The sequence below is a fragment of the Providencia sp. PROV040 genome, from assembly GCF_032706145.1.
Classification (GTDB): Bacteria; Pseudomonadota; Gammaproteobacteria; order Enterobacterales; family Enterobacteriaceae; genus Providencia; species Providencia hangzhouensis.
On the sequence record NZ_CP120530.1, the window covers coordinates 634,387 to 692,057 of the forward strand.

General features: G+C 41.3%; 47 protein-coding genes, 1 tRNA gene and 3 rRNA genes (2 of these 51 only partly in view). 39 read left to right on the plus strand and 12 right to left on the minus strand.

Annotation, left to right across the window (positions count from 1 at the left end):
* The 3 genes from ilvB to P3L40_RS02750 form a co-directional block, all read left to right on the plus strand.
* On the plus strand, positions 1–1,498 hold the 3' portion of the coding sequence (ilvB, locus tag P3L40_RS02740) for an acetolactate synthase large subunit (protein ID WP_196732271.1). The gene continues 200 nt to the left of window position 1, outside the view; the window shows 1,498 of its 1,698 coding nt (coding positions 201–1,698); its start codon lies off the left edge, out of view; the stop codon is at positions 1,496–1,498.
* Positions 1,499–1,500: 2 nt separating this feature from the next.
* Positions 1,501–1,785, plus strand: coding sequence for an acetolactate synthase small subunit (ilvN, locus tag P3L40_RS02745; RefSeq protein ID WP_004260877.1), 285 nt, complete (start codon positions 1,501–1,503; stop codon positions 1,783–1,785).
* 195 nt (positions 1,786–1,980) lie between these two features.
* Positions 1,981–2,643: a hypothetical protein gene (locus P3L40_RS02750; protein ID WP_004260874.1), complete on the plus strand. Its 663-nt coding sequence runs from the start codon at positions 1,981–1,983 to the stop codon at positions 2,641–2,643.
* Here P3L40_RS02750 and P3L40_RS02755 read toward each other — a convergent pair.
* Positions 2,640–3,197 carry a helix-turn-helix domain-containing protein gene (locus tag P3L40_RS02755; protein WP_004260872.1) on the minus strand — a complete coding sequence of 186 codons (558 nt, stop codon included), beginning with the start codon at positions 3,195–3,197 and terminating at the stop codon, positions 2,640–2,642. The genes P3L40_RS02750 and P3L40_RS02755 overlap by 4 nt on opposite strands.
* 211 nt (positions 3,198–3,408) lie before the next feature.
* Between P3L40_RS02755 and P3L40_RS02760 the strand changes: the two genes are divergently transcribed.
* Positions 3,409–4,161, plus strand: a complete 753-nt coding sequence (locus P3L40_RS02760; protein ID WP_094961400.1) for a sulfite exporter TauE/SafE family protein — start codon at positions 3,409–3,411, stop codon at positions 4,159–4,161.
* Between the two features lie 94 nt (positions 4,162–4,255).
* Entirely contained in the window at positions 4,256–5,539 is a 1,284-nt protein-coding gene (locus tag P3L40_RS02765; RefSeq protein WP_110592626.1) for an MFS transporter, read from the plus strand.
* 46 nt (positions 5,540–5,585) lie between these two features.
* Here the strand turns inward: P3L40_RS02765 and P3L40_RS02770 are convergent, their stop codons facing one another.
* On the minus strand, positions 5,586–7,274 hold the full coding sequence (locus tag P3L40_RS02770) for an ArnT family glycosyltransferase (RefSeq protein ID WP_196732258.1): 1,689 nt from the start codon (positions 7,272–7,274) through the stop codon (positions 5,586–5,588).
* Positions 7,275–7,891: 617 nt separating this feature from the next.
* Here P3L40_RS02770 and P3L40_RS02775 point away from each other — a divergent pair.
* The 3 genes from P3L40_RS02775 (at position 7,892) to P3L40_RS02785 (ending at position 12,108) form a co-directional block, all read left to right on the plus strand.
* Entirely contained in the window at positions 7,892–9,238 is a 1,347-nt protein-coding gene (locus P3L40_RS02775) for an NCS2 family permease (RefSeq protein ID WP_004260863.1), read from the plus strand.
* Positions 9,239–9,501: 263 nt separating this feature from the next.
* On the plus strand, positions 9,502–11,151 hold the full coding sequence (locus tag P3L40_RS02780; RefSeq protein WP_004260862.1) for a Na+/H+ antiporter: 1,650 nt from the start codon (positions 9,502–9,504) through the stop codon (positions 11,149–11,151).
* 57 nt (positions 11,152–11,208) lie between these two features.
* Positions 11,209–12,108 (plus strand): carboxylate/amino acid/amine transporter, encoded by a 900-nt coding sequence (locus P3L40_RS02785; RefSeq protein ID WP_004260860.1) that lies wholly within the window; start codon positions 11,209–11,211, stop codon positions 12,106–12,108.
* On the opposite strand, the gene metR is transcribed toward P3L40_RS02785, so the two are convergent.
* Positions 11,993–12,949 carry an HTH-type transcriptional regulator MetR gene (gene metR / locus P3L40_RS02790; protein WP_004260859.1) on the minus strand — a complete coding sequence of 319 codons (957 nt, stop codon included), beginning with the start codon at positions 12,947–12,949 and terminating at the stop codon, positions 11,993–11,995. The two genes, P3L40_RS02785 and metR, sit on opposite strands and share 116 nt — an antisense overlap.
* 108 nt (positions 12,950–13,057) lie before the next feature.
* Between metR and metE the strand changes: the two genes are divergently transcribed.
* On the plus strand, positions 13,058–15,331 hold the full coding sequence (metE, locus tag P3L40_RS02795; RefSeq protein WP_196732262.1) for a 5-methyltetrahydropteroyltriglutamate--homocysteine S-methyltransferase: 2,274 nt from the start codon (positions 13,058–13,060) through the stop codon (positions 15,329–15,331).
* A gap of 57 nt (positions 15,332–15,388) precedes the next feature.
* On the opposite strand, the gene P3L40_RS02800 is transcribed toward metE, so the two are convergent.
* Positions 15,389–15,778, minus strand: a complete 390-nt coding sequence (locus tag P3L40_RS02800; RefSeq protein ID WP_004260854.1) for a YidB family protein — start codon at positions 15,776–15,778, stop codon at positions 15,389–15,391.
* 382 nt (positions 15,779–16,160) lie between these two features.
* Between P3L40_RS02800 and ltnD the strand changes: the two genes are divergently transcribed.
* The 17 genes from ltnD to tatC all read left to right on the plus strand — a co-directional run bounded on the left by ltnD (position 16,161) and on the right by tatC (position 32,029).
* A complete protein-coding gene (gene ltnD, locus P3L40_RS02805; protein WP_136134421.1) occupies positions 16,161–17,069 on the plus strand; it encodes an L-threonate dehydrogenase in 909 nt (302 codons plus the stop codon).
* Positions 17,066–18,343, plus strand: a complete 1,278-nt coding sequence (otnK, locus tag P3L40_RS02810; protein ID WP_094961395.1) for a 3-oxo-tetronate kinase — start codon at positions 17,066–17,068, stop codon at positions 18,341–18,343. Before ltnD ends, otnK begins: the two co-directional genes overlap by 4 nt.
* Positions 18,336–18,977: an aldolase gene (locus P3L40_RS02815; protein WP_110592465.1), complete on the plus strand. Its 642-nt coding sequence runs from the start codon at positions 18,336–18,338 to the stop codon at positions 18,975–18,977. Before otnK ends, P3L40_RS02815 begins: the two co-directional genes overlap by 8 nt.
* Before the next feature lie 10 nt (positions 18,978–18,987).
* The gene (otnI, locus tag P3L40_RS02820) at positions 18,988–19,767 is read left to right on the plus strand and encodes a 2-oxo-tetronate isomerase (RefSeq protein WP_136134422.1); all 780 of its coding nucleotides are present in this window, start codon (positions 18,988–18,990) and stop codon (positions 19,765–19,767) included.
* A gap of 12 nt (positions 19,768–19,779) precedes the next feature.
* A complete protein-coding gene (locus P3L40_RS02825) occupies positions 19,780–20,547 on the plus strand; it encodes a DeoR/GlpR family DNA-binding transcription regulator (RefSeq protein WP_004260836.1) in 768 nt (255 codons plus the stop codon).
* Positions 20,548–20,610: 63 nt separating this feature from the next.
* Complete coding sequence (gene denD, locus P3L40_RS02830; RefSeq protein WP_004260834.1) at positions 20,611–21,570, plus strand: D-erythronate dehydrogenase; 960 nt, start codon at positions 20,611–20,613, stop codon at positions 21,568–21,570.
* Positions 21,571–21,580: 10 nt separating this feature from the next.
* Positions 21,581–22,957 (plus strand): GntP family permease, encoded by a 1,377-nt coding sequence (locus tag P3L40_RS02835; protein WP_004260831.1) that lies wholly within the window; start codon positions 21,581–21,583, stop codon positions 22,955–22,957.
* Between the two features lie 289 nt (positions 22,958–23,246).
* Positions 23,247–24,005, plus strand: coding sequence for a uridine phosphorylase (gene udp / locus P3L40_RS02840; protein ID WP_004260826.1), 759 nt, complete (start codon positions 23,247–23,249; stop codon positions 24,003–24,005).
* 274 nt (positions 24,006–24,279) lie between these two features.
* A complete protein-coding gene (locus P3L40_RS02845) occupies positions 24,280–25,062 on the plus strand; it encodes a tyrosine-protein phosphatase (RefSeq protein ID WP_036958312.1) in 783 nt (260 codons plus the stop codon).
* A 149-nt stretch (positions 25,063–25,211) separates the two neighbouring features.
* Complete coding sequence (locus tag P3L40_RS02850; RefSeq protein ID WP_004260821.1) at positions 25,212–25,742, plus strand: DedA family protein; 531 nt, start codon at positions 25,212–25,214, stop codon at positions 25,740–25,742.
* Between the two features lie 107 nt (positions 25,743–25,849).
* Complete coding sequence (rmuC, locus tag P3L40_RS02855; RefSeq protein ID WP_004260819.1) at positions 25,850–27,205, plus strand: DNA recombination protein RmuC; 1,356 nt, start codon at positions 25,850–25,852, stop codon at positions 27,203–27,205.
* 75 nt (positions 27,206–27,280) lie between these two features.
* Positions 27,281–28,036: a bifunctional demethylmenaquinone methyltransferase/2-methoxy-6-polyprenyl-1,4-benzoquinol methylase UbiE gene (gene ubiE / locus P3L40_RS02860; protein WP_004260818.1), complete on the plus strand. Its 756-nt coding sequence runs from the start codon at positions 27,281–27,283 to the stop codon at positions 28,034–28,036.
* Position 28,037: 1 nt separating this feature from the next.
* Positions 28,038–28,691 (plus strand): SCP2 domain-containing protein, encoded by a 654-nt coding sequence (locus P3L40_RS02865; RefSeq protein WP_004260815.1) that lies wholly within the window; start codon positions 28,038–28,040, stop codon positions 28,689–28,691.
* Positions 28,678–30,312, plus strand: a complete 1,635-nt coding sequence (ubiB, locus tag P3L40_RS02870) for a ubiquinone biosynthesis regulatory protein kinase UbiB (protein WP_004260814.1) — start codon at positions 28,678–28,680, stop codon at positions 30,310–30,312. The genes P3L40_RS02865 and ubiB overlap by 14 nt, the downstream gene beginning before the upstream one ends.
* 115 nt (positions 30,313–30,427) lie before the next feature.
* A complete protein-coding gene (gene tatA / locus P3L40_RS02875) occupies positions 30,428–30,709 on the plus strand; it encodes a twin-arginine translocase TatA/TatE family subunit (RefSeq protein WP_004260812.1) in 282 nt (93 codons plus the stop codon).
* Positions 30,710–30,712: 3 nt separating this feature from the next.
* Positions 30,713–31,258, plus strand: a complete 546-nt coding sequence (tatB, locus tag P3L40_RS02880; protein WP_004260808.1) for a Sec-independent protein translocase protein TatB — start codon at positions 30,713–30,715, stop codon at positions 31,256–31,258.
* A gap of 3 nt (positions 31,259–31,261) precedes the next feature.
* Entirely contained in the window at positions 31,262–32,029 is a 768-nt protein-coding gene (gene tatC / locus P3L40_RS02885) for a Sec-independent protein translocase subunit TatC (RefSeq protein ID WP_004260806.1), read from the plus strand.
* 79 nt (positions 32,030–32,108) lie between these two features.
* Here the strand turns inward: tatC and rfaH are convergent, their stop codons facing one another.
* Complete coding sequence (rfaH, locus tag P3L40_RS02890) at positions 32,109–32,603, minus strand: transcription/translation regulatory transformer protein RfaH (protein ID WP_036958310.1); 495 nt, start codon at positions 32,601–32,603, stop codon at positions 32,109–32,111.
* Positions 32,604–32,768: 165 nt separating this feature from the next.
* On the opposite strand from rfaH, the gene pepE reads away from it, so the two are divergent.
* From pepE to fre, 3 genes are all read left to right on the plus strand, one after another.
* Positions 32,769–33,494: a dipeptidase PepE gene (gene pepE, locus P3L40_RS02895; RefSeq protein ID WP_004260803.1), complete on the plus strand. Its 726-nt coding sequence runs from the start codon at positions 32,769–32,771 to the stop codon at positions 33,492–33,494.
* Positions 33,495–33,746: 252 nt separating this feature from the next.
* Entirely contained in the window at positions 33,747–35,222 is a 1,476-nt protein-coding gene (ubiD, locus tag P3L40_RS02900) for a 4-hydroxy-3-polyprenylbenzoate decarboxylase (protein WP_004260801.1), read from the plus strand.
* 10 nt (positions 35,223–35,232) lie between these two features.
* Positions 35,233–35,934 (plus strand): NAD(P)H-flavin reductase, encoded by a 702-nt coding sequence (fre, locus tag P3L40_RS02905; RefSeq protein WP_036958308.1) that lies wholly within the window; start codon positions 35,233–35,235, stop codon positions 35,932–35,934.
* 659 nt (positions 35,935–36,593) lie between these two features.
* Here the strand turns inward: fre and fadA are convergent.
* Together fadA and fadB are read right to left on the minus strand one after the other, a co-directional pair.
* Positions 36,594–37,760 carry an acetyl-CoA C-acyltransferase FadA gene (fadA, locus tag P3L40_RS02910; RefSeq protein WP_036958307.1) on the minus strand — a complete coding sequence of 389 codons (1,167 nt, stop codon included), beginning with the start codon at positions 37,758–37,760 and terminating at the stop codon, positions 36,594–36,596.
* Between the two features lie 4 nt (positions 37,761–37,764).
* A complete protein-coding gene (fadB, locus tag P3L40_RS02915) occupies positions 37,765–39,957 on the minus strand; it encodes a fatty acid oxidation complex subunit alpha FadB (RefSeq protein WP_210852980.1) in 2,193 nt (730 codons plus the stop codon).
* A gap of 52 nt (positions 39,958–40,009) precedes the next feature.
* Here fadB and P3L40_RS02920 point away from each other — a divergent pair, with 52 nt between their 5' ends.
* From P3L40_RS02920 to rrf, 9 genes are all read left to right on the plus strand, one after another.
* Complete coding sequence (locus P3L40_RS02920; protein WP_136134425.1) at positions 40,010–40,195, plus strand: hypothetical protein; 186 nt, start codon at positions 40,010–40,012, stop codon at positions 40,193–40,195.
* Positions 40,196–40,214: 19 nt separating this feature from the next.
* A complete protein-coding gene (pepQ, locus tag P3L40_RS02925; RefSeq protein ID WP_036958305.1) occupies positions 40,215–41,549 on the plus strand; it encodes a Xaa-Pro dipeptidase in 1,335 nt (444 codons plus the stop codon).
* Positions 41,549–42,163: an IMPACT family protein gene (locus tag P3L40_RS02930; RefSeq protein WP_094961383.1), complete on the plus strand. Its 615-nt coding sequence runs from the start codon at positions 41,549–41,551 to the stop codon at positions 42,161–42,163. Before pepQ ends, P3L40_RS02930 begins: the two co-directional genes overlap by 1 nt.
* Before the next feature lie 28 nt (positions 42,164–42,191).
* Entirely contained in the window at positions 42,192–43,643 is a 1,452-nt protein-coding gene (gene trkH, locus P3L40_RS02935) for a Trk system potassium transporter TrkH (protein ID WP_004260787.1), read from the plus strand.
* Between the two features lie 60 nt (positions 43,644–43,703).
* A complete protein-coding gene (gene hemG / locus P3L40_RS02940) occupies positions 43,704–44,228 on the plus strand; it encodes a menaquinone-dependent protoporphyrinogen IX dehydrogenase (protein WP_004260786.1) in 525 nt (174 codons plus the stop codon).
* A 475-nt stretch (positions 44,229–44,703) separates the two neighbouring features.
* Positions 44,704–46,243, plus strand: a 16S ribosomal RNA gene (locus tag P3L40_RS02945).
* Positions 46,244–46,376: 133 nt separating this feature from the next.
* Positions 46,377–46,452: transfer RNA gene (locus P3L40_RS02950), tRNA-Glu, on the plus strand.
* Positions 46,453–46,801: 349 nt separating this feature from the next.
* Positions 46,802–49,710 (plus strand): 23S ribosomal RNA (locus tag P3L40_RS02955).
* Between the two features lie 144 nt (positions 49,711–49,854).
* Positions 49,855–49,970: ribosomal RNA gene (gene rrf / locus P3L40_RS02960) — 5S ribosomal RNA — on the plus strand.
* The 16S, 23S and 5S rRNA genes sit together here with 1 tRNA gene alongside, the layout of an rRNA operon.
* A 1,342-nt stretch (positions 49,971–51,312) precedes the next feature.
* Here the strand turns inward: rrf and idi are convergent.
* From idi to P3L40_RS02980, 4 genes are all read right to left on the minus strand, one after another.
* Complete coding sequence (gene idi, locus P3L40_RS02965; RefSeq protein ID WP_004905791.1) at positions 51,313–51,828, minus strand: isopentenyl-diphosphate Delta-isomerase; 516 nt, start codon at positions 51,826–51,828, stop codon at positions 51,313–51,315.
* A 143-nt stretch (positions 51,829–51,971) separates the two neighbouring features.
* Positions 51,972–52,628, minus strand: a complete 657-nt coding sequence (gene narL, locus P3L40_RS02970) for a two-component system response regulator NarL (protein ID WP_004905790.1) — start codon at positions 52,626–52,628, stop codon at positions 51,972–51,974.
* Positions 52,629–52,647: 19 nt separating this feature from the next.
* Positions 52,648–54,405, minus strand: coding sequence for a nitrate/nitrite two-component system sensor histidine kinase NarX (gene narX, locus P3L40_RS02975; RefSeq protein WP_036958572.1), 1,758 nt, complete (start codon positions 54,403–54,405; stop codon positions 52,648–52,650).
* Positions 54,406–54,777: 372 nt separating this feature from the next.
* On the minus strand, positions 54,778–55,692 hold the full coding sequence (locus P3L40_RS02980; protein ID WP_196732393.1) for a DUF808 domain-containing protein: 915 nt from the start codon (positions 55,690–55,692) through the stop codon (positions 54,778–54,780).
* A 292-nt stretch (positions 55,693–55,984) separates the two neighbouring features.
* On the opposite strand from P3L40_RS02980, the gene P3L40_RS02985 reads away from it, so the two are divergent.
* Positions 55,985–56,971, plus strand: coding sequence for a glycosyltransferase (locus P3L40_RS02985; RefSeq protein ID WP_004905787.1), 987 nt, complete (start codon positions 55,985–55,987; stop codon positions 56,969–56,971).
* 44 nt (positions 56,972–57,015) lie between these two features.
* Here P3L40_RS02985 and P3L40_RS02990 read toward each other — a convergent pair whose 3' ends face one another.
* A protein-coding gene (locus tag P3L40_RS02990; protein WP_036958571.1) for a nucleoside hydrolase crosses the window boundary here: on the minus strand, positions 57,016–57,671 show its 3' portion. 289 nt of this gene lie beyond the right edge of the window; 656 of the gene's 945 nt are visible here — the last part of the coding sequence; the start codon falls outside the window, past its right edge; the stop codon is at positions 57,016–57,018.

Genomic DNA, 57,671 nt, shown 5'->3' on the forward strand with positions numbered 1-57,671 from the left:
AGCTCAGGGAATTGCTCGTACCACGGGAAAAGCCGCGGTTTGTATCTCTTCAAGTGGCCCTGGTGCGACAAACTTAGTGACCGCTATCGCAGATGCAAAGCTGGACTCTATCCCGCTGGTTTGTATTACTGCTCAAGTTTCTTCATCAATGATTGGTACAGATGCTTTCCAAGAAGTTGATACCTATGGTATTTCGATTCCAGTAACGAAACATAACTATTTGGTTCGTAATATCAATGAATTGCCACAAGTGATTTGTGATGCTTTTCGTATTGCAGAGTCAGGCCGCCCTGGACCTGTTTGGATTGATATTCCAAAAGATGTTCAAACAGCCACAATTGAACTAACTGAAATACCAGAAGTATTACCGAAAGATAAAGCCCCTGTATTTGACATGGAAAAAGTGCTACAAGCGGCTGAAATGATTAATAACGCGAAACGTCCAGTACTGTATTTTGGTGGTGGGGTAATTAGCTCCGATTCTACAGAAACGGCGATTGCATTTGCGGAAAAAGCATCATTACCGACAACCATGACACTAATGGCACTTGGTACTATCCCGATGCGGAACCCCTTATATTTAGGGATGTTAGGTATGCATGCTGCCGCAAGTACTAACATGATTATGGAAGAATCGGATTTGTTAATTGTGATTGGCGCGCGTTTTGATGATAGAGCGATAGGGAAAGCTGAGAAATTTTGCCCTAACGCAAAAATTATCCATGTGGATATCGATAAAGCAGAAATTAGCAAAATTAAGCGCCCAGATATCGCCATTCATGCAGATGCGGGGCAAATATTGGAATTGTTATTGCCTTTAGTTGAACGTAATGAGCGCACAGAATGGATGGCGCAAGTTAATCAATTAAAAGAGAAATATCCATTGAATTTTAGCGAGGCTGATAACCCGTTAAACCATTATGGTTTAGTTCTGTCTACGGCACGTGCAGCAGGCGAAGATGCGATTGTGACAACGGATGTTGGTCAGCACCAAATGTGGGCAGCCCAAGCTTATCCTCTGTCTCGCCCACGTCAATGGCTGACATCAGGTGGGTTAGGTACCATGGGTTTTGGTCTGCCTGCCGCCATTGGTGCTGCGCTGGCAAAGCCCGAAAAAACCATTGTGTGTTTTTCCGGTGATGGCAGTTTGATGATGAATATTCAAGAGTTGGCAACCGCAGCGGAGCATCAACTGAATATCAAAATCATCTTAATGAATAACCAAGCGTTAGGAATGGTACATCAACAGCAAGATTTATTTTTTGAAAACCGCATATTTGCTGCAGCTTATCCGTATCAAACGGATTTTATCAAGATTGCGGAAGGGTTTGGTCTGCAAACTTGCGATTTAAATAATGAAGCAGACCCAGAAATGGCATTAGAAGCGATAATGAATACCAAAGGTCCATGTTTGATCCATGCCTTGATTGATGTTAATCAAAAGGTATATCCAATGGTTCCGCCGGGTGCAGCTAACATTGATATGATTGGAGCGTAATTATGGTATTTGAACATCATCCGATTGCTTTAGAGCTAATTGTTCGTAACCACCCAGGTGTTATGTCACATATTTGTGGTTTATTTGCCCGTAGAGCATTTAACGTTGATGGCATTCTATGTATGCCGATTAAAGATAAAGATGAGAGCCGTATATGGCTATTAGTACAAAAAGATGAGCGCTTGTCGCAAATGATTAACCAAGTTGAAAAATTAGAAGATGTTCGGGAAGTACGCTTTAGTGATGATTTGCGTCTTTTCGAAACAATGGAAAATTATTTGCAGTAATTCTGATATTAAACTTTATGATTTAAATAGCCCATTCAATTGCATGGGCTATTTTCTTTTACATTTAATTATAGTGATAATTTAGGGTTTCCTAAAACGAACAAGGATGATATAAAATCAGCTACTGAATAATGATTCTCTGAATGTATTGCAGGTTTGTATTTCGCAATATGAATAATAAACAGGTATAAAATTATGCAAAATAATATCTATTTGTCGGACACCTATCAGTATGAAGTTGAAACATCCCTACTGGTACAAGGGCATGATGATGAAGGTCATTGGATAGCTTTAAAAGATAACATTTTTCACCCACAAGGCGGCGGACAACCCATGGATACAGCATGGGTGAATGATATACCTGTTCGTATTAAGAAACAATCGGGTGGGCTAATTGTAGGATACATACCTGAAGGTGTTACTTTTAGCCAAGAAAATAATGTGGTTGCAAGGGTGGACAAAGAAAAACGTCAGCGCTACGCTGCTCTTCATACCGCCGGTCATTTGTTGAATTGGGAATTGCGTCGTTTTGGCTGGCTTGCACAAAAAGGCCATCATTTTCCTGATGAATCTCGAGTGGAATTTAGCATGATGGAAGGGGATGTTACTCCTTTTGATGAACTCGATAGCCAATATATTGAAGATATTGTTAACCAAAGCATTCGTAGTGGACGCTCCGTTGCAATAAAGCAAAAGGATGATTTACGGATCAGTTATATCGACCAAACTGAAGAAATGCCTTGTGGTGGAACGCATGTTTCTTCGCTAGATAACATTCAGCATTTTTCAATTAAGTCGATGAAATTTAAAAAGGGGACACTGCGCATTAGTTATGATGCACAACATGCCGTAATTTAAACGCTATCACTAAGATGGGAGTAGGTCATAACAACAGTTGCTTGAAGTTCTCCTTCCATACAGAGATAACTATGTGGGAAATCACCACTGAAAGCATAAAAGTCCCCCGCCTCTAAGACGATATTTTGGTCGTTATGCAGTCGTAACATGAGTGAGCCAGAATTCACCATAATGTGTTCATGGGTTCCACTCATATGGGCGGGGCTATTGATGATAGCGCCTCTCTTCATGGTCAATTGCCAAATTTCAGAGATATTTCCCATGCTAATGCGAAATTTAAACTGTTGTGAATACTCTTTTTCGCTGGGAGTGGCTTTGAGGAAATAGGGATAAGCCTCATGTTGCCGAGTAAACAGGTCGCTAAGTGGAAAGCGTAGGGCAATAGCAATCGACTCTAATGTATCAATACGTGGGTTTGAGTCACCGGACTCCAGTTTGGATAAAGCTGCTTTCGATATTCCTGATATACGCGATAGTTCGTTTAGCGAAAGGTCTCTTGCTTGCCTCAGTAAGCGAATTTTTTGCCCGATTTTTATATTAATTTTTTTATCCACAATGTGTCTTTACCTGAATTTTAATTTATTGTGCTAATTCTGTATTACTCAGAGAAGCAAATTATACACTCTTAATTGTATATTGTATTTAAAGCGGCTATTTTGTTTTTTGATATAGATTTGAAATTTAAAACCCTACAAAAATAAAACTATTTTCTGTATTTGAAAGAAACTATAGTGAGGATGTTAAAAAACGCCTGGAGCTAAGGTCATGCCGTTTGAATTATTATCACCAGAAATGGCGATTTGTTTCTCAACACTGCTTTTTGCTTATTTGGTTTTTGGCATGGCGGGCTTTGGTTCAGCCCTGATTGCAACACCAGTATTAGCAATGTATTTGCCGTTAAATATGATTGTTCCAATTTTGGCGTTAATTGATTTAACTGCCGCGATTTTAAATTTATTTAAAGATGGTAAAAATGCGGATTATCAGGAAATTAAATGGATAATTCCACTAATGATAGTGGGGAGTTTAGTCGGTGCTGCGATTTTATTAAAAACTCGCCCCGATATACTCGTATTACTACTTGGGTTATTCGTTGTAGGCTATGTACTCCATGCTTTCTTTTCTAAAAAAGCAAAATCACCCTTTTCAAAAGCATTAGTTGTTCCATTTAGTTTAGTGGGTGGTGTTTTTAGTGCTTTATTTGGTAGTGGTGGCTTTATTTATGCCATGTATTTATCTAGCCGAATTGAAGATAAACAGCGTTTTCGTATCACTCAAATGACATTAATTGGGTTTAGCACACTAACTCGAGTCGTGATATTTTTAGTGATGGGGGTGTATCTCAATCTAGATATTTTATTGATTGCTTTAGCGTTTTCTCCCGCCATGTTAATTGGTACGTGGGCTGGACGGCATATAACATTAAGAATTTCACGTGAAAGCTTTTTAAAAGTTATTAATGTCATCATTTTATTATCAGGTGTTGTGCTGCTTTATCGGTATTTTTTCGTCCTTTAAGTATTTAGAACGTCAAAAATAGTTTCATAAAGATAAATAGCAGAATATATAAGTCGTGTTACAATCACCGCAAACATTATTAGTTTCACTAGTAATGATGTGGTTTTTTATTTTTCATAATAATCTATTTTATGGAGTTAAAATCTGTTCTTTTGTAAAAAAGAAACGGGTTAATTTCAACATGAGCTCTGATAATCAGCGTTTACAAAATTTTCGTCGTTCCCCATCTTTTGCTATTTTTACTATCACTATGAGTATTGCGGTCATTGGTATCGTTATTGGGCTAAGTATTCCAATGGTTGCGCTTAGGCTAAATAACTATGGTTTCAATGAGTTGTATATTGGCATTATTTCGGCGGCACCTGCATTAGGCATGTTTTTAATTGCACCAGTGGTTCAACGTATTGTGCGTTGGTCAGGTAAGCGAAAAGCAATGCTATTGGCAACGATTGTTTCTGCCATTAGCTTATTACCACTATTGAGTACGTTACCTCTTTGGTTATTATTTCCGTTACGGTTAGTAACGGGCTTAGCGAGTGGTGTGATGATTTGCTTGGGGGAAACGTGGATTAACGAATTATCGCCTGAAAATAAACGGGGCCGTATTTTGGCAATTTACACTACAGTCTTCACAGTAAGCCAGCTACTTGGGCCTTCATTTATTGCTTATTATGGCGTGGAAGATAAATCACCTTTATTGATTTGTACGTTAATCCATTTAATCTCTGTGGTGCTATTTATTTTAATGGATCAAAAAGTCGGTGACCGTTTAGCTGAAAATGCCGCGAAATCTAATTTTTCAATTATTCAATTTGTAAAAATTGCACCGGGTATTTGTGGTGGAATTTTATTTTTTGCCTTCTTTGACGGAACTATTTTATCGATGTTCCCGATTTATGGTATGGGAATGGGGCACACAGAGGCGGTTGCTGCATTAATGATTAGCGCCATTCTTGCTGGGGATGCCATTATGCAGTTACCTTTTGGCTGGCTAGCAGACCATATGAATAGAGAAAAACTGTACCGAATTTGTGGCATTATCACACTTGCAGCCAGTCTATTATTGCCCTTCCTTATTACTCAACCTTATCTAATTTGGGTATTGCTGTTTGTTTTAGGGGCGACTGCAGGGGCAATTTATACCATTGCTTTGGTACAAATCGGCCAATATTTCAAAGGGAATGAGTTGATCATCGCTAATGCAGCTGCCGCTATGCTGTGGGGAATTGGCAATTTATCAGGGCCATTACTTGCTGGGGTTGCGACTTCAATCTCACCTGTAGGTTTACCGGTGTTATTGGTTCTGTCTGTAACAGTATTTTTATGGTTCACACGAGAAAAATACAGCGCCCAAACGGTTGAACAAGTTATCCAATAAGCTGATTTGCGGTGCTTTACTCAAATTAGCGAGCACCGCATATAAATTATTCAATAACTTTATACACAACTAGATTTTCTCGGAATTCATCTGGGCGGTGATTGTGCCAGAATAACTTCATGCCTTGTGGCGCAGGTTTAATCGTTTTTGAGAGTACAATTAGCCAGCGGCATTGTTCAGGTTTTTCAAACTGGTCTTGGCGTTGGTGTAATACGCCAGTGTAATAGTAGAGCATTGGCGCTTCAGATTCGCCAATATTATCAGAAGCCATACAATCATTTTCTGTAAATTGGCCAGATAAATGCTGGTTTAAATCGACAAAAACCCCTTCGAAACCTTTTGCGTAGTCTATCCACCCCAAAAACAAGGTTAAAATTACCCCCCAAACAGCACATAAGCCTAATAACCAGTTTTTCATCATATGAAAAGCAGGTGGTATAGGGTTTGGAATAATTTTATTGCGTAAAAACCATACCAATGTAATTAACAGAGCGCAGATAAATGCAATGGAAGAAAATGGCATTTGGTAGCTCATGGGGAGCCAGCGGCTAAATGGAGCTAGCCATTCTTGTTGATGACCAGTCAAGGCGATGAAATAGCAAGCCCATAAAAAAAGAATGAGTACAGACCATAAAATAGCCGCAAATCGGGCAATTCCATTAAGGATTTTTTCAGGGAAACTAAGTAGTGTTTGGGTTCCTAAAATGGCCATTGGGGCAATAAAAGGCAATAAATATAGTGCGCGACCAGAAGCTGATATCTGTAGGAAAACAACGCCTAATAAAGGAAATAGTGCTAACAGAAATTCGTTTGAATTAAATAAACGCTTAATTGGGTGCCTTAGAAAATAAGCGACAGCTAGTAAACCGGAAGGAAAGGCAAATAAGGAAACCGCTGCAGGGATCCGCGTTAGGTTAGCTTTTGCGCCTAATTTCTCAACAGAAAAACCAAAGAAACGGCCGATATTATTTTCCCAAAACCACACTATAAATAAATCAGGATGCTGAAGGTAGAGTTGGATAGGCCAAGGTAAAATAGCGATAAGGGCGATTAAGCCTGCGGTTAAGCTGTGCAACCAAAATTGCTTAGTCCGGCACTGAGCAAGAAAAATGGGAGATAAAAATAGGCAAATCCAGAGAACTCCGGGGATGAAAACGCCTTTTGACAACATGGTGACGATGGTTCCAAGAGATAACCAAAGTGCAGACATGCGCATTTTTTGTTGTTGTATCAGCCCCAATAACCCATACAGACCAATGGTTGCGCCTGCCATCAGTGCAACATCGGTAAACATATCATGACTATGCCTGATAATACCGGGGGCACAGGCATACAGTGCAAAAGCGACCCAAATGCGAGTATCAGTGAAGTCTGTGGCTTGGAAAAAACGACGTGCCAAAAGAATAAAAAATGAAAAATTGATCACCGAAAAAAATAAGCTTGCACTACGAGCTGCATCATAAAGTGGCATGAAGCTTGAAAATAAATGAGAGGTAATAGCTGCAACCCAATAATAAAGCGGGGGTTTTTCCATAAATGGCTCACCCGCATTTGTAGGTACTAACCATTTACCAGTCTCATACATAGTTTGAATAATACCAAAACTATAATTTTCATCTTGTTTCCAAGGGCTGTGGCTATATATTCCTGGTAATAAATACATAGCAAGAAAACTAATGAAAAGTAGTAAAATACTCCGCTGTAATATGATTAATGGTGCATTCTTATTTGACATTTTTAATATGTTTTATGTGTTTTTTACTTGATTAAATTGAAACTATAACTGCAGTTGATAATAATTCAGGTTATATACTTAAATATATATTTACTCAGCAAGTGATATTTATTTTTTAATAAAAAACAATAGGAACTGTTTTTTTAGCTCTATTTTTAGAAGACGCATATTACCACCAGTAAATAAGTTTTTAGCTATTGGTTTTGTAAGCAAATATTCTGGGATTGTATCAAAAAAATGATCCCCCTCTTTAAACAGACACTATATGAAAGGTATTTAGCTATTTTTACGTAAAGTAAATGTAACTAAAAAGAATCATTATTTGAAAATAATCTTTATTGCATAAGAATCTGCATATTTGGGTGCTAAAAAACAGCAAATGGGTAAGAAATGCTAAAAATACTTGATCATTCCCCCTGTTTAGAATGATAATTACCCCCCTCACGATACGTTTTATTCTATTTTAAAAGCCAAACGATTGCGCAACTGTTTTTATTGGGGTTTTTTTCTCAGTTAGTTTATTTTTTCTTAAAAACGTAATCGTTTACGTCAACGTATAGGTTAGTTGTTAGCAGTATTTGAGAATCTTCGTTTTCCATTAACAGCAGAGGTATACCATGTCAGGCCAACAGGCTTCATCCAGTTGCAAATTGGATTCATTTTTCAAGATAACAGCGCGCGGCTCTTCAGTTCGCCGTGAAATCATTGCAGGATTAACCACATTCTTAGCGATGGTTTATTCTGTCATCGTTGTACCTGGCATGTTAGGGCAAGCAGGGTTCCCTCCAACTGCGGTCTTTATTGCAACCTGCTTAGTGGCTGGTTTTGGTTCTTTATTGATGGGGTTATGGGCCAATCTACCAATGGCGATTGGCTGTGCTATTTCACTGACTGCATTTACCGCATTTAGTTTGGTATTAGGGCAGCAAATTAGTATTCCTGTGGCATTAGGTGCCGTATTTTTAATGGGGTGTTTGTTCACCATCATTTCTGTTACAGGTATTCGTAGTTGGATATTACGCAATATGCCAATGGGTATTGCACATGGTACAGGTATTGGTATCGGTTTATTTTTACTGTTAATCGCTGCTAATGGAGTGGGTTTAGTGATCAAAAACCCAAATGCAGGCCTGCCTGTTGCTCTTGGTGAATTTACGTCTTTCCCTGTTTTGATGTCACTCATTGGTTTAGCGGTTATTTTTGGTTTAGAAAAACGTCGTGTTCCGGGTGGTGTACTCCTCGTTATTATTGCAATTTCAATTATTGGTTTAATTTTTGATCCCGCAGTGAAATATCAAGGTTTCTTCAAGTTGCCTTCATTGGGTGATGACGGGCTTTCATTGGTTTTCAATATGGATATCATGGGCGCATTACAGCCAATGGTATTGCCAAGCTTACTTGCATTAGTCATGACGGCGGTTTTTGATGCGACAGGCACTATTCGTGCGGTGGCGGGGCAAGCGAATTTATTGGATAAAGACGGTCAAATTATTGATGGCGGTAAAGCGTTAACCGCAGACTCTGTAAGCAGTATCTTTGCGGGTGCGATTGGTGCATCTCCTGCGGCGGTATATATTGAATCTGCAGCAGGTACCGCCGCTGGTGGTCGCACAGGTTTAACCGCCGTGGTTGTCGGCGTATTGTTCTTACTTATCCTCTTTTTATCGCCGCTATCTTATTTAGTGCCTGCCTATGCAACAGCTCCAGCATTGATGTATGTTGGGCTTTTAATGTTAAGTAATGTCTCTAAGCTTGATTTCGATGATTTTGTGGATTCAATGTCTGGCTTATTGTGTGCCGTATTCATTGTTCTGACTTGTAATATCGTCACGGGGATCATGTTAGGCTTTGCTGCTTTGGTTATCGGCCGCATTTGCGCAGGCGAATGGCGCAAATTGAATATTGGTACTGTGATTATTGCTGTACTTTTAGTGGTGTTTTACGCTTCAGGTCTGGCAATCTAAAGTGGATTATTTCAAAAAGGTGGCTAGGGTTGCCACCTTTTTAACTTATTGTATTAATTAATCGTAAAGTCTCAATTTTTTCCCCGAAAATGGATGGCTAGGGATAAAATAGAGAGAAGGCGGTTAATCAAGTGGATGTGCATGATTTCCACTGGTTACTGGCTTAGTCTTAATTATCATGGTCTGGACGGTGCTATCTCTTACTATGCGGCGGCAGGCAAAATTTTAGGTTCTAGTCGCTAGGTTAATTCAGTAAGGGCAACATGGAAATTTTCTTTACTATTCTTATTTTGATTTTAGCTGTCTCTGTTTCAGGGGTAGCCGCTAAAATTCTTCCTATTCGTATTCCTCTTCCTCTCATTCAAATTGCTATCGGTGCGCTGTTGGCTTGGCCTCAATTCGGCCTGCATGTCACCTTTGACCCAGAACTTTTTATGGTTCTGTTAATCCCACCTTTGTTGTTTGTTGATGGGTGGAAAACCCCAACACGCGAGTTCTTTCAAAATGGTCGAGAAATTTTTATTTTAGTGTTGGTTCTCGTGCTGGTTACAGTGATTGGGATTGGTTATTTAATTTACTGGTTGATGCCAGGTATTCCATTAATTGCTGCGTTTGCTCTAGCGGCTGTGCTATCTCCAACTGATGCCGTTGCGTTATCTTCAATTGTTGGAAAAGGGCGTATCCCTAAACGGATGATGAGTGTGCTAGAAGGGGAGGCATTGATGAATGATGCCTCTGGTCTGGTTGCATTAAAATTTGCGGTAGCAATTGCCATGGGAACCATGGTGTTTAGTGCTTCTGGCGTTACCATTGAATTTTTCAAAGTTGCGGTTGGCGGGCTACTCGCAGGTATTATCGTGACTTGGCTGTACAGCAAATCGTTACGTTTAATGAGCCGTTGGAGTGGTGATGACCCAGCAACCCAAATTGTATTTATGCTATTGCTGCCATTTGCATCATACATGATTGCGGAACATATTGGGTTTTCAGGTATTTTAGCCGCCGTTGCGGCGGGTATGACCATCACAAAATCGGGGGTTATCCGTAACGCTCCATTAGCGATGAGGCTACGTGCTGATAGCGTTTGGTCGATGCTTGAATTTGTCTTTAACGGGTTGGTTTTCATCATGTTAGGGCTTCAATTGCCCGGTATCTGGGAAACGTCTGTTATCCAAGCAGATCTCGACCCAAGCGTAGAAACGTGGATGCTATTTGCCGCGGTGGCAATTATCTATTTTGCTTTATTGTTATTGCGTTTTTGTTGGCTATGGCTGATGAAAAGGTTTAGCCGTTTATTCTTAAAGAAAAGACCACTGCAATTTGCGAACTATACCGTACGTGAGCTTTGGCTAGCCTCTTTTGCAGGGGTACGCGGGGCTATTACCTTAGCGGGTGTGCTCTCTATTCCGTTATTTTTAACGGATGGCTCGCCATTCCCTGCTCGTTACCAGCTCGTGTTTATTGCCGCGGGAGTTATCTTATTTTCCATTTTTGCAGGTGTGGTCGCTTTACCGCTTCTGCTGCGTAATTTTAAAGTGGGAGATAAAGAAGCGGATGCCAATGAAATTCGCATGGCAAAAGCCGCGATGGCGGAAGTGGCGATTGTCAGCTTAAATAAAATGCAGGAACGTTTATCTGCTGACGTTGATGAAAAACTCGATTCAGAAGATATCAGTGAAGTCGCTTCCCGCGTGACGGGTTATTTAAGGCGACGTACCGCAGGACAAGATGAAATTGACCATAATTTGCTGGTTGAAGACCTTGAACGGCGTTTCCGTTTAACGGCATTACGCGCAGAACGTGGTGAGCTTTATCACTTGCGCGCAACCAAGAAAATCAGTAATGAAACGCTACAAACGTTACTGGTTGACTTGGATTTATTAGAAGCCGTCTTGATCGAAAAAGAGCATTAAAACCAAAAAGCGAGTATTCTAGCCAACATTCTTAAGTTTGGGGCGAAATACAGCATTATGTGGTTACTTGTTATCACGACGCTGCTTTGGGCAGCGTCGTTTAGTCTTATCGGCGAATACCTTGCGGGTCAAGTAGATAGTTGGTTTTCAGTGTTAGTGCGGGTTGCACTGGCTTCGCTGGTTTTTTTACCTTTCCTACGTTGGCGCCAATTTAGCGCTAAAGTGATTGCGCTCTATATGCTAGTGGGCGCTTGCCAACTAGGTATCATGTACCTGTTTGTCTTCCATGCTTATCAATACCTTACTGTTGCTGAATTTTTGCTTTTTACGGTATTAACACCGCTATATGTCACGTTAATTTATGACTTATTAGAACGGCAAAAGCTGCGTAAAGGCTATTTGTTTAGCTCACTATTAGCGGTAATCGGCGCTGCAATTATTCGTTATGACCACTTGAGTGAATCTTTTTGGTTAGGTTTACTTTTTGTGCAGTTAGCAAATATCTTTTTTGCGATTGGGCAGGTGGGGTATAAACGTCTGATGGAGGTGCATCCGATCCCTCAACATCAGGCTTTCTCATGGTTTTACCTTGGTGCAACGCTAATTGCATTACTTGGATGGCTGCTATTTGGTAATAAATCGATGATGCCGACAACGACTCTCCAGTGGGGCGTCTTACTGTGGTTGGGTATTGCAGCTTCAGGCATTGGCTACTTTATGTGGAACTATGGCGCAACCAAAGTGGATGCTGGAACCCTTGCTATTATGAATAACATGATGGTCCCAGCGGGGTTATTAGTGAATTTTGCTATCTGGCAACAACATCCGGATTGGCTGAGTTTTACCATAGGATCGAGCCTGATAGTTGCTTCTCTTTGGGTGCATAAGCGTTGGATCCTTTCGCGGCCTTCACATAAGACAAGTTCTCCACGGCGTGGTCCGTCGTCGTCTCAGTAAACGCTTCAATAGCTGGCTGGCGCTGTTCTCCTTCACGGCAAGCTGCATACAGCCGGCTCCATAAACCGCTACCCAAGGTTTTGGTTTTTACTAGCCCTTGTTTTTCAAATGAATCAACCGCCCAGTGAGGTAGTGCGGCAATGCCCATTTTGGCTGCAACCATTTGGATTAAAATTAATGTGTTATCGACATTTTTCACATTAGGTGACACGCCCGCAGGTTGCAGAAAATGGCGCCAAACATCGAAGCGATCCCGTTGTACAGGGTAGATAAGCAACGTTTCATCTGCCAAATCATGGGGTTCAATATGCGGCCTTTTGGCTAACGGGTGGTCATTCGCTACAATCAATTTCACTTCATAATCAAACATTGGCGTATAGTGGATGCCTTGATCTGGCAAAATGTCAGAGGTCATCACAATATCCAATTCCCTTGACAGCAATTCAGGTTGAGGGTCGAACGTCACCCCTGACTTAAAATCTACGCTGACTTGTGGCCAAGTTTGTCTGAATTGTTGTAATGCAGGGGTCAACCACTGAATGCAGCTATGGCATTCAATCGCGATGCGTAACGCACAAACCCCAGGCTCATTACATACTCGAATGGCATCTTTTACCAATGGCAGGACTTGTTGTGCTAATTGTAATAAGACTTCCCCTTGTGGCGTAAAGCGCAATGGCTGGCTTTTACGAACAAATAACCGGAAACCTAGCCGATGCTCTAAATCACTAAACTGATGTGATAAAGCAGATTGTGTCTGGTGCAAGTGAGTTGCTGTTGCCGCTAATGAACCGTATTGGCTGAGCGCTTGCAATGTTTTTAAATGTTTTAGTTCGATCATGAGAAACCTTCACGGTGACAATGAAAAATTTGCGCTTGTGCTTTATACAGTACCTGTTGATTATGGATGTGTAAACATCTAGACGGCTAAATATTTTAAGGGGTCAATATGTCTGTTATAAATCATACACTTGGTTTTCCACGTGTCGGTCTAAAAAGAGAGCTAAAACGTGCACAAGAAGATTATTGGGCAGGCAAGATTGACCAAGCCGCTCTATTAGAAACTGGTTATCAACTACGTACACGCCATTGGCAGCAACAAAAAGAGGCGGGTGTTGAGCTATTACCCGTTGGTGATTTCGCTTGGTATGACCAAGTGCTGACAACCAGTTTGTTATTAGGCAATGTGCCGCCACGCCACCAAAATGAAGATGGCTCGATTGATTTAGATACCTTATTTCGTGTAGCCCGCGGTCGCGCACCAACGGGCAAACCCGCTCCAGCAGGTGAGATGACGAAGTGGTTCAATACTAACTACCACTACATCGTGCCTGAATTTCAAAAAGGGCAACAATTTTCCCTGTCTTGGACACAGCTGCTTGATGAAGTCGATGAGGCATTAGCATTAGGCCATAATGTGAAACCGGTTATCATTGGCCCTATAACCTACCTTTGGTTAGGTAAAGTGAAAGGGGAACCATTTGACCGCTTATCATTATTGAATGAATTATTACCTGTTTATCAGGAGATCTTGTCGCGCTTAGCAGAAAAAGGTCTTGAGTGGGTGCAAATCGATGAGCCTGCATTAGTGTTAGATTTACCAGAGCAATGGCAGCAAGCTTATCAGCAGGCTTACCAAACGCTATCAGGCCAAATAAAAATACTGCTAACCACCTATTTCGATGGCATTAGTCACCATGTAGACTTGATTAAGCAACTCCCTGTGCAAGGCCTACATGTTGATGTGGTCGCAGGCGCTGATGATATTGAAAAACTACACCAAGTGCTGCCAGCAGATTGGGTATTATCACTAGGAATTATTAATGGTCGTAATGTATGGAAGGCGGACTTAGGTGAAAAGTTTTCACAGGTGAAGCCGCTTTTAGGTCAGCGTGATATATGGATAGGAACGTCATGTTCATTACTGCATAGCCCAATCGACTTAAATGATGAGACGCGTTTAGATGCCGAAGTAAAAAGCTGGTTTGCTTTCGCTATCCAAAAATGTGAAGAGCTTGCTCTGTTAACTAAAGCGTTAAATCAGCCAACAGACAGCCATATTGCTGAATTAGATACATACAGCGCACCTATTCGAGCGCGTAGAACATCAGCTCGTGTGAATAATGCATCAGTGGCTCAGCGTTTGGCGGCAATCAGCGAAGGGGATACAGAACGTTATAGCCCCTATCCACAGCGAGCAGCGCGCCAACGTCAACGCTTTAACTTACCATTATGGCCAACAACCACGATTGGCTCATTTCCTCAAACAAGTGAAATCAGAACATTACGTTTAGACTTCAAAAAAGGGAATGTGGATAAAACCTACTATCGCACCAATATTAGTGAACATATTAAGCAAGCCATTAAAGAACAAGAAATTTTAGATATCGATGTCCTTGTGCATGGTGAAGCTGAACGTAATGACATGGTGGAATACTTTGGTGAGCACTTTGATGGCTATGTATTTACCCAAAATGGTTGGGTGCAAAGTTACGGTTCACGTTGTGTAAAACCACCGGTGATTATTGGTGATATTAGTCGCCCAGAAGCCATTACGGTGGAGTGGGCAAAATATGCTCAATCCTTAACGAAGAAACCTGTCAAAGGGATGTTAACTGGTCCTGTCACTATTCTATGTTGGTCATTCCCACGTGAAGATGTTAGCCGTGAAACGATTGCTAAACAGATTGCGCTAGCGTTACGTGATGAAGTGGATGACTTACAAAAAGCGGGTATCGGTATTATTCAAATCGATGAGCCTGCGCTGCGTGAAGGGTTACCATTGCGCCGAAATGAGTGGGGGGCTTACCTCAAATGGGCGGTTGATGCTTTCAAGCTTAGTGCTGCGATTGCTGATGATGACACGCAAATTCACACTCATATGTGCTATTGCGAATTCAATGACATCATGGATTCCATTGCGGCATTGGATGCCGACGTGATCACTATCGAAACATCACGTTCAGATATGGATCTGTTAGACGCATTCGAAGATTTTGATTATCCAAATGAAATTGGACCCGGTGTTTATGATATTCACTCACCAAATGTACCGAATGTGGAATGGATTGTTGCGCTATTAAGAAAGGCGGCGAAGCGTGTTCCGGTTGAGCGCTTATGGGTTAACCCAGATTGCGGCTTGAAAACTCGTGGCTGGCCAGAAACTCGCCAAGCATTAGCTAACATGGTTGAAGCAGCGAAACAGCTCAGAAATGATCAGTAAAATGGCGATTAGTTAGTGTGTCAAAAAGGCAGGTTTTCCCTGCCTTTTTAGAAAGTATTAACCAAATAATTTAGATTTCAGTAAGTTCATACCGATAGAAGCCAAATCGAGGTTTTCTGGGACTTCGCCATTTGGTGTGGCGCTATCAACCAACTGAGGCAGATATTTAGCAATCATTTCTGAGGTTGCTTGAGGCTCTAAGCCAACCTGTTGAGCTAATTCTTGGATATTTGCATTTCCAAAAACTTGCATTAATTGGCTGGCATCGATAGGTAAATTATTTCCTTCACTGATCCACGATGCAATAACACCGCCTAAGCCTTGCTCGTTAAATTTTTCGATAACACCTTGAAGGCCACCTTGCTCCTCAACCCAGTTTATTACTGATTGAAATTGTTGCATTTTATCGCCTGCAACCATACCCATCATTTGCTCAAATAACCCCATGTTATCTCCTAGGCAATCCGCCAATTTATGCTCTCATCCATAGTATGGAGCATTATTCAAAAAATTGTAGTCGGCTATTTTCAGCAATTTGAGTTTTAGGTCAATAGAAATGATGCATTGAATATAGCCCAGTAGAGAAACAAAGATTTTTCATTTGTGAATTAAACGTGAATAAACATAACGAGCGTCACATTTTCTATCACATTATTCTGTGAAAGCATGTTTAAGGTGAATTTTTATTTATTTTGTTTTAATTCAATTGTTTATGCTTTTATTGTTTGTTTTTTATATTATCTCAAATGTGATGTTAGTCATGTGTTTGTGAATTTTATTGTGTGAAAATTCACAACAGTCACGAAGATTAACAACATCAGGGGTCATTATGGGAAATTTCGTTAATAAAATTGGCGTGATTGGCCTAGGTTCTATGGGGATGGGGATCGCACAATCTCTTATAAAAAATAACATTCCTACCTATGGATTTGATTTAAACCAAGGTGCATGCAAAAGCCTACTTAACGCAGGCGCAATTGCAGTGGGGCAAAATGCAGCGGAATTTGCCCATGAAATTGATGCTTTGTTGCTGGTGGTGGTTAATGGTCGTCAAGTTGAAGCCATTTTATTTTCGGGTGAACAGCCTTTAGTTGAACAACTACGCCCCGGTACGGTTATTGTGTTGCACAGTACCTTGGCTGCGGAACAAACTAAAAATATCGCTCAGCGCCTTGCCTCATATCAATTACCGCTTGTAGATGCGCCTATTTCAGGTGGCTCAATTAAAGCCGCTGAAGGGAAATTGACTGTAATGGCTTCAGGTGAACCAGCTCTATTTGAGCAGCTTTCACCCGTATTTAACGCTATTTCTGAGCGCTTATATCGCGTAGGGGATGAAGTCGGCTTAGGTTCAACCGTCAAAACGATTCACCAGTTATTAGCTGGGGTGCATATAGCTGTTGCCGCAGAAAGTATGGCTTTAGCCGCCAAGGCGGGTATTGACCTTGACGTGATGTACGACATTGTTACCCATGCAGCTGGAAATTCATGGATGTTTGAAAACCGTATGCAACATGTCTTAGACGGTGATTATACGCCAAAATCCTCAGTAGATATTTTTGTCAAAGATTTAGGGCTAGTGATGGAAACAGGGAAAGCATTAAATTTCCCGCTGCCACTTGCTTCAACAGCCCATCAAATGTTTATTTCAGCGAGCAATGAAGGCTTTGGTCAGCAGGATGACAGCGCGGTGATCAAAACATTTAAAGGTATTACTTTACCGGAGAAAAAAGCATGACAGTGAAGTTAGGCGTAATAGCGGATGATTTTACCGGTGCGACAGATATTGCAGGCTTTATGGTGCAAAACGGTTGGAAGGTTGTTCAGCTATTGAATGAACCCGATGAAAACACACCAGTACCACAAGATGTTGATGCGATAGTGATCAGTTTGAAAAGCCGCTCTTGTCCTGTCGATGAAGCTGTTAGTGCATCGACCAATGCGTGTAAGTGGCTGAAGCAAAAAGCGAATTGTCAGCAAATTTTCTTTAAATATTGCTCAACGTTTGATTCAACCGAAAAAGGCAATATTGGCCCCGTTACAGATGCATTAATGGCACAACTGGGAACAGATTTAGCATTAGTTTGCCCAGCGTTACCTGTGAACGGCAGAACGGTTATTCACGGTCATTTATTTGTGAATGGCCAGCTACTTAATGAAAGTGGCATGCAGCATCACCCTGTAACCCCAATGACCGACGCAAATTTATTGCGTGTGATGGAAAAACAATCAAAAGGTAAAGCAGGTTTAGTCAAACTTGAAGATATTCAAAAAGGCAGTGACGTTGTTAGCCAAAAGCTTGCCGAGTTAGCTCAACAAGGTGTGAGTTACGCGGTCGTTGATAGCTTAACGATGGATGATTTGCTTCCTATCGCACAAGCGGTTAAAGCCATGCCACTGTTAACTGGGGGCTCCGGCCTCGGCGCTGCATTAGCGAATGTGGATAGCCAATGTCCATGGGGCGGTACAACGCAACGAGGTGAAAAGCCAACAGGTAAAAACAGGAAAACAGTTGTTTTATCGGGAAGTTGCTCGGTAATGACTAACAAACAAGTTCAGGCTTATCAGCAAGTTGCTCCTGCAAAAATGTTGGATGTGGGTGAGTGTTTAAATAACTCAGAGTATGCCAAAACATTAGCTGATTGGGTGCAAGCACAGCAACTAACCGGTTTAGCGCCAATGCTTTATGCCACTCAATCCCCTGAATTATTGAAACAGACACAAGAAAAATATGGCGCAGCGGAATCAAGTTTCGCGGTCGAGAAGGTATTTGGTGAAGTTGTCGCACTGTTGCAAGCGAAAGGGTATGACACCTTTATTATTGCGGGTGGCGAAACCTCAGGAAAAGTGGTTCAAAGCCTTGGAACAGAACAATTAAGTATTGGTTCACCAATTGCCCCTGGTGTGCCATGGGTACAGGATTTAGCAAGCGGTAACTGGTTGGCGCTGAAATCAGGTAATTTCGGCCAAGAAAATTTCTTCCAGTTTGCACAGGAGATGTTTAATGAGTGATGAAAAGGCGCTGCGCCAAGAGTTAGTCGATTGGGCTAAATCAATGTTTAACCGCGGATACAGTAGTGGTGGTGCAGGAAATATTAGTGCTCGGTTACCTGATGGTTCGATTATTGTGACACCGACAAACTCCAGTTTTGGTGATTTAGACCCTAACAAACTGAGTAAACTCGATGCACAAGGCAATTGGATTGGGGGTGATAAGCCGACAAAAGAAGTTTCTATGCATATGGCGATGTATTTGCAACGCCCTGATTGCCAAGCAGTTGTTCACCTTCACTCACCTTGGTTAACGGCGTTGTCTTGCTTACCGGGGTTAGATACAACAAATTGTTTACCTCCCATCACACCTTATTATGTGATGCGAGTGGGAAAATTGCCATTGATTGAATACTTGCCACCGGGGGATGACCGAATTGGTGAGGAAATTGCAAAATTAGCACCGACACATAATGCGGTATTGCTATCAAATCATGGTCCGGTCGTGGGTGGAAAAACGTTAAGACAAGCTTTCTTCAATGCAGAAGAGTTAGAAGATACAGCTCGCTTATATATCACATTACGCCCACATGGCTTTACAACATTAACGCAAGAGCAAGTTGAACAGCTCGAAAGTCGTTATCCACAAAAGTAGCGAGGCGAAAATGGCTAAATTTGCTGCAAATTTAAGCATGATGTTTACCGAAGTGCCTTTTATACAGCGCTTTGAACGTGCTGCAAATGCGGGATTCAAAGGTGTCGAATACCTCTTCCCTTATGAAGAAGATGCCGATGTCATTGCGGGTGAGCTGAGTAAACACCATTTAACACAAGCTCTGTTTAATATGCCAGCGGGAAATTGGCCACAAGGGGAGCGTGGTATGGCTTCGATCCCAGGTCGTGAGAAAGAATTTGCCGAAGGCGTACAAACGGCCTTGAAATACGCAAAAGCCTTAGGCTGTAAACAAGTTCATGCGATGGCGGGGAAAGTGAATGAAAACTATACACTTGAACAGCAAACTGCATGCTATATCAAAAATATTCAATATGCGGCGGATGTGATGGCTGAGCACGGTATTCGTGTGCTTATCGAACCCATCAATACCCGCGATATGCCCGGATACTTTTTGACGACGCAAAAACAAGCTGAAGCATTACTACCTGAAATTGCTCGTGAAAATGTATTTATCCAGTTGGATTTATATCACTGCCAAATTATGGAAGGTGATTTATTGAAAACAATTGAACGTTTATGGGGTAAATTTAGTCACATTCAGATAGCGTCAGTTCCTTATCGTCATGAACCGGAGAGCGGTGAAGTCAATTACCCATGGATTTTTAAGCAGTTGGATGAAATGGGGTATGAAGGCTGGTTAGGATGTGAATATCATCCAGCAGGCCGTACCGAAGATGGATTAGGCTGGCTTAAACAAGCAAATTCATAATTAGGAGAACCTATGCTCCCTTCTGAGCGTCGTGATTTTATTTACCGTTACGTGCATGAACATCAAACCGTATCGATCAGTGACTTGGTTGAGCTAATGAATGTCTCTCATATGACAGTGCGACGTGATATTCGGATGTTAGAAGAAGAAGGGAAGGTACTCAGTATTAGTGGTGGCGTTAAGTTAAATGATGTGCTGCGCCAAGAGTTACCTTGGAGTGAAAAAGCGCGGTTACATCATCGCCATAAGCGTGAAATTGGCCAGTTTGCCAGCTCACTAGTTGAAGATGGGCAAGTGGTGTATCTCGATGCGGGAACAACTACCTTTGAGATAGCACGCGTACTCGGCGAGCGTTTCAACTTAACGATTGTCACTAATGATTTTTCGATTATGCAGTACTTAATGAATAAGTCGCAGCTAAACCTATACCACACCGGGGGATTGGTGGATAAACGTAACCATTCTAGTGTAGGAAATACGGCTGCGATGATGCTGAAAACCCTCAATGTTGATATTGCTTTTATCAGCACCAGTTCATGGGATTTGCAGCACGGGGTTTCTACCCCGCATGAGGAAAAGGTTCAGATAAAACAAACGCTATTGGATGTTGCTCGCCGTTGTGTGCTGGTTTCAGACAGTAGTAAGTTCGGCAAATATGGCATGTTTCGTGTTTGCCCATTGAATCAATTGCACGACATCATTTGTGATGATCAGTTGCCAACTGATGTGGTGCAGCGGATAACAGAACAAAACATAAAACTTCATTTAATCAAGACATAAAACATAAATAATCTTACCTAAAACTGCATAGCCAGTTAAAAGGCTATAGCAAGGAGAATTACAATGAAAGTTATTATTACTGGTGGCGCAGGCTTTCTGGGCCAGCAGCTAGCCGCTGCTTTGCTTAAAAATAGCCAGGGTTTAAAATTTGACCACCTTGTTTTAGCCGATATTCAATGCCCTACATCACCGGTTGAAGATGCCAGAGTCAGTTGCGTCGCGTTAGATTTAACGCAAGCAGGGGCGGCTGATAAACTGATTGATGCACAAACCGATGTGGTTTTCCACCTTGCAGCTATCGTAAGTAGCCACGCTGAAAGTGATTTTGACTTGGGTATGAAGGTTAACTTTGAAGCCACTCGTCAATTATTGGAAGTCGCTCGTGCCAAGAACCCTGCAATCAAATTTATGTTCACCAGCTCCCTCGCTGTGTTTGGTGGTGAGCTACCTGATGTCATCACAGACTTGTGTGTCGTTAACCCACAATCGTCCTATGGTGCTCAAAAAGCTATGTGTGAATTGATGGTGAATGACTATTCACGTAAAGGCTTTGTTGATGGCCGTGTGATGCGTTTACCAACCATTAGTATTCGTCCGGGGGTGCCAAATAAAGCCGCCTCTTCATTCGCAAGTGGCATTATTCGTGAGCCATTAAATGGGGTTGAAAGTGTTTGTCCTGTCTCCCCTGACCTAGCGCTGTGGTTATCTAGCCCTGAAACTGTGATTAACAACTTTATTCATGCGGTCAGTATCCCTGCTGAAAAATTTGGTAAATCACGCACGGTGAACCTGCCAGGTATCACCGTTACCGTCCAAGGTATGATCGATGCTCTGCGTGATGTTGCAGGCCAAGAAGCTGTGGATCTTATTCGCTTTGAGCCTGATGAAGCCATTAACCGTATTGTGGCGAGCTGGCCGGGCAAATTTGATATCAGCCGTGCATTGGATCTCGGTTTTCGTGCAGATGGCTCGTTTGGTGATGCGATCCGTTCGTTTATCACCCACCACGGTTCGTCTAAGTAGGAGATAGCCTATGTCCTATATTCCTGTTATTGGCCTCGCAGTGGCCATATTTGTCCTGATCTTCTTAGTATTACGAACGCGTGTTCATGCGTTATTAGCAATGCTAATTGCTGCAGCAATCGCGGGTATATCCGGTGGTTTGACTGCGGCAGAGACCGTGACAGTCATTACAAAAGGCTTTGGGTCAACACTCGGTAGCATCGGTATTGTTATCGGACTCGGGGTAATGATGGGAAGGGTGCTGGAAGTTTCAGGTGCTGCTGAACAGATCGCTTATAGCTTTATCAAATGGTTAGGAAAAAAGCGTGAAGAATGGGCGTTGGCAATTACCGGTTATATTGTCAGTATTCCTATCTTCGTTGATTCCGCTTTTGTGATTTTATACCCATTGGCAAAAGCATTAGCCAAAAATGGTAAACGTAGCATACTGACTTTAGGCGTTGCACTCGCTGGTGGGTTAGTGGTGACACACCACACCGTTCCACCAACACCTGGGCCTTTAGGCGTGGCAGGGATCTTTGGTGTCGATGTTGGCGCAATGATCCTAGCAGGAATGAGCCTCGCTATTCCTTGTGTTATCGGTATTGTTCTTTATGCAAAATGGTTAGGGACTAAATACCCTGAATTTATGCCAGATGAAACGGGTAGTGAAGACCTGAAAGAAGTTCACGCTCGTTATATGGAAGAAAAAGCGAATAAACCGTTACCAAGCCTGTTCTTATCGCTTTTACCGATTATTACGCCTATTTTGTTAATTTTCATAAATGCAATTAATGGCTTAATTCTGAAAACAGAATCTTTCCAAGGTATGGAAAGCAATTGGTATTTCCAAACATTTGAATTTTTAGGCGCACCCATTATTGCATTATCAATTAGTGTGTTGATCTCTGTTTACACATTAATGCCAAAAGCAACGAAAGAAGAAGTCATCGACCGTATGGAAGAAGGCTTACAAGCAGCCGGTATTATTCTGCTTGTTACGGGGGCTGGTGGTGCATTAGGCGCGGTACTGCGCGATAGTGGCACAGGAAACATTCTTGCTGAGCATGTAGCAAATCTGCCAATTACACCTGTATTGATTCCGTTTATCATCGCGACGTTGGTTCGTTTGATTCAAGGTTCGGGTACAGTAGCAATGATTACCGCAGCATCTATTTCTGCACCAATCATTAGCCAAATACCTGATATTAACTTATTGGTCGCAGCGCAAGCGGCAACCATGGGGTCTCTGTTCTTCGGTTACTTTAACGACAGCCTGTATTGGGTTGTGAACAGAATGATGGGAATTAAGGACGTTAAACAGCAAATCATTGTTTGGTCTATTCCGACCACCATTGCGTGGGCAATAGGTCTAGTTGGTGTCCTCGTTCTTGATGTAATTCTCTAATATAGCGTTACTACTTTTAGTTCTGCCAAATAATCAAAGCGCCCAGCAATCAGGGGCGCTTTTGTCGTTATGTCAAACTTTCATCTATACTGATGACAATGGATTTTAAAGAGAAATAAAACCAATGAATAAATGTGATGTAAATCACTTAATGGTGAAATCAAGCTTTTATTGTTTTCATTAAAAGTGACATTCATCACTAAAAAATTATGGCTTTATCGCTATATTATAAATAACGATTAATCAGTATTGACTGATTTAATGATGCCATTGTGTAAAGGAGTTTGAAATGTCTGACGTTTTCCACTTAGGTTTAAAGAAAAGTGACTTACAGGGTGCGACCGTAGCGATTGTTCCTGGGGATCCTAACCGTGTTGAAAAAATTGCACGTCTGATGGATAACCCTGTACACCTTGCGTCATTGCGTGAATACACCTCTTGGCGTGGTGAGGTTGACGGAAAAGCCGTTATTGTTTGTTCAACCGGTATCGGTGGCCCATCAACGTCTATTGCAGTCGAAGAACTTGCGCAGCTTGGTATTCGCACTTTCTTACGTATTGGTACAACAGGTGCAATCCAAGAAGATATCAATGTCGGTGATGTTTTAGTGACAACTGGAGCAGTTCGCTTAGACGGTGCTAGCCAACACTTCGCGCCATTAGAATACCCAGCAGTTGCCGATTTTGATTGTACCAATGCGCTTTATGCCGCAGCGAAAGATGCAGGTGCAACCGTTCATGTTGGTGTAACTGCATCATCTGATACCTTCTACCCAGGTCAAGAGCGTTATGATACCTATACTGGCCGTGTGATGCGTCATTTCAGAGGTTCGATGAAAGAGTGGCAAGACATGGGCGTGATGAACTACGAAATGGAATCAGCCACATTGCTGACTATGTGTTCTAGTAGTAAAGGGTTACGTGCTGGTATGGTTGCGGGTGTCATCGTAAATCGTACCCAACAAGAAATTCCAAATGAAGCGTTACTGAAGAAAACTGAAGGTAACGTATTAAGTATTGTGGTTGAAGCTGCACGCCGCTTACTGTAGTCCGTGATTTACTGGCCCGTTTACTTGACTTTCACTCGGTTGTGGACAAAAAGTAAGCGGGCTTAGTCCTTTTACATACCTCTTATTTCTCTTTATTTCCTTTATAAATGTTACAATTGTTAATCAATTTACAGGAAATATTCTGATCCTCTTATTCGCTAGATCTGTTATTGTCATAAAAACAATTATCAATATTATGTGCCCTTAAATTGTTCAGGTTACATTTGTTTTATTGCTAACTGGAATGAAAGCTGTAGGGCGAAAAGGAATTATTATGTCAACAACACCTTATCTTCATCCTTCTGTTTTGCCTTTAAAAGGCGGTATTAACTTCCGCGATCTTGGTGGTAAAAAACTCGCTAATGGTGGGAAGATCAAGCCTGGAGTCCTGTTTCGTTCCGGTGCGTTAGACCGATTGACTCAAGAGGACGAAGCTGTTCTACGTTCACAAAATCTTTTCCAAATCATTGATTATCGTGATGAAGCTGAAATCTTAGATAAGCCTGATGTCATTTGGCAAGGCGCGCATTATGTGCATGCACCAGCAAATCCGTTAGCAAAAGAGGTCACAGCAAATTTAGATAAACTTACGCCAGAAATATTGGAACAATTTGACCCGCAAGCTTTTATGTTCCGTTTATATGAATTATTACCACTGAACAATCCTGCTTATTACCAATTGGTCAATTTACTCAAACAGCCAGAAAAAGGTGGTATCGTACAACACTGTGCGGTAGGAAAAGACCGTACAGGAGTCGGGTCCGCATTAGTATTATTTGCTTTAGGTGCAGATTTAGACACTGTAATGGAAGATTACTTACTGACTAATGAAACACTTGCACCATACCGCAAGCATTTACTCGAAGAACATGCAAAAACGATGGACGAAAGCATTGTGAAAAAATTTGAGTATGTCTATTCGGTACGTGAAGACTTTTTAAGAATGGCTCTAAACAGTATTGAAAGCCATTATGGCAATGTTGACCAATGGCTAGAAAAAGATTTTGGCTTAGGAAGGCAACAACGAGAAGCACTGCAGAGTCAGTTTTTGGACTAAGTTTCACTTACTGTAAGATGAGTTGTGGATAATCCATTTTTCCGTATCCACAACTTAGTTTTTCTAAAAGTGTTTCTGCTTTGTTTAATCTTGATTTACCACTTTTTCGCTACAGTATTCTGATTATTCCCTAATGAAAGGAACTGACCGTGACACTCAATGAAATTGTCACCATAGTGACGGACTTTACACGCGAACATGAAGTATGGGCGCTTCCTATTATTTTCTTTTTGGCGTTTGGGGAATCTTTGGCATTTTTGTCACTCCTGTTACCAGCAACGGTTATTTTACTCGCGCTTGGCGCTTTAATTGGTGAAAGTAATATTACTTTCTGGCCAATATGGTTAGCAGCAGCTCTCGGTGCTTTCTTTGGGGACTGGCTCTCTTATTGGATTGGTTATCATTACAAAGAAAATGTACGCCATATGTGGCCGATTTCTCGTAACCCACAAATGATTGATAAAGGGCAGCGTTTCTTTGACCGATGGGGTATTTGGGGAATTTTCTTTGGGCGCTTCTTCGGGCCGTTACGAGCTATTGTTCCCTTGGTTGCAGGGATTTGCGCCATGCCACAACGGCATTTCCAACTTGCGAATATTGCTTCTGCGATGATTTGGGCATTTGGTATTTTAGCGCCGGGAGCGCTCGGCCTGAAATGGTTCGCAAGTTGGATAGGCTAAGCTTGCGAAGTGCTTCGCAAAATTTTCTTCGATGGCTAAATTACCTCTGGACACTTATACAGTATCCCATTACCTTACACTAGACTTTGTAAAGTAAGGATTTAACAGTGGATACCTCTCTTTTATATGCAGTTATTGGTGCGTTGAGTGGCGTTTTAGTTGGTGGTTTAGCCACTTGGTTCTCTATTGCCCAAAAAATTGCGCAAAAAGATCAGGAACTACAACAACTCAATCGCCAACTTGCTGCAAGTGACGAAAAAAACATCCACCTTGCGCAATGGAAAGAAGAGTATGACAGGCTAGATCAAGAATTGCGCACTCAAAGGGATATTAACCGAGAACAAGAAGCGGAGCTTCGCGAAGTTATCACTCGTTTTGAACAGAACCAGCTAGCCAACGAAGAAAAACAGCGAATTTTACAAAATAGCGAACAACGGCTGACAGCACAATTCGAAAACTTAGCAAATCGTATTTTTGAACAAAATGAGCGTCGTGCATCAGAGCAACAACAGAAAAGCCTATTGGCGATGCTGTCACCTTTTCGTGAGCAATTAGAAGGTTTTCGTCAGCAAGTTCAGCAAAGTTTTGGTGAAGAAGCGAAAGAACGCCACACTTTAGCCTATGAGATTAGGCAATTACAGCAGCTCAATAATCAAATGACCAAAGAAGCGGTTAACCTGACACGAGCCCTGAAAGGGGATAATAAAATTCAAGGAAACTGGGGGGAAACTATTCTTACCAGGATCCTCGAAGTCTCAGGTTTACGTGAAGGAAGTGAGTTTGAAACCCAAGTTAGCATCAATACAAGTTATAATAGCCGTTATCAACCGGATGTGATTATCCATCTTCCTGAAGGGAAAGATGTGGTTGTTGATGCCAAAATGTCGTTGGTTTCCTATGAACAGTACTTCAATAGCGAAGAGCCACATGAACAGCAACAGGCGTTAAAAAACCATGTGGCATCTATCCGCAATCACATGCGTATGCTAAGCCGCAAGGATTACCATCAGTTACCGGGAATTCGTTCATTAGATTACGTTTTAATGTTTATCCCTATTGAACCTGCGTATTTACTGGCTTTGAAAGAAGCTCCTGAGTTACTTGATGAAGGAATTAAACAGAATATTATGTTAGTTTGTCCTTCGACATTGTTAGTGGCGGTGAGGACAATTAATAATATTTGGCGGTATGAACGCCAAGGGCAAAATGCCCAGGAGATAGCAAATAGAGCAGCGAAAATGTATGACAAGCTGCGCTTGTTTGTGGATGATATGCAGGTTTTAGGCACCAGTCTTGATAAAGCAAATAATACTTACCTATCGGCAATGAAACGCCTTGCCGAAGGGCGTGGAAATTTAATTAGCCAGGCGGAAAGTTTTAAAGAGCTTGGGGTCGAAATTAAACAACCTATCCAACCCCAATTGGTTGAGCGATCAGATACGTCTAATTGTGCGGAATCTTAGACTTCTGATAGGGTTTTGGCCCAAAGACTGTTACACTTCCTACAAAAGTTTGAATGATAAGCAGGCATAAGAGAAATGACTGAACCAACTAAAGAAACCATTGATTTTGGTTTCCGTACTGTCGGCAAAGAAGATAAAGCTGGCCTAGTAGCGAATGTTTTTCACTCAGTAGCATCAAAATATGACTTAATGAATGATTTGATGTCATTCGGTATCCATCGTATTTGGAAGCGTTTTACCATTGAAGCGAGTGGGGTACGTCGTAATCAACGAGTACTTGACCTTGCAGGTGGAACGGGTGACTTAACCGCTAAATTTTCACGTTTAGTCGGTGAAAAAGGTGAGGTCATACTCGCAGATATTAATGATTCAATGCTAAAAATGGGGCGTGAGAAATTACGTGACCTAGGCATTGTTGGTAATGTTAATTATGTACAAGCCAATGCAGAAGAACTGCCATTCCCTGATAACTATTTTGATTGCATTACTATCTCTTTTGGTTTGCGTAATGTCACCGATAAAGACAAAGCGCTACGCTCTATGTTCCGAGTGTTAAAGCCGGGTGGGCGCTTATTGGTGTTAGAGTTCTCCAAGCCAATTATTGAGCCACTGAATAAAGCTTATGATGCCTATTCATTCCATATACTCCCTCGTATTGGTCAGGCGATCGTTAATGATCCCGATAGCTATCGCTATTTAGCTGAGTCAATCCGTATGCATCCAAACCAAGAAACACTAAAAGGTATGATGGAAAATGCAGGGTTTGAACAGGTGACGTACACTAATATGACAGGTGGAATTGTCGCATTGCATAAAGGGTTTAAATTCTAAGATGGAAGCACCATCAACACATACCGAAAATCAAAATACAGTTTTGTATTCTTTGATAACAGCATTGATGGAAACCTCTCTTAACCACATGTTGTTTAAAGAAAAAGTTCTACAGCCAGCTAGAATGCGCTTGGCCGGCAAGGTTATGGCTATTGAACTTAAAGAACTGAATAAAACGTTAACACTCGTTTTTGCTGAAAATCATGTTGATGTGTTAAGCCAGTGGGTTGAGCCTGCGGACTGTACCATTAAAACATCCATCTTTACGCTAGTTAAATTGAAAGACAAACAGCAATTATCTCAACTTATCAATCGTGGTGATATCGTGATTGAAGGGGATATGCAAATTGTACAGCACTGGTCTTCTTTACTTGACTTAGCAATTTGGAATCCTGCTCATTATCTATCACCTTACATTGGTGATGTTGCGGCAGAAGGTCTTAGCAAGTTCCTGAATAAAGGTGCTTGTCTTGCATCTCATTTAGTAAAACGGCAAAAAACGTATATCAAAGACGCAATAATTGAAGAATGGAAGATGGCGCCTAGCCAGCTTGAACTTGCTCATTTTAGTGATGAAGTTGAGCAAGTAGAAAATTCAATGAGTACACTTGAGCTACGTTTAAGCCAGTTGGAGGAGAAGAATGACACCCGGTGAAATAAAACGACTTTACTTCATTATTCGGGTTTTTCTCTCTTACGGATTAGATGAGTTAATCCCCAAAACTAAACTAACGTTACCATTGAGAATAGGTCGCTTAGGTTTCTTTTGGATTAAAAATAAGCATAAAGACAAAACATTGGGCGAAAGGCTTCGTCTCGCCCTTCAAGAACTCGGGCCAGTTTGGATCAAATTTGGCCAAATGCTATCGACTCGCCGAGATCTTTTCCCACCTGCAATCGCAGATCAATTGTCATTATTACAAGACAAAGTGGCAAGTTTTGATGGCAAACTGGCACGAGGCTATATTGAGGAATCTCTCGAAGGGCCTTTAGAACAGTGGTTTGATGACTTCGATGAACAAGCTTTAGCTTCTGCGTCTATTGCTCAGGTGCATACAGCAACGTTAAAAGAAAATGGTAAAGATGTTGTCATCAAGGTTATTCGCCCTGATATTCTGCCAATTATTAAAGCTGATATTAAGTTAATGTATCGTATTGCAAATTGGGTTCCTTTGCTGCCAGATGGGCGGCGATTAAGACCCAAAGAAGTCGTGCGTGAATACGAAAAAACCTTGATCGATGAGCTGAATTTGCTCCGTGAATCGGCAAATGCCATTCAGCTTCGTCGTAACTTTGAAAATAGCGCCATGCTGTATATACCAGAGGTATACCCAGATTATTGCCGTGAAAACGTGATGGTGATGGAGCGTATCTACGGGATCCCAGTTTCCGATATTACTGCGCTTAAAGCGCAGGGAACGAATATGAAACTGCTGGCAGAGCGTGGTGTTAAGGTCTTCTTTACACAAGTTTTCCGCGACAGCTTTTTCCATGCTGACATGCATCCAGGAAATATCTTTGTTAGTTACGATCATCCAGAGGACCCTAAATACATAGGGATAGACTGTGGGATAGTCGGCTCATTAAACAAAGAAGATAAGCGTTATTTGGCAGAAAACTTCATTGCCTTTTTTAATCGTGATTATCGTAAGGTAGCAGAACTGCACGTTGACTCCGGCTGGGTTCCTTCAGACACAAATGTGGAAGACTTTGAGTTTGCTATCCGTACCGTATGTGAGCCTATTTTTGAAAAACCATTAGCTGAAATTTCGTTTGGGCAAGTATTATTGAATTTATTTAATACAGCACGTCGTTTCAACATGGAAGTTCAACCACAGTTGGTATTATTACAAAAAACATTATTGTATGTAGAAGGCCTAGGACGGCAGCTTTACCCACAGCTTGATCTCTGGAAAACCGCAAAACCATTTCTAGAGGACTGGGTTCATAGCCAAGTAGGGATACCTGCAATTACTCAGGCATTAAAAGAAAAAGCACCTTATTGGGCAGAAAAAATGCCTGAAATACCGGATTTAATTTATGGTGCATTACGGCAGCATAAGTACTTACAATCAAATATCGATCAACTAACTCAACAACTGAAAAGTCAGCGTAATAAGCAGCGTAAATCTCAGTACCTTTTAGGTATCGGTGCTACATTTATTCTCTGTGGGACTCTATTCCTCATTTCTAATCTCACACCGTTTGGAATTGTATTTATGGTGGCAGGTGCACTGTCTTGGTTGTTTGGTTGGTGTAAAACCGGCGGAAATTAAGTAAACTTTGTTTTGCGACAAGTTTATAAGGCTGTGAACATTTCCGTATTTTGTGTTGGTTGTATATAATAGATCTAATAACAATTGATCCCAAAACTATATAGAGGTATTAACAATGGAATCAACTATTGCAATGGCTGCTTTCGGTAGTCCTTGGCAGCTCATTATCATTGCCTTACTTATTATTTTAATTTTCGGCACCAAAAAATTGCGTTCTTTAGGCTCAGATTTGGGTGAGTCACTCAAAGGCTTTAAAAAAGCAATGAACGATGACGAAAAAGCAAAAGCAGAACAAGAAAAGCAAGATGCTGACTTCGCACCTAAAAATATTACTGAACAACAGGCTGCTGAAAAGAAAGAAAGCCCAGTTGAGAGCAAAAACAAAGAGCAGGGTTAAACCGTGTTTGACATAGGTTTTAGTGAACTGTTGCTTATTGCAGTTATTGGTCTCGTTGTATTAGGCCCTGAGCGGTTACCAGTGGCAGTGAGAACTGTCGCTGGGTGGATCCGTGCGATGCGCTCTATGGCTGCAAATGTACAAAACGAGTTATCGCAAGAGTTAAAGCTGCAGGAGCTGCAAGAAACGCTGAAAAAGGTGGAAGAAAAAGCTAATTTAGAAGCGCTTTCTCCTGAACTTAAGCAGTCAATGGAAGAACTGCGTACAGCGGCACAATCGCTTAAAAGCGATTACCAAGCGACAACCAATGATATTGAAACAGAGTTAAACAAAGCAAAAGAGATCACTGACAGTTACGATAGTGCTGTAAAGGAAGCGAAAGATAATACTCAGCAGCCACCTGAAGAGTCTGATCCAAACCCTGAGCATGCTGCTAAAATGGCGGCTGTTGTTGAGGATGAAAAGCCAGAAGATTCAGTCGCCGTGAAAACAGTAGAATCACTCGATGCTAAAGTAAAAAACTCTAATCAAACTGAAAGTGAAAAATAACACATGGCTGTAAATGATACACAACCACTTATTAGCCACCTCATTGAACTTCGCAAACGGCTGTTAAACTGTTTAATTACAGTTTTAATTGTTTTTGCTGCGCTTGCTTATTTTTCAAATGATATCTATCGGCTGGTAGCAGCCCCTTTGATTGATAAGCTACCAGTAGGTTCGCAAATGAGTGCGACAGATGTGGCGTCAACATTCTTTACCCCAATTAAATTGACAATGATGGTTTCGGTTTTTGTATCGATACCGGTTATTCTCTATCAAATTTGGGCTTTTATTGCACCTGCCTTATACAAGCATGAACGCAAACTCATGTTGCCTTTGCTTGTTTCAAGTAGTTTCTTGTTTTATTTGGGAATGGCATTTGCCTACTTCGTTGTTTTTCCGCTCGCATTTGGTTTCTTTGTTAAAACGACCCCAGATAGCGTTAACTTTATTCCCGATATCAGTAAATATCTTAGTTTCGTCATGACATTATTTATGGCTTTTGGTGCGGCATTTGAAGTACCTATTGCAATTATTTTACTGTGTTGGACAGGCGTGACTACACCCGAATCTCTGAAACGTAAACGTCCTTATATTTTAGTTGGGGCATTTATCGTTGGGATGTTTTTAACGCCGCCAGATGTACTCTCTCAAACTTTGCTTGCTGTTCCAATGTATTTGCTTTTCGAGCTCGGAGTTTTACTATCCAATTTCTATGTTGGTAAAGGTAGAAACCGGCAAGAAGGGGCAGAGGAAGAAGAAAAAGAAGAGTCTTGATTTGCATTAAATTATCTTTAATTTGCAATGCAAAAAGGTGAAAAGCCCTTTAAGAAGGGCTTTTGATTGCTTAAAGCGTTCAATCTGTATTTTTTTTAAATTGCGTATTATCAACCACTTTAGGTACACTTTTATTTAAAATATTCAGTAAAAGAATAGAACGATACTCTCCATTAGGCTCATCAAAAATAGCTTGTACTCCCGCGAAAATACCTTCGGTAATTGTCACTTGGTCGCCATGTTTTGGTATATCTGGTGCGACGGAATAACTAACGGGGGTTTGTTGTAATAGCTCAATAATTTCTTCGGGGACTTCCGTCGGAAACTGGCCAAAACGAATAAAATGGCTAACCCCTCTTGTTGATTGGATGGTTGTCGTATGAATTTCATTATGATCAAATTTCACAAATAAGTAGTTTGGAAACAGGGCTTCTTGCACTGTCACCCTTTTCCCTCTAACCACCTTTTCCATTTCAGTCATGGGCGTCATACAAACAACATTCTGTCGGTTTAAATGCTCCATAGCCCGTTCAATTTGGCCGCGTTTGCAATAAAGCAAATACCATTTTTCCATTTTTTTGAATTCCATCTGACAAAACTATGTTTATGATAACAAATTACGACATAACAATGTGACTAATGAAGAGCAGCACCATATTATTGATATTCTTAGGTCTATATTAACCGAATATAGTCTTATGATAACTGTAATGCAAAAAACAAATCAGTAGGAGACATAATGGATATCTTTTTGTTGAGTAACGGTAAGCTACCGGGCAACCCGGTATGGCTCAGCTACGCCTTACCTCGAATCAAAGAAATGATTGTTCGTAAGAACATAAAGTCAGCAGTTTTGGTTCCGTATGCAGTTCTTCGCGGTTCACATGACGAAAGAGCAGAACAGCTTTCAGATGCGTTGGGAATAAAAGTTACGTCTATTGAGCACTTTTCTAGTCCTGTGGAAGCGATTGAGCAGGCAGAATGTATTCTTGTGAGTGGTGGTAACACTTGGTGGTTGAATAAATGCCTACATGAGAACGGGTTGATAGTTGCGATTCAACGTGCGGTTCGTGAGCGTGGTGTGCCATATATCGGCTGGAGTGCAGGATGCAATGTAGCAACTCCAAGTATCCGTACTACGAATGATATGCCTGTTAGTAATGCTGCAATTATGCCATCTCTGGGGCTATTTCCATTACAAATTAACCCTCATTATATTGATGCTCATATTTCTGGTCATATGGGCGAAACTCGTGATGAACGATTACAAGAATTTTGTGTGATTAATCCTCATGAAGTTGTTGTTGCGCTAAGGGAGGGAAGTGGGTTACAAATTAAAGGTAATGAACTTCATTATTTCAGCGGAAAAGATGAAGGTTTTAAACTATTTCAACATAATAAAACATTCTCAGAACAATTTGATACTTTACTATTAGAAAAATTAGTCCCTTTTGATTGCCAGTAAAATGGTATACTAAACCAGAAAAAGATTGATTTTAAAGTATTTTATACCCTAAATAATTTGAGCTACAGGAAGGCGACAAGGGAAGATAGACGAAGAGCATAGATAAACTATGTGACTCGGCTAGCTGAGCGTAGTCACTTATACTTCAACGAAAAGCGCTGTAACTTGAAGGATTAAGGGTATAGACAGTAACTTGTAACCTTGGCCGGACGTCTTATAATGGGACTCCCTCTGTAACAGTAAAAGAAGATAATGAAATACCGTGACCTTAGAGATTTCATCTCGCAACTTGAGAAACAAGGCGAGCTAAAACGCATTACAATGGAAGTCGACCCCTATTTGGAAATGACTGAAATTGCAGATCGCACACTAAGAGCAGGGGGACCGGCCCTATTATTTGAAAATCCCAAAGGCTATAACATGCCAGTCTTGTGTAACCTTTTCGGAACAACTAAACGTGTTGCAATGGGGATGGGGCAAGAAGACATAAAAGCATTACATGATGTAGGCAAATTACTCGCTTTTCTGAAAGAGCCCGATCCTCCGAAAGGCTTTCGTGACCTTTTCGATAAACTACCAAAATTCAAGCAAGTGCTAAATATGCCTGCAAAACGGCTAAGCTCTGCGCCTTGTCAGGAACAAATTTGGGCCGGTGAAGACGTTGACCTTACAAAAATCCCAGTTATGCATTGTTGGCCTGAAGATGCCGCTCCATTAATTACATGGGGGCTGACAGTGACTAAAGGCCCACATAAAGAAAGGCAAAACTTAGGTATTTATCGTCAGCAAGTTCTTGGAAAAAACAAAGTTATTATGCGTTGGTTGTCTCATCGCGGTGGCGCTCTGGATTTTCAAGAATGGTGCCAAGCGCATCCCGGTGAAAAATTTCCTGTTGCAGTCGCCCTGGGTGCAGACCCAGCAACCATTTTAGGCGCGGTAACACCGGTTCCTGACACATTGTCAGAATATGCTTTTGCGGGGTTATTGCGTGGTAATAAAACCGAGGTTGTTAAATGCATATCGAATGACCTTGAAGTTCCCGCTGGCGCTGAAATTATTTTAGAAGGGTATATTGAGCCAGGTGAAATGGCTCCTGAAGGCCCTTATGGTGACCATACCGGTTATTATAATGAAATAGACAGTTTCCCGGTATTTACTGTGACTCATGTGACTCAGCGTCGTGATGCAATTTATCATTCAACTTATACGGGAAGGCCACCAGATGAGCCCGCAGTATTAGGGGAAGCGTTAAACGAAGTCCTTGTTCCCATTCTTCAAAAACAATTTCCTGAAATTGTTGATTTTTATCTTCCTCCTGAAGGGTGCTCGTATCGTCTTGCCGTCGTAACAATGAAAAAACAATATGCAGGACATGCTAAAAGAGTCATGATGGGAGTCTGGTCATACCTGCGCCAATTCATGTACACTAAGTTTGTTATTGTTTGTGATGACGATATTAATGCACGGGACTGGAAAGATGTTATCTGGGCAATTACAACTCGGATGGATCCTGCCCGTGACACCGTGATGATGGAAAACACACCAATAGATTATCTCGACTTCGCTTCCCCTGTGTCTGGGCTGGGTTCAAAAATGGGGCTTGATGCCACCAATAAATGGCCGGGTGAGACAGATCGTGAATGGGGGCGTCCTATCGTAATGACAGAGAGCGTTAAATCTCGCATTGATGATATTTGGGAACAATTAAATATTTTTGACAAAAAATAAGAGGGAAACCATGGCAACTTTAAGCTGTAAAGTAACATCTGTTGAATCTATCACGGATACGGTTTATCGGGTGATTTTGTTGCCAGATGGTCCTTTTCATTTTAAAGCAGGCCAATATTTAATGGTCGTGATGGATGAGCGTGACAAACGACCATTTTCAATGGCTTCAACTCCTCACAATAAAGAAACTATTGAGTTACATATCGGTGCTTCTGAAATCAATCTATATGCAATGGCAGTAATGGATAGAATTTTGGATCAAAAACGTATTGATATCGACATCCCACATGGTAAAGCTTGGTTTCGAGAAAATAGCAGTAATGCCATGATCTTAATTGCTGGTGGAACAGGTTTTTCCTATACCCACTCAGTATTGCTTGCGGCTTTAGCTGAAAACCCGAATCGTGATATCACTTTCTATTGGGGTGGTCGTCAATTGGAGCACTTATACGATCTTGGCGAATTACAGGCTCTTAGTGAAAACTATCCTAATTTAAAGATCACACCAGTTGTAGAGCAACCAGATGAACTATGGCGAGGCAGAACAGGAACGGTTCTGAGTGCAGTGCTAGAAGATTTCGGTGACTTATCAGGCCATGATATCTATATTGCAGGCCGTTTTGAAATGGCGAAAATAGCTAGAGAACGGTTTTGTAATGAGCGCGGAGGTAAACCGGAGCAGTTATTCGGTGATGCTTATGAATTCATTTAACCCGTCCTAGTTCGAATTGTAGGGGTGTTGGCTTCATTCATTCGCCCTAGTCACATACTTTTGTATGCTCCTAGGGTCTCATTCATTTGCCGCCTATCGATAATCCGAACTATGAGGGTTAAACTTGTTATGGCTTTTGCGTGAAAACAGGCTAGTTCAAGTTGTAGGGGGTTGGCTTCATTCATTCGCCCTAGTCACATACTTTTGTATGCTCCTAGGGTCTCATTCATTTGCCGCCTACCTACAACCCGAACTATGAGGGTTAAACTTGTTATGGCTTTTGCGTGAAAACAGGCTAGTTCAAGTTGTAGGGGGTTGGCTTCATTCATTCGCCCTAGTCACATACTTTTGTATGCTCCTAGGGTTTCATTCATTTACCGCCTATCGATAATCCGAACTATGAGGGTTAAACTTGTTATGGCTTTTGCGTGAAAACAGGCTAGTTCAAGTTGTAGAGGGGGTTGGCTTCATTCATTCGCCCTAGTCACATACTTTTGTATGCTCCTAGGGTCTCATTCACTTGCCGCCTATCGATAATCCGAACTATGAGGGTTAAACTTGTTGTGGATATTTGGCTTGAAAGAGGCAAAAAAAACCCGCCCCTGACTAGGCGGGAACATCGACAAAATACAATGTTTGCGAAAACTAAAAATAAATTGTTAAACTCGTTCGATAATTGTGGCTATACCTTGGCCGAACCCGATACACATGGTGGCTAAACCAAACTGTTTATCGTTTTGTTCTAAATGATTAAGTAAAGCTGTTGAAATTCTTGCTCCTGAACATCCCAAAGGATGGCCAAGTGCAATAGCCCCTCCGCTGAGATTTACTTTATCATCTAATTGGTTCTCTGATAGCTTCAAGCCTTTTAGACATGCAATAGATTGTGCCGCAAAAGCTTCATTTAATTCAATAATATCAATATCATTTAAAGTTAGTCCTGCGCGCTTTAACGCGAGCTCACTTGCTGGCACAGGCCCAAATCCCATGATTGATGGATCACAACCAACAACGGCCATTGCGCGTATTTTAGCTCGTGGTTTAATTCCTTGTTGCGTGGCATAACTTTCGCTAGTCAGTAACATCGCAGACGCACCGTCAGATAGAGCAGATGAATTACCTGCGGTCACCGTCCCACTAACGGGGTCGAAGGCAGGGCGAAGAGCTGCTAAACCTTGCAAGCTTGCATCAAAGCGAATCACTTCGTCATAATTTACTGAAATGAGGTTACCTGTGGCATCATGGCCATTAATTGGAACGATCTCGTTATTGAACTTCCCTTTTTCCGTTGCTAGGGCTGCAAGTCGGTGGGATCTCAATGCAAATGCATCTTGCTCTTCTCGGCTAATTTTATACATTTTGGCAAGCATTTCAGCGGTCAGTCCCATAGCGCCTGCGGCTTTAGCAACTCGTAAAGTCAGTTTAGGGTTGAAATCTATACCATGAGTCATTGGTACGTGACCCATATGCTCCACTCCACCAATGAGTACTGATTTAGCATCACCCGTCATAATTAACCGGCTCGCATCATGTATTGCTTGCATTGATGAACCACAAAGGCGATTTACTGTAACGGCAGGAACCGTATGAGGTATATCCGTGAGTAATGCTGCGTTTTTAGCAATATTAAACCCTTGCTCCAGTGTTTGCTGAACACAACCCCAGATGATGTCATCCAATTCTTTGTTACTTGCGTTTGGATTTCGTTCAAAAATTGCATTCATGAGGTGTGCAGAAAGGTCTTCAGCTCTAACATGGCGAAATACCCCACCTTTTGAACGGCCCATTGGTGTACGTATTCCATCAATAATGACGACATTTTCCATAAAATTAACCTCTCGCAACTTTTTTGACATCAATCGCCACTACAGGTGGCTGTGGGTAATATCTTGCATTGGTAGCCGCTTTTTCTTTTAAGCCATTAGGTGCATGATATAGAGGACTTAAATGCTGTAAAGATTCCGTCGTTTTTAAGTAAGACTGGCTGCCTAAGGTATCTAAATAGCAGAACACCCCTCCTCTAAATGGTGGAAAGCCTAAACCATAAACTAAAGCAATATCTGCATCTGAAGGGCTCTGAATAATACCTTCCTCTAAGCAACGAACAACTTCGTTAATCATAGGAGCCATCATTCGAGCAATAATTTCTTCTTTGGTGAAAGTACGCTTTGTTGGGCAAATAGTCGCAAGTAATTCATCAGCTCGAGGGTCATCAATTTTTTTCGGTTTCCCTTTTTTATCTTTTTCATATTGATAAAACCCTTGGCCATTCTTTTGGCCAAATCGTTGTTGTTCATACATCACATCGATGGCATTTTTGCCTTTTTTCCCCATTCGTTCAGGAAAACCTTGAGCCATAACTTGCTCTGCATGAAAAGCAGTATCAATACCAACAACATCAAGAAGATAAGCAGGCCCCATTGGCCAGCCAAACTCTTTTTCCATGACTTTGTCTATTTCTCTAAAGTCAGCTCCATCTTGTAGCAGTAAATTAAAGCCTGCAAAATAAGGAAAAAGTACCCGGTTAGCAAAGAAGCCAGGGCAGTCATTGACAACAATAGGGGTTTTCCCCATTTTATTGGCGTAGGCAACAACCTTGGCAACAGTGTTATCAGAAGTTTGTTCTCCTCGGATAACTTCCACTAATGGCATCCGATGCACTGGGTTAAAAAAGTGCATACCGCAGAAATTTTCTGGACGTTTTAGTGATTTTGCGAGGGTTGAAATTGGAATGGTTGATGTATTTGAAGCCAGTATAGTTTCACTTGTTACTAAGGACTCAACTTCAGATAATACAGCGGCTTTGACTTTCGGGTTCTCAACAACGGCTTCAACGACGATTTGGCTATTTTCCACCCCGTTGTAAGATAATGAGGGATGAATAGATGATAAGGTTGCCGCCATTTTCGCTGCGGTGATTTTTCCACGTTCAAATTGATTATTTAATAGCTTTTGTGCCTCTTCAATCCCTAAGTCTAATGACTTAACATTAATATCCTTCATTAAGACCGGCATGCCTTTACTGGCAGATTGATAAGCAATGCCTCCGCCCATAATCCCTGCACCTAATACGGTAGCATGCGTTGGAATATCAACATGTTGTGCGATTTTTTTACTGTTTGACTTAACTTGTTGGTCATTTAGAAAAATATTCACTAAAGCACGTGCAACATCACTATGCGCTAGAGGAACAAATGCAGCTGTTTCATGCTTTAAGGCCTCATCACGAGTACAATTTGCTGCCTTTTCAATCGTATTTACAGCAGTCATAGGCGCTGGATAGTGTTTGCCTGCAACCTTGTACACCATCCCCTTAGCGACATTGAAACTCATTGTTTGCTCAATAGGTTTCAATTGTAGAGGACTAAGTTTAGGTTGGCGTTTCTTTTGCCAATTGAAGGCCCCTGCAATTGCAGATTCAATGACTTGCAGTGCTGATTGTGCAAGAGCTTCTGTATTAACAACCGCGTCAATCAGGCCAAGTTTTAAAGCTTGGGAGGCATCGACATCTTTACCCGCAGTAATAATTTCTAATGCGCTATCCAAACCAATTAATCGAGGAAGCCGAACGGAACCACCAAAGCCAGGCATGATCCCAAGTTTTGTTTCAGGAAGCCCAATTCGAGCATCAGGTGAAGCGATGCGAAAATCAGTGGATAAAATGCATTCACAGCCACCACCTAATGCATAGCCATTAATGGCACAAATCGTTGGAACAGGTAGGTCTTCAATGCGATTAAAAATACTATTAGCGTAGTGCAACCAATCGCTTAGTGTTTCTTTTGACGCTTCAAAGAGTGAAAGAAACTCTTTGATATCAGCGCCAACAATAAAAGCGGGTTTATCAGAACGGAAAATTACACCTTGCAGCTCGGTTTGTTGCTCAAGAACAGACACGGCTTCATCAAGTGAAGCAACGGTGTGGGTATCCAATTTATTAATTGGCCCTGGTGAGTTAAAAACCAGTTCTGCAATCCCTTGTTTCAACCATTGAATATAGATAGTGTCACTTTGATAAAGCATTCTGCTCTCCTCTACGTGGTAGTGTTATCTGGTACGACCAGATGGGGTGAGTGTGACTAGAATGTTAAGTAATTGCAAACTTTTAATAACAAAAATGGAAGATTGGTCACAGCAATTAAGCGAAATAATTAATGATTTAAATGATAAAAATATTATATATCAATTGGTTAATTATGGTTTGCAACAGAGTGCATATCCGTTAATAACAGAACGTGGTAAGCTTGATTTTTCTAATTAATGCTGAAAGGTTGAAAGAAATGGAAAAACTGACTGCACTCTACGCTGAACACATTAAAACGTTACAAAACAGAACTCAGCAAGTTTTACAGCGCAGCAAATTAGATGCCATATTGATTCATTCAGGTGAACCCCTACGCATCTTTCTTGATGATAGCGACTATCCTTTTAAAGTTAATCCTCATTTCAAAGCGTGGGTGCCTGTTACTGATGTTCCACATTCATGGTTATTAGTTGATGGCGTAAATAAGCCTAAGCTATGGTTTTATTCACCTGTTGATTATTGGCATAGTGTTGAACCACTGCCGAACAGTTTTTGGACCAAAGATATTGAGTTAATCCATTTAAAAAATGCAGATGACATTAAAACCTTCCTAGCAAGTCTACCGAAAGAAAATGTGGCTTATATTGGTTCTGCAACTGCAAGGGCTGAGTCATTAGGGATTTCGCTACATAATATCAATCCCAAACCTGTTTTAGATTACTATCATTATCATCGTTCTTATAAAACAGATTATGAACTTTACTGCATGCGTGAAGCGCAAAAAATGGCTGTAAATGGGCACCTCGCTGCTCTTGAAGCATTTCGCGCAGGAATGAGTGAGTTTGATATTAATATCAGTTATTTACAATCAACCGGGCATCGAGATACCAATGTTCCTTATGGTAACATTGTTGCACTGAATGAAAATGCAGCTGTATTGCATTACACTAAACTACAGCAAACGGTACCGAACGAATTACGCAGCTTTCTTATTGATGCAGGTGCTGAATATAACGGTTATGCTGCTGATATTACGAGAACTTATGCTGCAAAAGGGAAAGATGAATTTGCTGAATTAGTTGCGGATGCCAATACGGAACAGCTCGCTTTAATTGATACAATCAAGGCGGGTGTACGCTACACAGACTATCATGTAGATATGCATCATAGAATTGCTAAGATACTGACTAAACATGATATTATTAAAGGTATTAGTGAAGAGTCAATGGTGGAAAGTGGTTTAACAACGCCATTTTTGCCTCACGGTTTAGGGCATCCGCTTGGTTTACAAGTTCATGATGCTGCTGGTTTTATGCAAGATGACAGTGGTACACATCTCGCGGCTCCTAAAATGTATCCATTCTTGCGTTGTACTCGTGTTTTAGAACCTAAAATGGTGTTAACTATCGAGCCTGGGCTCTACTTCATTGAATCTCTATTATCTGAATGGAGAAATGGGGAGTTTAGCCAGCACTTTAATTGGGATAAAATCGAGTTCTTCAAACCTTACGGTGGTATTCGTATTGAAGATAATATTGTGATCCACGCAAATCGTATTGAAAATATGACTCGAGACTTACATTTACGTTAATGAAACCTTATTTAATACCGGCTGAAACTATTTCTTTTACAGAAGAGATCAAAAAAAGCCAATTTATTACGTATTTAGCTCATACAGATGGTATTGAAGCGGCAAAAGATTATATTCAATCAATTAAAACTCAATACCCAGATGCCCGGCACCATTGCTGGGCATTTGTTGCTGGCCGGCCTGATGATTCACAAAAGTTAGGGTTCTCTGATGACGGGGAACCGACAGGAACAGCAGGAAAGCCCATTATGGCGCAACTATTAGGTAGCAACCTAGGGGAGGTTACCTGTGTCGTCGTGCGTTATTTTGGTGGAATAAAGCTAGGGACGGGGGGGCTCGTTAAAGCCTATGGAAATGGTGCCCAGCAAGCATTAAAAATATTACCCACAAAGACAAAAGTACCACAAAAAATCTTTAACTTAGAGTGTGACTATTCATTGATTAATGCAATTGAACAACTGCTTGTTCAAGTGAATGGCACGGTTTTGCACAGTGATTATAATGAAACTGTCTCTTTACAAATTGCAATTCCTGCTACTCTTGAGCAGGAGGTCAATGATAAATTACGCGATGTAAGTCGTGGAGCCTTAACGCTCACGCCAGAATCGGAATAGTAAACAGTTTTATCAAGGAACCTGCCGAATGCATTTTCGTGCAATAACCCGTATAGTCGGGCTGCTTGTCATCATCTTTTCTTTTACCATGGTTATTCCTGGTATTGTTGCGCTAATTTATCGAGATGGTGCAGGGCGAGCTTTTAGCCAGACTTTTGTCACTGCTTTGCTAATTGGCCTTTTTTTGTGGCTACCAACCCGTAATAGCCGGCACGAACTTAAAGCAAAAGAAGGTTTTCTTATTGTTGTTTTATTTTGGACTGTGCTGGGAAGCGTTGGGGCATTGCCGTTTATTTTTTCGGAAAGACCCAATCTTTCGGTAACTGATGCTTTTTTTGAATCTTTTTCAGGCTTGACTACAACTGGTGCGACAACGCTAACAGGGCTTGATTCCTTGCCCAAAGCTATTTTGTTTTATCGGCAAATGCTTCAATGGCTTGGGGGGATGGGGATAATTGTACTCGCAGTTGCAATCTTACCGCTTTTGGGCGTTGGGGGAATGCAGCTATACCGCGCAGAAATGCCGGGTCCTTTGAAAGACAATAAAATGCGCCCTCGTATTGCAGAGACGGCAAAAACATTATGGCTTATCTATGTTCTACTCACAATTGCTTGTGCGGTGGCTTTATGGATAGCCGGAATGGATGTTTTTGATGCCATTTCTCACAGTTTTTCAACCATTGCTATCGGTGGGTTTTCAACTCATGACGCCAGTATTGGTTATTTCAACAGCCCTGCAATTAATACTATTATTGGTATTTTCCTGATTATCTCCGGTTGTAACTTCGGTTTGCACTTTGCTGTATTAACCGGACGTAGTTTGGGAATTTATTGGCGCGATCCCGAATTTAGAATGTTCATAAGTTTCCAATTTGTCTTAGTGGTCATTTGTACTTTAGTGCTTATGTTTCATTCTGTTTATAGTAGTTTTGGTCAAACGCTTGACCAAGCCTTCTTCCAGGTTGTTTCAATGGCAACGACGGCTGGTTTTACAACGGATAGCTTTTCAGGATGGCCTCTTTTCTTACCAATGCTTCTATTATGTGCTGCATTTGTTGGGGGGTGTGCAGGCTCGACAGGTGGTGGGTTAAAAGTTATTCGTATCTTGTTACTTTTCTTACAAGGTTCACGTGAGTTAAAACGCTTAGTTCATCCTAATGCAGTCTACACAATCAAACTGGGGCAAAGAGCATTACCAGAAAGAATAATTGAAGCCGTTTGGGGGTTCTTTTCTGCCTATGCACTTGTTTTTGTCGTTAGCTTATTGTTGTTGATCGCAACAGGTGTTGATGAGTTTTCTGCGTTTTCAGCAATAGCGACCACACTCAATAACTTGGGACCAGGTCTTGGGACTGTCGCAGATAACTTCACATCAATGAACCCAACTGGGAAATGGATTTTAGTGGTGACTATGTTATTTGGGCGCTTAGAGGTTTTCACTTTATTAGTGTTACTGACACCCACTTTTTGGCGTGAATAGTCGAGCGCCATTAATAAATAATATTACCTATATAGAAATGATAATAATCTAGGAACAATAATGAGCTATTTACTTTTACATTCCAGTACGGATGGGCAAACTAAAAAAATTATTTTAAAAATAGCGGAACAACTGAGGAATTCAGGTCGTGAATGCGATATTCGTGATTTAAATACTGACCAACAGCTTAATTTATCAGGTTACGATAAAGTATTGGTAGGAGCATCCATTCGTTATGGGCATTTCAATAAAAAACTACAACGCTTTGTGACCTCCCATCAAAATCAATTGAACTCAATGAAAACAGGTTTTTTTGCTGTGAATTTGACGGCAAGAAAAGAAGGTAAGAATACAGTAGAAACTAACGCATATACGCGGAAGTTTTTAGAAGCGTGCCCTTGGAAGCCAACATTGAAATCTGTTTTTGCCGGCGCACTGTTTTACCCTCGTTATACATGGTTTGATAGAATGATGATCCGCCTAATTATGAAAATGACGGATGGCCCAACCGATCCAAAAACAGAAGTTGAATATACTAATTGGGAAAAGGTAGCCGAATTCGCAACTGAATTTGATAGTTTGTAGGTCGTAATTTCAACAAAATGTAGTTATTTTACGTTTTTTGTTTAATAAATCATCGCTTGGTAAAATAAATCAAAAAAACACTTGCGAGAATTTTTCGACTCCCTATAATGCGCATCCGTTGTCACGACAAACCGGTTAGAAGAAAACTTCATAACCCAGTGATAACAGAGGTGAGAAAGAAAAAAGTTAAAAATAAACGCTTGACTTTCTAAATAAAAAACGTATTATACGACACCTCGCGACAACGACCTGACTCACGAAGTTGGGTTCGAAAATCAAAAGATTTAGTCGCAACGCTCTTTAACAATTTATCAGACAATCTGTGTGGGCACTCACAGGACACTATCAAAAAAATATTTGATTTTAAGTCTTGAAGAGTGACTAACACGTTAATTCATATATATGAACTAATAGGTAATATGTTTTCGCAAGAAGACATACGACAGTAAACATTCTTTGAGCATCAAGCTACTTTTAATTGAAGAGTTTGATCATGGCTCAGATTGAACGCTGGCGGCAGGCCTAACACATGCAAGTCGAGCGGTAACAGGGGAAGCTTGCTTCTCGCTGACGAGCGGCGGACGGGTGAGTAATGTATGGGGATCTGCCTGATAGAGGGGGATAACTACTGGAAACGGTAGCTAATACCGCATAATCTCTCAGGAGCAAAGCAGGGGAACTTCGGTCCTTGCGCTATCGGATGAACCCATATGGGATTAGCTAGTAGGTGAGGTAATGGCTCACCTAGGCGACGATCCCTAGCTGGTCTGAGAGGATGATCAGCCACACTGGGACTGAGACACGGCCCAGACTCCTACGGGAGGCAGCAGTGGGGAATATTGCACAATGGGCGCAAGCCTGATGCAGCCATGCCGCGTGTATGAAGAAGGCCCTAGGGTTGTAAAGTACTTTCAGTCGGGAGGAAGGCGTTGATGCTAATATCATCAACGATTGACGTTACCGACAGAAGAAGCACCGGCTAACTCCGTGCCAGCAGCCGCGGTAATACGGAGGGTGCAAGCGTTAATCGGAATTACTGGGCGTAAAGCGCACGCAGGCGGTTGATTAAGTTAGATGTGAAATCCCCGGGCTTAACCTGGGAATGGCATCTAAGACTGGTCAGCTAGAGTCTTGTAGAGGGGGGTAGAATTCCATGTGTAGCGGTGAAATGCGTAGAGATGTGGAGGAATACCGGTGGCGAAGGCGGCCCCCTGGACAAAGACTGACGCTCAGGTGCGAAAGCGTGGGGAGCAAACAGGATTAGATACCCTGGTAGTCCACGCTGTAAACGATGTCGATTTGAAGGTTGTTCCCTAGAGGAGTGGCTTTCGGAGCTAACGCGTTAAATCGACCGCCTGGGGAGTACGGCCGCAAGGTTAAAACTCAAATGAATTGACGGGGGCCCGCACAAGCGGTGGAGCATGTGGTTTAATTCGATGCAACGCGAAGAACCTTACCTACTCTTGACATCCAGAGAATTTAGCAGAGATGCTTTAGTGCCTTCGGGAACTCTGAGACAGGTGCTGCATGGCTGTCGTCAGCTCGTGTTGTGAAATGTTGGGTTAAGTCCCGCAACGAGCGCAACCCTTATCCTTTGTTGCCAGCGATTCGGTCGGGAACTCAAAGGAGACTGCCGGTGATAAACCGGAGGAAGGTGGGGATGACGTCAAGTCATCATGGCCCTTACGAGTAGGGCTACACACGTGCTACAATGGCGTATACAAAGAGAAGCGACCTCGCGAGAGCAAGCGGAACTCATAAAGTACGTCGTAGTCCGGATTGGAGTCTGCAACTCGACTCCATGAAGTCGGAATCGCTAGTAATCGTAGATCAGAATGCTACGGTGAATACGTTCCCGGGCCTTGTACACACCGCCCGTCACACCATGGGAGTGGGTTGCAAAAGAAGTAGGTAGCTTAACCTTCGGGAGGGCGCTTACCACTTTGTGATTCATGACTGGGGTGAAGTCGTAACAAGGTAACCGTAGGGGAACCTGCGGTTGGATCACCTCCTTACCATTGAAGTGTTTTTGTGAAGTGCTCACACAGATTGTCTGATAGAAAGTAGAGCAATAGGCTATACGTGGGAGACTTATTCGAGAGAATAGGACTTACATGAGATACCGCAGCAGTATGTGCAATATCTTGTGTCCCCTTCGTCTAGAGGCCTAGGACACCGCCCTTTCACGGCGGTAACAGGGGTTCGAATCCCCTAGGGGACGCCAATTGCGCCGATATCGAGTGAAAGACGATGTCCCCAATAATGATTAAGCCAATTATATTGTAGTTGGTTTAACAATTATGCTCTTTAACAATCTGGAACAAGCTGAAAATTGAAAACAACGCACATTGTTTATCGCTTAAACAATGTGAGAGTCTCTCAAAATTTCAGACCTGAAATTTTCGGTCACTTTAGCGAGTGGCATGAGCGAGCAGTCAGTCCTTCGCGGCGGCCAGCGCACAGCAAGCACAGCATACATAAGTATGTGAGCATTGCGAGCACTGCCCAACAAAGAAGGAATGCACGCACAGCCATGACAGTAAGGTGAACGTTGAAACAATTTCGGGTTGTGAGGTTAAGCGACTAAGCGTACACGGTGGATGCCTAGGCAATCAGAGGCGATGAAGGACGTGCTAATCTGCGATAAGCGTCGGTAAGGTGATATGAACCGTTACAACCGACGATTTCCGAATGGGGAAACCCAGTGCAATTCGTTGCACTATCGTTTGATGAATACATAGTCAAACGAAGCGAACCGGGGGAACTGAAACATCTCAGTACCCCGAGGAAAAGAAATCAACCGAGATTCCCCTAGTAGCGGCGAGCGAACGGGGAGCAGCCCAGAGTCTTAATCAGCATTAGCATCAGGAGAACGGTCTGGAAAGTCCGGCAGTAAAGGGTGATAGCCCGTATCCGAAGGTGTTAGTGTTGTGAACTCGACGAGTAGGGCGGGACACGTGTTATCCTGTCTGAATATGGGGGGACCATCCTCCAAGGCTAAATACTCCTGATTGACCGATAGTGAACCAGTACCGTGAGGGAAAGGCGAAAAGAACCCCGGCGAGGGGAGTGAAATAGAACCTGAAACCGTGTACGTACAAGCAGTGGGAGCCTTGATTTATCAGGGTGACTGCGTACCTTTTGTATAATGGGTCAGCGACTTATATTCTGTAGCAAGGTTAACCGTATAGGGGAGCCGTAGGGAAACCGAGTCTTAACTGGGCGAATAAGTTGCAGGGTATAGACCCGAAACCCGGTGATCTAGCCATGGGCAGGTTGAAGGTTGGGTAACACTAAACTGGAGGACCGAACCGACTAATGTTGAAAAATTAGCGGATGACTTGTGGCTGGGGGTGAAAGGCCAATCAAACCGGGAGATAGCTGGTTCTCCCCGAAAGCTATTTAGGTAGCGCCTCGTGAACTCATCTTCGGGGGTAGAGCACTGTTTCGACTAGGGGGTCATCCCGACTTACCAACTCGATGCAAACTACGAATACCGAAGAATGTTATCACGGGAGACACATGGCGGGTGCTAACGTTCGTCGTGAAGAGGGAAACAACCCAGACCGCCAGCTAAGGTCCCAAAGTCATAGTTAAGTGGGAAACGAAGTGGGAAGGCTCAGACAGCCAGGATGTTGGCTTAGAAGCAGCCATCATTTAAAGAAAGCGTAATAGCTCACTGGTCGAGTCGGCCTGCGCGGAAGATGTAACGGGGCTAAACTATGCACCGAAGCTGCGGCAGCGATATGTAAATATTGTTGGGTAGGGGAGCGTTCTGTAAGCCTGTGAAGGTGTGCTGTGAGGCATGCTGGAGGTATCAGAAGTGCGAATGCTGACATAAGTAACGATAATGCGGGTGAAAAACCCGCACGCCGGAAGACCAAGGGTTCCTGTCCAACGTTAATCGGGGCAGGGTGAGTCGACCCCTAAGGCGAGGCAGAAATGCGTAGTCGATGGGAAACGGGTTAATATTCCCGTACTGGTGATAATTGCGATGGGGGGACGGAGAAGGCTAGGCTATCCGGGCGACGGTTGTCCCGGTTTAAGGATGTAGGCAGGTGAATTAGGCAAATCCGGTTCACTATATGCTGAGGTCCGACGACGAGTCACTACGGTGATGAAGTAGCTCATGCCCCGCTTCCAGGAAAAGCCTCTAAGCTCTAGATTATCATTAATCGTACCCCAAACCGACACAGGTGGTCAGGTAGAGAATACTCAGGCGCTTGAGAGAACTCGGGTGAAGGAACTAGGCAAAATGGTGCCGTAACTTCGGGAGAAGGCACGCTGGCATTAGGTGAAGTGATTTACTCATGGAGCTGAAGCCAGTCGCAGATACCAGCTGGCTGCAACTGTTTATTAAAAACACAGCACTGTGCAAACACGAAAGTGGACGTATACGGTGTGACGCCTGCCCGGTGCTGGAAGGTTAATTGATGGGGTTATCCGTAAGGAGAAGCTCTTGATCGAAGCCCCAGTAAACGGCGGCCGTAACTATAACGGTCCTAAGGTAGCGAAATTCCTTGTCGGGTAAGTTCCGACCTGCACGAATGGCGTAATGATGGCCAGGCTGTCTCCACCCGAGACTCAGTGAAATTGAACTCGCTGTGAAGATGCAGTGTACCCGCGGCAAGACGGAAAGACCCCGTGAACCTTTACTATAGCTTGACACTGAACATTGAGCCTTGATGTGTAGGATAGGTGGGAGGCTTTGAAGCGTGGACGCCAGTCTGCGTGGAGCCAACCTTGAAATACCACCCTTTAATGTTTGATGTTCTAACGTTGCCCCATTATCTGGGGTGCGGACAGTGTCTGGTGGGTAGTTTGACTGGGGCGGTCTCCTCCCAAAGAGTAACGGAGGAGCACGAAGGTTGGCTAAGCATGGTCGGACATCATGCGGTTAGTGCAAAGGCATAAGCCAGCTTGACTGCGAGAGTGACGGCTCGAGCAGGTACGAAAGTAGGTCTTAGTGATCCGGTGGTTCTGAATGGAAGGGCCATCGCTCAACGGATAAAAGGTACTCCGGGGATAACAGGCTGATACCGCCCAAGAGTTCATATCGACGGCGGTGTTTGGCACCTCGATGTCGGCTCATCACATCCTGGGGCTGAAGTAGGTCCCAAGGGTACGGCTGTTCGCCGTTTAAAGTGGTACGCGAGCTGGGTTTAGAACGTCGTGAGACAGTTCGGTCCCTATCTGCCGTGGGCGTTGGAAGATTGAAAGGGGCTGCTCCTAGTACGAGAGGACCGGAGTGGACGCACCACTGGTGTTCGGGTTGTCATGCCAATGGCATTGCCCGGTAGCTAAGTGCGGAAGAGATAACCGCTGAAAGCATCTAAGCGGGAAACTTGCCTTGAGATGAGTCTTCCCTGACCCTTAAAGGGTCCTAAAGGAACGTTTAAGACTAAGACGTTGATAGGTTGGGTGTGTAAGCGTAGCGATACGTTGAGCTAACCAATACTAATGAACCGTGAGGCTTAACCTGACAACACCGAAGGTGTTTTAGAGAGATTGAGTTGTTTTCGAGAAGTGAGAAGCCGCAAGGTGAAGGACACGCAGCTTGTTTGAGATTGAGGTTCTGGTTTAAGGAAGGTGAAAACCAAATTAAACGGGAACAAAACAGAATTTGTCTGGCGGCAATAGCGCGGTGGTCCCACCTGACCCCATGCCGAACTCAGCAGTGAAACGCCGTAGCGCCGATGGTAGTGTGGGGTCTCCCCATGTGAGAGTAGGGAACTGCCAGACATTAAATTAGTGAGAAAGCCACCCATCGGGTGGCTTTTTTGCGTTTGGAGAAAAAAAGAAAAACAGTGAATGTTGAGGTTAGGTGGGGTGCCTAAGTTTTAGTTCCTCAGTTCCTGAGTTCCTTAGTTCCTTAATGTTTTAGCCCCTAATTTTAATCCCCTCTTCATCTCTTTTAGCTATTTTTAGGGCTCTCTCTATCTATCACCATCATTAATGAGAGTGTGTGATGCAAAGTAGTGAGTAACAGCTCACAGGTTGTTTAGGGTAGCGGAATTTTAATAAAATCAAATAAATATTGTGGATTGGGTGTTTCCCCATCACGGTGATGAATGACATCGCTTGAATCAAAGAAGTCAGTAACAACTCACCTCTCTTTTGACCGGGACGAGGTGGGTAGGAGGAAAAACTCAGTTCCTTGTATTTAAATGATGGATGCGATTAATAAACATAAAGTAGTCAGTAACAACTCACTTGTTGAAAGGGACGTTGGCTGCTGCTGATGGTCGGATGGTAGGAGTTAGGAGAAGCAATGGGGGAGAAGCGGTTGTATTAGTGTGACGAATAGATATTCTAAATGCAAAGTAGTAAGTAACAACTCACTTGTTGAAGGGGATGGTGGCTGCTAGTGATGGTGAGATGGCAGGAGTTAGGAGAAGCAATGGAGGGGGAGCGGTTGTATTGGTGTGCTGAATGGATATTGTGAATGCAAAGTAGTGAGTAATAGCTCACTAGTGATGGGGAGTTGGACGTTTAAATACATAGCATTCATTGTATACCATAGAATAGGTAATTTATTGCTAATGTATTGAAATGGGGAATGTCTCTAGCAGATATAAAGTAGTGAGTAACAGCTCACTAGTGATGGGGAGTTGGACGTTTAAATACATAGCATTGTATACCATAGAATAGGTAATTTATTGCTAATGTATTGATGTGGGGAATGTATTTAGCAGATATAAAGTAGTGAGTAACAACTCATTTGGTATGGTAATTAAACGATATCTGGTAGTAGAATCAAAAAATATAGTGAACAAGGTTGTAGTGAATTTTATATGATTACTTATTATATAAATAGGATAATATAAGGGAAGTTTACTGATAAATAGAATGTATTTGATAAGTTAAAGTTAAGGATAATATTTATTATTGAGGGTGGTGAAATATTAAATATTAAATATTAACAAATTTATCATGCTTCTACCCTGAAATTAAACTAGTGCTATTATTAATTAATTTCCTCTATAATGTATTTTTATGATATTTCTAGGTTTAGATAAATATTTTTATAATTAAAATGCAAGGTGAGAAAATTAAGTTATAAATAAAATGTGATAAAATACATTTATTTGAAATCTGATAAAGGAAATTCTTCTAATATTTTTTTAAACCACGGTGTGAAAATTTCAGGATTAAGAAGGATCTCTTGTTTTAATTGAGTAAGATTTACCCACCTTATAGATGAGACTTCTTCTCTATTTGGTTGGATATTCTTGTTATAATGTCCAATAAAGATATGGTCATACTCATGTTCAATTAATCCTCCCTGAACATCAGCTTTATAAATTAAGGAACCTATATGCGTTAATGGAGTGGCAAAGCCTAGCTCCTCTTGAAGTCTACGTTCAGCGGCTTTCTGAGTATCTTCATTAGGTTTAGGATGGCTACAGCAAGAATTTGCCCATTGCCCAGCTGAATGATATTTATGAAGAGCTCTCTGTTGAATCAGTAGCTCGTTTTGCTCATTAAAAATAAATACTGAAAATGCTCGGTGAAGATGACCGAGTTGATGCGCCAATAATTTAGGCATAACACCAATAGGTTCATCATGTTCATTTACTAAAATTAATTCATCTTCCATTTATATTATTTTCCTTCATAAAAATGATTTCAGTAGTTTAGTATAATTAAAAATATAAGTTTGCATATTAGAGCTATTTACTAATGAATATAATTATTTTTTACTCGCAGCTATCATAAGGTTATATAGCTGCGAGTATAAAATTATTTTTGTTGTAAAACCCAAACTGCAGCTTCGACCCTTGATTTTAAATTGAGTTTTTTAAGTAAATGTTTAACATGTACTTTTACTGTGCTTTCTGCAATATCTAGTTTACGAGCTATCATTTTATTTGATAAACCCTGAGAGATCAGTTCTAAAATATCGGCTTCTCTTGGTGTCAATGAAGCAATATTATTGTCATCCTGTGTGGTGTTATCTCTTAGTGATTCAGCAAGTACAGATGCTAATGTTGGGCTGACAACTAACTTACCGCTTGCTGCTTCTTTAAGGGCTACGATAAGCTCTTCAGGCTCCATATCTTTTAGTAAATAACCATCGGCACCTCTTTTTAGTGCATTGACTAAATCATCACTATAGTTAGAAACGGTAAAAAGAATAATTCTACCTGACAACTCTCGCTTCCTGAGTTCATCGAGAGTTTCAAAACCATTCATACCTGGCATGTTGAGATCCAGTAAGATAAGGTCAGGATCTTGCTCTTCAGCGATTTGGATACCTGTTTTACCATCTCCCGCCTCACCGATAACTTGTAATGAAGGTTCCAAACTAATCAATTGTTTGACTCCATTTCTTAGCATCGGATGATCATCAATAAGTAGAATGGTTGATTTTTCGTTCACTATATTTGTATTTTCCATAGATGATTTTTCCGGTATGTTAAGCGTCAGATAAAGGGAAGGTAACTTTTACCTCTGTTCCACCTTGAGGCCTAGGTGTAATACAACAGTTGCCATTAAGGCTTAATGCTCTTTCTCTCATAATAATAAGCCCATAATGATTAAGTTTATCAGTATTTGACGTGATCCCTGTACCATCGTCAGTAATTGTAATAGTCACAATACCATCATACTGGTTTAATGAAACCTCAGCCCATTTTGCATTAGCATGTTTTAAAATATTGGTTAATGCTTCTCGGACTATTTGTATAATATGAATAGATTGATGCGGTGAAATACTTTTTGCGGGTAGGTCGTAATTTAAGTCTATTTTATACCCCATACGTTCGCTAAATTCATTAATGGTACTTTCTAATGAGGGAAGCAGACCTGGTTCCGTTAGTTTAAGCCTAAATGTGGTTAATAGCTCTCTCAATTGACTATATGCGGTATTAATCTCGCTACGCATTTCCGTTAACAACTGTTGTGGCTTTTCTGGTAATGGATCAGGTTGTAATTGCAGGTAACTAATTTGCATCTTCAAGCAAGATAGAGACTGGGCGATAGAGTCATGAAGTTCTCTGGCAATAGCAGAACGTTCATCCATGATAAGCAACTGTTGCTGTTGTTCTATTTGGTGTTCCATTGCTAACATGCCAGAAATTTGTTTTGCTAAAACAGAAACGAGATTGTTTTGTTCATCTGAAAGTATTTGATTATCTTCAATCTCACCAATAATAATGCCATAACGATGCATATTGTCTGATAAATCCCATTGCAAGCTAAGAGGTTTCTCGGTTGTGACTTGTTGTTTTAGTTGCTTTGTATTTGCTTCAGATAATCCGGTTGAATGGCAGCATATTTCATGAAAATATGCTTCATTGCTTTCTTCATACAACCGTAAACTCAGATTTTTGAGTATGGTAATGTTTTCTAGTTCAATAAGAACTTTTTGTAATCGCAAGTAGAGGGGATCCGAGGAATGAAGGATTTGGTTTGATTGATATAAATAAGATAACACCTTATTTTTTGTGATTAAGTCTGCAGTTTTTTCTGCGACTCTTTCTTCAAGCTGATGATAACTTAGCGCTAATTCATCTGACATCTGGTTCAGAGTTTCTCCTAGCGCATTTAATTCATCTTGCCTATTATTTTTAGGGTAGCGTTGGCTAAAATCTTTTCGTCCAATTGCATTGACCATTGATAATAATTTAACCCATGGGTAATAAATTTTTCTTCTCAGGTGCCAGATAGTTCCCATCAGTAATAAGAATACTAAACTGATAAAAATCAGTTGTGTCATGGCAACATAAGCAATCTTTCTTTCCGTTTTCTCATCAATGTTATGAACTAATTCATCTAGTTTACTTACAAATGATATAACTTCGTATCTTGCATCGTTAGGTGCATTTGCTTCCATTAATGAGGGTTTTAAGATATGTAACCAATAATTGTAGAGTTCATCAAATTGAGGCGTTAAATTTTCGATCTTTACAACTTGAGTCAGCTCTGGGCTGATGAGGTCAGATTCTAATGCATCGAGATAACGCTGATTCTGGGTATTTAAAGGGACTAGAGAAAGCAATCTGTAGCTCTGCATTCGTAGTGAACCAGATTTATTTATTGCATGAGCGTTACCCTGCACACTTAAAATCATTCGATTGGAAATCGTCATCCCAATAATTCCTAAGATCGCAATAAGTAGCATAAGGCCGATCACTTGGTTAATAATTGAAAATCGACGATACAGTGTGGGCATGTGTCACTTCCTTAAAGAGTAGCGCTAGCGAACTTAAAATGCATATTTCTCGTATTGTTCATAAAGGGTCGAATATTAAATATACTACTTTGGTAGTAATTTTCTGGATCTATAACGATATAGATAATAAAAAATAAAATTTTTCTTTAAGTTTTATGCTTTTATTTATTGATATATAAGATTAAATTTGGTTTGACTGGAAATAGGTTTACGTATTATAGCGTAAATTAAAGATGAGTTTCTTTTGATTTAGATCAGTTTAAATATCGAAGTAAATCAATATGTAAAATAATATACATCGAAAGTGTCTTTGATAATCATATCAATGATAGAAAGAGAGGTAGCTCTAATCGATAGAGCTACCTTTTTGTTTTAAGCTTTTTTTAATTTTTTGAATAGTGAGATTATCGCAACAAGGATTAGGCCTGTTACTAGCCCAAAAAATAAATTAATTATAGTTGGTAAGATAAACTGCATAGTACTGCCAATGATAGGCGTTAAGGTTGCTGTAAAGGATATTTCGGTGATCCATTCTGAAATATAGCTGATACCGTGGGTTAGAATACCACCACCGACCATAAACATCGCGGCAGTCCCTACAACAGATAATGTTTTCATCAGATAAGGAGTAGCATAAATTAATGAATTACCACATTTTTTTAATAAAGAAGAGGTTTTCTTCTGTAAATAAAAGCCTAAGTCATCTAATTTGACAATCCCTGCAACTAAGCCATATACACCAATAGTCATTACGATAGCAATGATAGAGAGTACGGCCACTTGGTTGATAAAAGTGGTAGTGGAAACAATACCTAGTGTGATGGCAATAATTTCGGCTGATAAAACAAAATCAGTACGAATAGCCCCTTTGATTTTTTTACTTTCAAATTCCTTAAGTTGTTCTTCTGATAACTGTAATTGATTTTGGGAAACAGTATCTTTTACGTTAGAATGCAAGAGCTTATGAGTTATTTTTTCTGCGCCTTCAAAACAAAGGTAGGCTCCACCAATCATAAGTAGTGGTGTGATAGCCCAAGGAAGAAAGGCACTGATTAATAACGCTAAAGGAACAAGTATTAATTTATTAATAAATGACCCTTTAGCAACGGACCAAACAACAGGAATCTCTCTATCTGCACGAACACCTGTGACTTGCTGGGCGTTTAGCGCGAGGTCATCACCTAAAACCCCAGAGGTTTTTTTGGCAGCCATTTTCGTCATGACGGAAACATCGTCTAGTACAGCGGCAATATCATCAAGTAATGTGAGTAAGCTACTTCCAGCCACAAGGGTATCCTCAATATTTTTTAAGGTGTCATTAATGTTTATTAGGTCAGTTAATGGATAATTAGTTCACTACAACATAAACCATATGTACAAATAAGATAATTCCACTGCAACTGATAAGTCTGAATTTTGAATTATTAAATTTTTATGACAGTGGAACCAATATGGTTTTTTCTTTTCTAACTTATTAATTTTAGTAAAGTAACATATTGCTATCTGCTATTTTACTTTATATTCGGTTTAATTATTTAGTTTATAAATAAATTTTAATAGATAGGTATAGGGTTAATACATGTCTTCTCAGCCAGTTTTGAGTATTGTCGTTGCTGTATATAATGGTGAAAAATTTTTACCTCAGTTTTTTGATAGCTTAATTGCGCAAAAGCTAGAAAATTGGGAGCTGATCGTTGTAAATGACGGCTCTAAAGATAAAAGTGAAGATATCATTAAGTCTTATGCAGATAAATTTGTACATTTGAAAGTGCTTTATCAAGAAAACCAAGGTGTCTCAGTTGCTCGTAATACGGGGATGGCTGAGGCTACGGGAAAATACATTACATTTCCTGATATTGATGATGAAATTAGCCCACAAATGTACGGACGTTTATTAGAAATCGCATTATCAAATGACCTCGATGTTGCAACTTGTAATGGGACTTATGTTTATACTAATGGCGATGCTCCAAAGGCAATTTTCCCACCGAATAAAGTCCCGTCAACTGGGGTGATTTCAGGCCCTGAGTGGCTTGAAATTGGCTTAAGTTCACGCAAGTTTTTGCATGTAACTTGGCTGAATTTATATCGTTTAGACATGTTGCGCCAACACAAATTTTTCTTTGAGCCCAAATTGCATCACCAAGACATTCCTTGGACAACAGAAGTGTTGCTCGTAGCAAAGCGCGTGCAATTTATTAATGAACAATACTATCGATATTTAATCCATAACCAATCTGTTTCACACTCATTGAGTGGTGATGAGCGCTCAGTCCGTAAGATAAAAACCTATTTGAAGATTATTGATATGCTGTTAAATATTTACCAGCGTTATCCTGAACAAGTTAAGCAAGCCCCTGCTTGTTTATGGCAGGTAGGAAAGGAAGGCTTAGGGGTGATTCAAGCGCTATTAGCCATCAAATCACCAGATGTACAGAAGGAAATGGTACAACTATTTTTTGATAAGGGTTATTGGCAAATTGTGTGGGCGCATGCAACTACAGTAAAATTAAAATGGCGATTAATTAGACGTTACACAAAACTAAAAGAAATTACCAAATCATAATTTACTGAAAAGGTAGCTATTTTTATAGGCTACCTTTTTTGTTTCTATTTTGCTAATTGCTTTAGAGAAGCAATAAACATATCCCATAACTTTGGGTTATCTAACTTTGTAGCGACTTGCGTGTGGCAATCTGCTTTAGCGGGGTGGCGAAAGTCAGTCACCGTCATACCCGTTGTTAAAGCACCTTGCAGTTCGATATCAATCGGAGCTTTAATCGTTTCCATTATGGATGGGTCGATAACATAAGCAACAGCACATAGGTCGTGGACAGGGGCATGGTTAGTATAGCCATTACGTCTGCGGTAACCTGCAGTGTAGTAATTTAGGGATTCAACAACAAAATCACTTACAGGTGTGTTTAACGCTGCAATGGTTTTCATTATTTGGTCGTCTGGCCTTGCTTGATGTGTAAGATCTAACCCAATCATAGTGATAGGCCAAGTTTCATTAAACACAATATGAGCAGCCTCAGGGTCTATAAGGATATTGAATTCAGCGACTGCAGTTCGATTGCCTGTATGGTAGCCTCCTCCCATTAAAACAACTTCTTTTACTAATTCTACAATTTCAGGTGCTTTTCTCACTGCCAAAGCAATATTTGTTAGCCCCCCAATAGGAACGAGAGTAATTGTTTTAGGCGGATGTGATTTGAGTGTATCAATAATTAGGTCAACAGCATGGCGCTGATCAATAGGGAGCT

What these genes read in the sequence shown, in the direction of transcription:
- hemG (WP_004260786.1), top strand. Translation starts at nt 43,704, where the DNA reads ATGAGCTATTTACTTTTACATTCCAGTACGGATGGGCAAACTAAAAAA.
- tatC (WP_004260806.1), top strand. Translation starts at nt 31,262, where the DNA reads ATGGCTGTAAATGATACACAACCACTTATTAGCCACCTCATTGAACTT.
- P3L40_RS02775 (WP_004260863.1), top strand. Translation starts at nt 7,892, where the DNA reads ATGTCAGGCCAACAGGCTTCATCCAGTTGCAAATTGGATTCATTTTTC.
- narX (WP_036958572.1), bottom strand. Translation starts at nt 54,405, where the DNA reads ATGCCCACACTGTATCGTCGATTTTCAATTATTAACCAAGTGATCGGC.
- ubiD (WP_004260801.1), top strand. Translation starts at nt 33,747, where the DNA reads ATGAAATACCGTGACCTTAGAGATTTCATCTCGCAACTTGAGAAACAA.
- pepQ (WP_036958305.1), top strand. Translation starts at nt 40,215, where the DNA reads ATGGAAAAACTGACTGCACTCTACGCTGAACACATTAAAACGTTACAA.
- P3L40_RS02825 (WP_004260836.1), top strand. Translation starts at nt 19,780, where the DNA reads ATGCTCCCTTCTGAGCGTCGTGATTTTATTTACCGTTACGTGCATGAA.
- P3L40_RS02835 (WP_004260831.1), top strand. Translation starts at nt 21,581, where the DNA reads ATGTCCTATATTCCTGTTATTGGCCTCGCAGTGGCCATATTTGTCCTG.
- P3L40_RS02800 (WP_004260854.1), bottom strand. Translation starts at nt 15,778, where the DNA reads ATGGGGTTATTTGAGCAAATGATGGGTATGGTTGCAGGCGATAAAATG.
- fre (WP_036958308.1), top strand. Translation starts at nt 35,233, where the DNA reads ATGGCAACTTTAAGCTGTAAAGTAACATCTGTTGAATCTATCACGGAT.
- fadA (WP_036958307.1), bottom strand. Translation starts at nt 37,760, where the DNA reads ATGGAAAATGTCGTCATTATTGATGGAATACGTACACCAATGGGCCGT.
- narL (WP_004905790.1), bottom strand. Translation starts at nt 52,628, where the DNA reads ATGGAAAATACAAATATAGTGAACGAAAAATCAACCATTCTACTTATT.
- metE (WP_196732262.1), top strand. Translation starts at nt 13,058, where the DNA reads ATGTCTGTTATAAATCATACACTTGGTTTTCCACGTGTCGGTCTAAAA.
- ilvN (WP_004260877.1), top strand. Translation starts at nt 1,501, where the DNA reads ATGGTATTTGAACATCATCCGATTGCTTTAGAGCTAATTGTTCGTAAC.
- P3L40_RS02760 (WP_094961400.1), top strand. Translation starts at nt 3,409, where the DNA reads ATGCCGTTTGAATTATTATCACCAGAAATGGCGATTTGTTTCTCAACA.
- ubiE (WP_004260818.1), top strand. Translation starts at nt 27,281, where the DNA reads ATGACTGAACCAACTAAAGAAACCATTGATTTTGGTTTCCGTACTGTC.
- udp (WP_004260826.1), top strand. Translation starts at nt 23,247, where the DNA reads ATGTCTGACGTTTTCCACTTAGGTTTAAAGAAAAGTGACTTACAGGGT.
- P3L40_RS02865 (WP_004260815.1), top strand. Translation starts at nt 28,038, where the DNA reads ATGGAAGCACCATCAACACATACCGAAAATCAAAATACAGTTTTGTAT.
- metR (WP_004260859.1), bottom strand. Translation starts at nt 12,949, where the DNA reads ATGATCGAACTAAAACATTTAAAAACATTGCAAGCGCTCAGCCAATAC.
- P3L40_RS02770 (WP_196732258.1), bottom strand. Translation starts at nt 7,274, where the DNA reads ATGTCAAATAAGAATGCACCATTAATCATATTACAGCGGAGTATTTTA.
- trkH (WP_004260787.1), top strand. Translation starts at nt 42,192, where the DNA reads ATGCATTTTCGTGCAATAACCCGTATAGTCGGGCTGCTTGTCATCATC.
- idi (WP_004905791.1), bottom strand. Translation starts at nt 51,828, where the DNA reads ATGGAAGATGAATTAATTTTAGTAAATGAACATGATGAACCTATTGGT.
- P3L40_RS02780 (WP_004260862.1), top strand. Translation starts at nt 9,502, where the DNA reads ATGGAAATTTTCTTTACTATTCTTATTTTGATTTTAGCTGTCTCTGTT.
- P3L40_RS02985 (WP_004905787.1), top strand. Translation starts at nt 55,985, where the DNA reads ATGTCTTCTCAGCCAGTTTTGAGTATTGTCGTTGCTGTATATAATGGT.
- otnK (WP_094961395.1), top strand. Translation starts at nt 17,066, where the DNA reads ATGACAGTGAAGTTAGGCGTAATAGCGGATGATTTTACCGGTGCGACA.
- tatA (WP_004260812.1), top strand. Translation starts at nt 30,428, where the DNA reads ATGGAATCAACTATTGCAATGGCTGCTTTCGGTAGTCCTTGGCAGCTC.
- rfaH (WP_036958310.1), bottom strand. Translation starts at nt 32,603, where the DNA reads ATGGAAAAATGGTATTTGCTTTATTGCAAACGCGGCCAAATTGAACGG.
- P3L40_RS02750 (WP_004260874.1), top strand. Translation starts at nt 1,981, where the DNA reads ATGCAAAATAATATCTATTTGTCGGACACCTATCAGTATGAAGTTGAA.
- denD (WP_004260834.1), top strand. Translation starts at nt 20,611, where the DNA reads ATGAAAGTTATTATTACTGGTGGCGCAGGCTTTCTGGGCCAGCAGCTA.
- fadB (WP_210852980.1), bottom strand. Translation starts at nt 39,957, where the DNA reads ATGCTTTATCAAAGTGACACTATCTATATTCAATGGTTGAAACAAGGG.
- otnI (WP_136134422.1), top strand. Translation starts at nt 18,988, where the DNA reads ATGGCTAAATTTGCTGCAAATTTAAGCATGATGTTTACCGAAGTGCCT.
- P3L40_RS02815 (WP_110592465.1), top strand. Translation starts at nt 18,336, where the DNA reads ATGAGTGATGAAAAGGCGCTGCGCCAAGAGTTAGTCGATTGGGCTAAA.
- ltnD (WP_136134421.1), top strand. Translation starts at nt 16,161, where the DNA reads ATGGGAAATTTCGTTAATAAAATTGGCGTGATTGGCCTAGGTTCTATG.
- P3L40_RS02785 (WP_004260860.1), top strand. Translation starts at nt 11,209, where the DNA reads ATGTGGTTACTTGTTATCACGACGCTGCTTTGGGCAGCGTCGTTTAGT.
- pepE (WP_004260803.1), top strand. Translation starts at nt 32,769, where the DNA reads ATGGATATCTTTTTGTTGAGTAACGGTAAGCTACCGGGCAACCCGGTA.
- P3L40_RS02930 (WP_094961383.1), top strand. Translation starts at nt 41,549, where the DNA reads ATGAAACCTTATTTAATACCGGCTGAAACTATTTCTTTTACAGAAGAG.
- P3L40_RS02845 (WP_036958312.1), top strand. Translation starts at nt 24,280, where the DNA reads ATGTCAACAACACCTTATCTTCATCCTTCTGTTTTGCCTTTAAAAGGC.
- ubiB (WP_004260814.1), top strand. Translation starts at nt 28,678, where the DNA reads ATGACACCCGGTGAAATAAAACGACTTTACTTCATTATTCGGGTTTTT.
- P3L40_RS02765 (WP_110592626.1), top strand. Translation starts at nt 4,256, where the DNA reads ATGATGTGGTTTTTTATTTTTCATAATAATCTATTTTATGGAGTTAAA.